Source organism: Acetobacterium bakii (genome assembly GCF_001263355.1).
GTDB lineage: Bacteria > Bacillota > Clostridia > Eubacteriales > Eubacteriaceae > Acetobacterium > Acetobacterium bakii.
The window spans coordinates 57,672-103,215 of the sequence record NZ_LGYO01000044.1 but is presented as its reverse complement, the minus strand read 5'-3'; the positions used below and the strand labels follow the sequence as shown (position 1 = coordinate 103,215).

The window sequence follows — 45,544 nt, the reverse complement described above, 5'->3', positions numbered from 1 at the left end:
TTGTGATTGGCGACTGCCTTCACGAAAACGATTTTGTAACGTGTAGGCGAACAGTCGACAGACTGTCCGCCGTGCAGTGAAAAATTGTTTCGTGTAAACTGGCAGCGAAGCTCACGGTAGTCTGTAATTAAATAAATATCAATTTAATCGTTAATAATAATTTTTTCGACATATTCCGAGGTGGCGGCGTAAAGAGCCCCCATATAGTCGCACCGCAGACTGACGATATCGCCTATTACATAGTCTATGGGGGCATCGGTTATGTCTAATATCAGATGATCTGAACTATAACTTTCAATTTTAATGCCAGGCAATAAGGGGAATAGATGTTCGGGTTCGGTATCCTGGCGGCCTAGCGCGCAGATGGCCCGACGGCGGATACCATGATCTGCAAAAACCGGAACATCACCAAAGGCATTGCGTCCGATTTCACCAATGGGATAACTGGGCTTGCTGCGAATCTCGATGATTTCAATATCCAGAATAAAGGCATCCTGATGGAGGTAATCGTAGCTGTGAAAATAAGCGGATTCCCGACCAAAGAGAATGACATCGCCCAGACGCAGATTATTGATGTCTACGGGAATGGAAGCATTTTCAATCAGATACCAGGCACTGGAGTTGCCGCCGGATATAATTTCACAGGGAAGCTGATATTTTTCTTCAATCAACTGTTTAACCTTAAAAAAAGCAGGGAAGCTGTCAGGAATGGGAATGGTTGCTCCGACGCAGGTTGCATTGGTGCCAATCCCCCGCAGTTTTATGTTTTTCATGGTTAAAATCTCCTGGATATCGCAATCCAAAACCCTTAAGCTTTCAGAAATCAGGGCATTGATTTCATCGCTGTTCTTCCGACCATCTCCAATAAAATACCCCTCCCGGAGATCGCCAAGGTCCAACATCAGAAGAATTCCATGGGTTTTCCCCTGGGCTTTCGCAGCTAAATTCAATGATCGGATAGTTTTCATTTCACTGTTGAGCGAGAGGTTTGCAAAAGCAACGGTTTCATTACTCTCACTGATCATCGGAATACGAATCAACCACTTTTCACAGGGAAGCATTGCAAGATTTTTCAGGTTTTGTATTCGTGAATCACCAATGGCGGCAGCACCGCCATCTAAAAAAGCCTGAGCAATTTCCACATTGCCACCGGTACATTTGGTAATGGCGGTAACATCAATGCCATAGGTTTTGGCACGGGAAATGATTGCCCGGGTATTTTCAGTAATTTTACGTTTGTTCATTTTTAATCTGGGATACATGGAATGCTCCTTTGCTGTTTTTTCTGGGATACAGTATACCATAAATACAGCCAATTGATCAAAAATTTCATCAAAAACATTGGATAATGGAATGATTCTCATAAAAAAGGTACAAATCATTGACAGTGTATACACCCTTCTTTATAATAATGAGTATGAACGTTACGAGACAAGTGGAAATTCGACCCTTATTGGGACGAGTTTTTTTGTTGTTATAATAGAGAAGAGAATAGATGGAGGAAATATGTCACTATATGAGCACAAGAAAATAGAAGAAAAATGGCAAAAGCATTGGGAAGATAATGAAACCTTTCGAATGGAAGAAAATTCAGATAAAGAAAAATTTTATGGATTGGTGGAATTTCCATATCCATCAGGGGTCGGACTTCATGTTGGCCATGTTCGGGCTTATACCTCACTTGAAGTGATAGCCCGAAAACGCCGGATGGAAGGCTTCAATGTCCTCTTTCCGATTGGCTGGGATGCCTTTGGATTACCAACCGAAAATTACGCTATCCAAACCGGACGTCATCCCCGGGAAGTCACCGACGAAAATATTAAAGTATTTACCCAGCAGTTAAAGCGGATCGGTTACGCCTTTGACTGGGACAAGGAAATAGATACCACGGATCCCAAATATTACAAATGGACCCAATGGATTTTTCTGCAATTGTTTAAACATGGACTGGCTTTCAGAGACCGGACCTATGTTAACTTTTGTAATGGCTGCAAGGTTGTATTGGCCAATGAGGATTTTCGGGATGGACGCTGTGATCGCTGTGGTAGCGAAGTCGTTCAAATGGAAAAAGACGTGTGGTTTTTAAAAATCAGAGAATATGCTGAACAGCTGCTTTCGGGACTGGATGATGTTGACTATCTACCCAGAATTCGTTTGGAACAGGAAAACTGGATTGGTAAATCAGTCGGGGCTGAAGTTGACTTCAGCATCGCCGGTTACGATAAAGCCCTGAGCGTTTTCACAACCCGGCCGGATACTCTTTTTGGGGCAACCTTTATGGTTATCGCACCGGAGCATCCCTTGATTCAAGATCTTAAAGAAGAGATTACCAACATGGAAGCGATTGTTGATTATCAGGATCAGGCTAAGCGAAAAACCGAGTTTGAACGGGTTCAACTGGCCAAGGATAAAACTGGGGTCCGTATTGAAGGCATTCAGGCCATAAATCCTGTGACCCACACCGAAATTCCAATTTTTATTGCGGACTATGTCATGATGGGCTACGGAACCGGAGCCATTATGGCGGTACCGGGGCACGATAACCGGGACTGGGATTTTGCTGTTAAATTTGGATTACCGATTATTGAGGTCATTGAAGGCGGCGACATTACGGTCAGTGCTTATACCGATACCAATACAGGGATATTGGTTAATTCTGGATTTTTGAATGGGCTGGAAGTCAAGGATGCCATCGCCACCACCATTACCTATCTGGAAAAAGAAAACCTCGGCAAAAGAACCATTAATTATAAAATGAAGGACTGGGCTTTTAACCGTCAACGTTACTGGGGGGAACCCATTCCAATTATTCACTGTGAAAAATGCGGAATGGTTCCGGTACCCGAAGAGGAGCTCCCCCTGGAACTGCCGCGGGTAGAAAGTTACGAACCCACCGACACCGGAAAATCGCCCTTATCAAACATTCCCGAGTGGTATCAAACTACCTGCCCGGTTTGTGGCGGATATGCGGAACGGGAAACCGATACCATGCCCCAATGGGCCGGTTCCAGTTGGTACTTTCTGCGCTACTTTGACAATAAGAACAATGAAGCCTTTGCTTCTGAAGAAAAACTCAAATATTGGATGCCGGTGGATTGGTACAACGGCGGCATGGAACATGTCACCCGACATCTGCTTTATTCACGATTCTGGCATCAATTCCTCTTTGATATTGGATGTGTGCCGGTAAGAGAACCTTACGCAAAAAGAACCGCCCAGGGCTTGATTCTCGGCAATGACGGGGAAAAGATGTCCAAGTCTAAGGGCAATGTTGTTAATCCCAATGTTATTATTGACGCCTTTGGTGCGGATACACTAAGAGCCTATATCATGTTTATCGGCGATTACGAAAAAGCCGCTCCGTGGTCTGATAATGGGGCCAAGGGCTGTCGCCGTTTCCTCGATCGTGTCTGGAAACTTCAGGATATGATTGCTGACGGCAAGGGCTATGGCAAGGCTTTAGAATCAGTAGTGCATAAAACCATTAAAAAAGTCGGTGATGATTTTGAGGAAATGAAATACAACACTGCCATTGCCGCCTTGATGACGCTGCTTAATGATATTTACAAAGAAGGCCGAATCACCAGTGACGTGTTAAAAACCTTTATCGAATTGCTTTATCCGGTATGTCCGCATATTACCTCGGAGATCTGGGAAAACCAGGGATTTGAAAAAACCCTGGATGATGCTGACTGGCCAAAATACGATGCTGCGAAAACCATTGATGATGTGGTGGAAATGGCCGTGCAGATCAATGGAAAAGTTCGGGGAACCATTACAATACCTAGGGATGCTGATAAGGAACAGGCAAAAACCATTGCCTTTGAGCAGGAAAATATCCTTGCCCACACCAAGGGAAAAACCATTGTAAAAGAAGTTTATATTCCCGGGAAGATTTTTAATATTGTTGTGAAGTAAATGGCTGAAATGAAAAAGATTCACCTTTATACCGATGGGGGTTGTCGCGGTAACGGCAAAGAAACCGAAAATCTCGGTGCCATTGGGGGCGTATTGATTTACCCTGAAAAAAACATTGAGAAGGAATACAAAAGAGCCTATGAAAACACCACCAATAACCAAATGGAGTTATTGGCGGTGATCGAAGGTCTTAAAATGCTCAAGGAGCCCTGTGAGGTTCATGTTTACAGTGATTCAGCCTATGTGGTCAATGCCTATCTACAGAACTGGATCGGCGGCTGGAAAGCCAAAAACTGGACTCGAGGGAAAGCCGGGGCGCTGAAAAACAAAGAACTGTGGATGGAACTGGATGGACTGGTCAACAGCCATACGGTGACATTTCATAAGGTCAAAGGCCATGCCGAGAATCCCTATAACAACAAAGCGGATTTGCTGGTGAACCAGGCCATGGATGCATACAAAATAAATTAAAAATAAAAAAAAGACTTAAATCCAGTATCTGGATTTAAGTCTTTTTAATTGCCATCGATAATTAAACTAAAAAGCCATCAGAAGACCTTTATCATTGGAGTAATAGCTCGTTAATCCATGCATCGGATAGATATAAATCTCTTCAAGCCCGAAACGTTTTTCCAATAAGTCTTTAACTATTTGCGCTTGACTGGGATTATTGCAATGGGTGATGACCACAGGAAACTGCTTTTGCATCAGGACTTTTTCTTCAACCATATTGGCAAAGTTCGATAAGACTTTTTTAATTCCCCGTACCTTTTCAACCACCTGAATCTGGCCCTTTTCATCTGACCGGCAAATCGGGAAAATTGACAGAGCGGAGGCAACAACTCCGGCAACTCGATTCATGCGGCCGGTTTTAACAAGATTTGAAAAATCCTGGAGGATAAAGCGAAGTTCCAGGGTTTTCTGGTAATCCGTTAATTTTTCGCAAATGGTTTCGAAGTCCATGGTTCCGGCTTTGATAAAGTCCCGGAGCTTCATAATCATTAAAATCATAAAAGGGGAGGTTGATAAAGAATCGAAGAGTCCGATTTTTAAGTCGCTGTTTTCTTCAAGAACCATTTCTCGGGCAACCCGGGCGCTGTTATAGGTGCCACTGAGGCCAGAAGTTATGGTAATAACATAGGTTTCCTGATTTTTGCGTAACTCCGCAGAAAAATCCTCGGGAGAGGGACAGGCTGTCTGCGATGCCGTTTTACATGCCTTCATGGCAGCAACAAATTCTTTGGTATCCAGGGTTTCATCATCTATAAATTCACGATCACCAACAATAATTGTCAAAGGAACAATTGAAAAATCAATGTCATCCTTCTCAAGAAAATTAATGGGTAAATCACAAGAACTATCACTTACTATACGAGATTTCAAATTCGACCTCTTTTCTATATTTATTTTGCAAAGCTTTTAAGTATATAAACAGTAACACGATTGACATTAAAAGTAAATAACAGTTTTAGGATAATTCTGGGGTAATTAATGAAATCAACATTAATTAGTTGCGTTAAGATAAGAAATATCTTTTATTGCAGCTAACCTTTTTAAAACATCTTGGACAATGAGTGTTGTTGAATGACCATAATGCATTTTTCTTAATGTGTTTTTCATGGAGAAACGCTTGATCTCATTGTCTTTTAAACCCTCAATAGCTAGGATGAGCTCGGATGTTGTATTTGTAACTACAGCAGCCCCTTGTTGTTTAAACCATTGGGCATTTTCACCCTCTTGTCCCGGGGTGGGATTGTATAAAATAACAGGTATTTTTTTTACGATCACTTCACTTAAGGTGATACCCCCGGGTTTAGTGACCATCAAATCGCCTATTGAATAAAACTCATGAATGTTCGAAACATACCCGAAGATTTTGGTGTTTAGAAAATTTTCGAGGTCCAGTTCTCTTTGGAGACTACGGTTTTTTCCGCAGATAACAACGGTTTGGAGATCCTTTAAAGCGTCGGTCCGGGTGCAGACTTCATTGATGTCTTTGAGAACACCATAAGTGCCGGCAAAAATGATCAATGTTTTTTTATTTGGATCGAGGCCATATTTTTTCATTAAGTGGAGGCGGTTTTCATGATGATAAAATGCTTCCCGAATCGGGATTCCGGTTTTCAAAATTTGAGAACTGCTGTAACCATTGTTTAAAAGCACTGTTTCCACATTATCACAAGCTACATAGTAGCACTCAGTGTTTTTATGCATCCATGCTTTGGGAATGCAAAAATCGGTAACAACGGAAAAAACCGGAATATCAGGGTAATAATCTTCCTTCATAATCGAAGAAATAGTGTATGGATAGGTATTAACGATGCAATCCGGCTGGAAGTTCTCAATCATGCCAAGCAATGTTTTGTCGGTGAAATGCCAAAGGTTATGAATGAATTTTTCGTGTACGCCTTCCTCCAGATCGTAATACATACGTTGATAAAAACTGCTCCCAATAGTATAGGAAAGAAGATATGATTTTTCAATAAACCGATTAAGTGTAGGGTTGGTTTCATTAAATAAATCCTGTACTGATACTGTATGGCCCATGGCTTCAAAGCCTTCCTTAAGGGATGCTGCTACCATTTTATGACCAGAACCATGGGAACAGGACAAGATGAGAATACGTTTTGGTTGTGACATGATAAACCATCCTTTCTGAAGATTGTAGAGAAGCGGGAACCCCCAATAAATCTACACTTAAATTTTACAGGGAAAATATTAGATTTACATTAGAAAAATTTTATTCCATTGAATCTGCATAAATGAGTGTAAATAAATGAAAGGCTCTTAAATGATTTATTGATTATTACATTATAGCATAATCTTTTTCAGTTGTTTTAAGGATTTAGTTAAAAAGGATTGAAATAATAGGGTTTTACATTTATAATGATCATATCAATACGGAAAGAGGTGTCTAAAATGATTGAATTTGTATATGGTTCAAAAGGAAGCGGCAAAACAAAGAAAATGATCGACTTGGCCAACGCAGATCTTGAAACCTGTAAAGGAGATATCATTTTTATTAATGACAAAGACAAATACGGAGTAACAGTTGATACAAAGATCAGATTTATGAATTTAACAGAGTTTGGAATAAAAGGTACGGCACAGTTATTTGGTTTTATCAGTGGCGTTATTTCAGAAAACTATGATGTAAAAATTGTTTACATCGACAACCTGTTACGTATTATTGATGTTAAAACACCTGAGGATGCCTGTGAGATTGTTGAGAAGATACAAGAAATTAACAAGAAACACGACATTAAATTTGTGTTAAGTATGAGCTGTGACGAATCTGAATTACCACAGTGTGTTAAAAATCTATTATAAATGATGAATCTGGACGATGCAAATGGGTTGAACCATTTGTTTTCGTCCATTTGATCTTTTTCAAGGAAGTCAATGAATAGTCAGCAAACAAAACCTTACCGGGTCTATTCTGTTTGGTTAAAAGAACATTATGGCGAAAAAGTATATAAAATACCGATTAACATACCAGTGACCTGTCCAAATCGCGATGGGACTCTGGGACATGACGGATGTATTTATTGCGGCGAAAAGGGCGGCGGTAATGAAACGCTTTCTGATATGTTATCGATTACAGAACAAATGGAAATTAATGCGAAATACATTGGGAAACGTTACAATGTAAAAAAGTTTATCCCTTATTTTCAAAGTTTTACCAATACCTATTGTGCATTTCCAGATTTCAAACGATGGATAAAAGAATGCATTCGACCTGATGTGGTTGAAATTGCCATTTCCACCCGACCGGACTGTGTGACAGATGAACAGTTATTTTTTTTGCAGGAAATAAAAAAAGAGAACAATATTGAGATAACCATTGAACTGGGGCTGCAGAGTACTAATTCAAATACACTCAAAATTATAAATCGCAGACACACACTGGAAGATTATCTGGATACAATGAAGCGAATTAAACAGGCTAAACTGATGGCATGTACCCATTTAATCCTGGACCTGCCCTGGGATCAGGAAGCAGATGTGGTTAATGGCGCAAAAATTATTTCCGAACAGGGAACCGATTTTGTGAAATGCCATAGTCTTTATATTGAGAAAAATACCGAATTAGCGCGGTGGTATAAAGAAGGAAAAGTGGAACTGCTTACAAAAGAAGCTTACATTCACAGAGCAATTCTGTTTTTGGAAAACCTTTCACCGGATGTGGTTGTCCAGCGACTGATTGGCCGGGCACCTAAAGAGGACAGCATCGTCACAAATTGGGATACCAGCTGGTGGAAAATAAGAGACGAACTTGAAGCTCAAATGACAAATGAAAATTACTGCCAGGGAAGACTGTTCTCTGGTAAAAGATAATAAGAGGTAACTGCCTTGGGAACAAAATATTGGCAAGAATTTCTCATCCCCTATGACCAGGCTGTTGATGAGATTGTACTTAAATTCAATAGTTTAAAAGATCAATATGAAAAATTAGGGGAATATTCTCCCATTGAATCTGTTTATGGACGTGTAAAGAGTGTTTCCAGCATTTTGGAAAAGATTCATAATTATGGTGTCGATATTGAAGCTCTGGAAGATACCATCCAGGATATTGCCGGCATTCGCATTATGTGTCAGTTTGAAGAGGATATTTATGAGGTCGTGGAACTCATAAAAGAACGCGCCCACCGGGATATGGAAATTGTTCGGGTAAAGGATTATCTGAGTGAAGCAAAAGCCAGTGGCTATAAAAGCTATCATCTCATTATTCGTTATCCGGTCTTTTGTGTATCCGGTTTTAAATCTATTCTGGTGGAAATACAAATCCGGACCCTGGCCATGAATTTTTGGTCGATCATTGAACATTCCTTAAACTATAAGTATAAGGAAAACATTCCGGAAGTTGTTAAAAAACGTTTGATCAATGCGGCTAATGCGGTTAATGAAGTGGATCGGGAAATGTCGTCTATCAGAGAAGAAATTCAAAATGCCCAGCGCGTTTTTGGTTTGAAATCAAGCTCAGTAACCAGTATTATTGATAATATCGGGAATTTATACAAACTCAACCAGGGCGAAAAGGCTTCGCGCTATGAGAAAATATTTGATGAGCTTTTTGCTCAGGAAGATATTATTCAGCTTATTCTGCTCAGAAAAGAACTGGAAACTGAAGTGAACAAGCTGGAAGCTGAGGCTTAAGATAAAAAAAGAGGATTGTAGTTATAATAACAATATGATACAATTATTTATTGTAAAAGCATAAAGTATATTAGGAGGTTGTCGATGTCAGGACATTCAAAATGGTCGACCATTAAACACAAAAAAGGAAAAGCTGATGCTAAAAGAGGTCAGATTTTCACAAAAATAGCAAAATATATTGCAGTTGCATCCCGTGAGGGCGGCAGCGATCCGGAAATGAACGCAAAGCTTAAAGAAGCAATTATTAAGGCAAAAGCAGCGAATATGCCAAATGATAATATTGATCGGGCCATTAAAAAAGGTGCGGGAGAATTACAGGGCAGTATTTATGAAGAAATTACCTATGAAGGCTACGGCCCGGGTGGCGTTGCCGTGATCGTTGAAACCCTTACCGATAATAAAAACAGAACTGCCGGGGACGTTCGTCACGCATTTGATAAAAATGGCGGAAACCTTGGAACCAGTGGTTGTGTTGGTTTTTTATTTACGAAAAAGGGACAGATCATGATTGAACAGTCAGCGGATATTGACGAAGAAGAACTCATGATGATCGCACTTGAAGCAGGCGCAGAGGATGTTGAAGTAGCCGATGAGGGCTTTGAAATCAGCACTGAACCTTTTGATTTTGGAGCGGTTTGCGAAGCACTCAGAGGTGCCGGGTATGAGCTTGCCTCAGCCGAGATTGCGATGATTCCAGCCACTGAAACTGAACTGGAACCAGGAGATATTAAAAAAATGCAGCGAATGATTGATATGTTTGATGACAATGAAGACATACAAGAAGTTTGGCATAATTGGATCGGAGCAGAAGATGACCAGTAAACTATTATGGAAAAAAACGAAGGACGTTGCTCTATACCTAGTTTCGGCGATTGTATTTGTGTCCCTCACATCATCTTTTGTTGTGGAAGATGTTTATGCCGCCGCGGACCAAATTTCGATGGAACCACAAGGTATTGCCGAAGTTTACGCAATTAATATCGGAGCAAAAACAAACAGCAACACTCAAGCTGAGGAAGAAAAAACCAGTGAAATTACAACTGAGGATGGTCAGACTATTGTGATTACAGAATATTCTGTTGGCGAAACCAGTGAAGAAATCCTGGAATATCAGCAAATACTCTATACCCTGGGTTTTATGATCAATCAGCCAAGCACCCAGTTCACTGAAGAAGTTCAAACCGCACTAAAAACCTATCAGGCAATGAAAGGTTTGGAAACAACCGGTAAATTTGACCGATCTACTATTATTTCATTGGTAGCCGAAAACATTAAGTTTGAAAAAGGCGATAGCAGTCAGCTGCTGCAAACCTACCAAACAATTTTAGTTAATCAAGGGTATTTAGCAGAATCAGAGGCTAACGGTAACTTTGGCGATACGACCGAAGCTGCGGTCATTGCGTTCCAAAAGGCCAGTGGCTTAACGGAAACCGGTAAGATTGATTCAAATACTTTGAAGGCCCTGGATGCTCTTAGAAAATAAAAAATAGCTTAATTTCGAAACCGTCATTAAGATGACGGTTTTTTTGTTTACAAAATAGTAATAATTGGTATAATCATAGTGTTGTCTAAAAATGAATGACACAGAAAACATACCTGTTAACACGAAAAGAGGAAAAAAGTGAAAGTTGTAACTCCAAAAGAAATGGCGGTTATGGATCGATATGCCATAGCAGCTGGAATAAATAGTATTGATCTAATGGAAAAAGCTGGGAATAAGTGCACTGAGATTATTGAAAAGGATTTGAAAAAGGATTCTCGGGTGGTTATAATCTGCGGGCCTGGAAATAATGGCGGAGACGGCCAGGTTATTAGTCGACTTCTTTTTGGTCAAGGGTATGGCGTAAATGTTTTTTTTACAGAACCCGAGGAAAAATTCTCCGAAGAAAGTCTTATTAACTTAAAACGATTAAGAGAATTAGACGTTCCAATTCGTTTCATTTCAGAAAAAACTGAGTTTGAAGATTTTGATTTAATCTTAAAACGTGCCACCCATCTTGTGGATGCGATTTTTGGAACTGGCTTAACGGAGCAGAAATTTTCAGAAAAATATCATCAGATTTTTGATATTGTTAATGCATTTACCGGGCAAAAGATTGCCATTGATATTCCCTCCGGGTTAAGAGGGGATACTGGGCTCAACCTTGGCAATGGTATATTTGCAGATAAAACCATTGTGATTCAAAATTATAAAACCGGTTGTCTGCTTAATGACGGACCGGATTATACCGGCGATACGGTTCTTATTGATATTGGTATAGATGAAAACAGTATTCCAAACGATAAATATTACACTCGGGAATCTGATCTTTCTTTTCCCACGAAGCGAAAAAAGAATACCCATAAATTTGATTATGGTTCCGTGGTTGTGATTGCCGGTTCAAAGGGAATGAGCGGTGCAGGAATTCTCGCGGTTGAAGGCGCATTGAAAAGCGGCGGTGGCCTGGTGACCTGTTATGTGCCTCAGGACATCTATCTTCCAGTGGTGGCGAGAGCCCCTGTGGAAGCATTGATTAAAACCTATGACTGTAATATTACCGCTGAGAACATCGAAAAAGACCGAAAAAAAGTAATTCTTATTGGACCTGGTCTCGGCCGGGCCAAAAACTACAGTTTTATTCTGGAACATATATTACAGGGATCCTTGCCGGTGGTGATTGATGCCGATGGAATTCATCATTTATCCCTTGTTATGGATACCCTGAAATCCTCCAAGACGCCGGTTGTCATTACTCCGCATTTTGGTGAATTTTCGCGGCTGATTGGCGTTCCCCGAGAGGAAATCCTTCAGGATCCCCTGGGCTACGGACAAAAGTTTGCCACCGAATACCAGGTGGTATTAGTTCTTAAAGGTTATCGTACCATGATTTTTGGAACCAACGGCGAAATCTGGTTTAATTCCACAGGAAACCCGGGAATGGCAACCGGCGGAAGCGGTGATGTCCTGGCAGGAATGATTGCCGGGATTGCCGGTCAGAATGTGGAAATATTCGAAGCCGCAAAAGCGGGAGTATACTACCATGGAAAAGCCGGAGATTACTATGCCGAGGCCTTTGGACAATCTACTCTGACGGCTCGAAGCATTACTGAATCGCTGAAGTATGTGCTTAAATAGACATAAAGCTTGGAGAAAAAATGGATAATTTTACACACAATATAGACATCATATTATCATATGAGCCACATAAATATATAATCAGCAATCCGATAAAAAAAGAAGAAAAATTCAGCAGAATGATCATTAATTTAAAAAATGAATTTTATCATGTTGAACAATTTTCGAAAGACAAAGTTTATCATGAAAATATCCCCAAAAAGGATATAAAAACCTTTATTACTGGCATTATGGAGAATAATTACAAGCAATTAAATGCCTGGAATGAAGACTATGAATTAATGATCCGAATATCTAAAAAGGGTAAATGTTTATTTTCAAAAGTCAGGAATAAAAATATCCAACCCCTAGCCATGGACCATAATCGCAGGAAAAATTATATTTTGCCGGAAGGAACCCTTATTCAACCACTGGTGGACATGGGGATATTTACCCAATCCGGGACGGTGGTTAAGGCAATGTATGATAAATACAAACAGATCAATCGCTTTATCGAAATCATTGATGATGCCATTAAAGATCTGGATATTGATGATTTTACAATCATCGATTTTGGCTGTGGTAAATCTTATTTTACCTTTGTATTGTACTATTATTTCCGGGTGATTCGAAAGATTAATGTAACCATAATCGGTTTGGATTTAAAAGTAGATGTGATTGCGAAATGCAATGAAACCGCAGAAAAATACGGATATGAACAGTTGCACTTTGAATTAGGTGATATCAATGGTTATCAGTGTAATTTTCCGGTTGATATGGTGATTACCCTCCACGCCTGTGATACCGCAACGGATTATGCTCTTTTTAATGCCATCGAGTGGGAAGCGAAAATGATTTTTTCTGTTCCCTGCTGTCAACATGAATTAAATGGGCAAATTGAAAGCGATAAGCTATCCTTATTGACCCACTATGGTATCATTAAAGAACGAACAGCTGCATTGATGACTGATGCCATAAGAGGGCATTTACTGGAGTATTGCGGGTATAAAACCCAGCTATTGGAATTTATTGATTTTGACCACACGCCTAAGAATATTTTAATCCGTGGAATCAAAAAGAACATTCCAGTAGCCGTGAAAAACAAACGCCTGGAAGAGGTCCGAAATATTATCAGGGAATTTGGTTTAAACCCAACATTATATCAGCTATTGCAGGAAAACAAATATTTTGACTGATCAGATGTAGGGCCATTCATTCGTCCTTAATTTTATAATGTTAAATAAAAGAGCATGTTCAAAATACTTGAAAAAAGTTTTTGAACATGCTCTTATAAATTTTTTGTATTGTTAAATCATTAAGACTCTTCGGTTAAAGTAACAGTCTTTTGCTTTTTATTGCTGATGACTTTAGCGGCAAAGACTAAAACAATGGCAGAAATATTAATGATCAGCGTAATCAAAAATGCCAAATTATAGGTGCCGCCACTGGACTCAACAGCGTATGATGCTATTTTAGGTCCGATAACCGCGCCGATGGACAAGCCCGTCATAACAACGCCGTAATTCATAGCCAGGAACTTCATTCCAAAATTATCAGCGGTCAGTGAAGGGAACAGACCAAATACGCCGCCATAACTTGCCGCGATCAGACAAATACCAGCCATAAACAGGGATAAACTGGATGTGCTGTATAAAATCAGCAAGCCAATACCACTGGTTGTGAACATAATCATCAAAGTATTATAGCGGCCAAATTTATCGGAAATCATACCCCAGGCTACTCTTCCTACAGCATTGGCCAGTCCCAGAAATCCGACAGCAAAGGCTGCCTGCTCAGGAGTCAGTCCAACCTGGACCTGTCCGATGGGGGAGGCCTGGCTGATAATCATCAGACCAGAGATGCAGCCTAGCACCATCAACAGCCAAATAATATAAAAATCCAGGCTTGTCAGCATATCTTTTGTTGGAATATCCCGGAATTTAGCCAAAGTGACTATTTTTTCATCAGATATTTTCAGAGCTTCAGGAGGCGATTTCAAAAATAAGCCTAGGATTATAATAATTCCTCCGAACAAAAGTCCTAAAATCTGAAAAGCATTTAAAACACCATACAGGGTAATGAACTTTACTGCTAAAGGAGCAAATATCAGGGATCCGGCGCCGAAACCGCCGGCCGATAAACCGCCTGCCAGACCTTTTTTATCGGGAAACCATTTGACGGTATTAGCTACGGTACAGGAATAAATTAAACCAATGCCGCTTCCGGCAATAATGCCATAGGTGATATATAAGGTGTATACATTGACGGTCAAACCGGTTAAATAAAGACCCAATGCGAAAACAACGCCGCCAAATAAAACGACTGGCTTAACCGAAAATTTCTTCACCAAAATTCCTGAAAAAATCATAGCAATGGGAAGCACAAAAAGATTGACGGTGAAAGCCATCGATGTTTGAGATGCTGTCCAACCGAATTCGGTCATCAGGGGTTTTTGAAAAACACTCCAGGCATACGCAAAACCAATACACAAATTAATTGCAACGCTGATGGCTAAGATCAGCCATCTTTTTTTATCATAGGTTGCTACATTATTATTTTTCATTATTTTTCCAATCATCAATATTTATGATATCCGCCTCAGTAAGGTCTATTATTTCAGTGACTGTAACACCGGGTGCCAGTTCATCAAGGATTATTCCTTCACCAGTAACCGAAAAAACGGCCTTGTCAGTGATAATCATGTCTACCACATGAGCTCCGGTAAGGGGAAGAGCACATTGCTTCTTAATTTTTGAGTGACCATATTTATCCGTATGTGTTAAAGCGGCAATGACTTTTTTACAGCCATACAAGAGATCCATTGCGCCACCCATACCGCTTAAACATTTCCCGGGGATTTTCCAACTGGCCAGATTACCGTGTTGATCGACTTCCAACGCTCCAAGAACGGTCATATCAATATGACCGCCTCTGATCATGGCAAATGAGGCATTGATATCAAAAAGAGATCCACCGGGAAGCATGGTGATCGGCTCAGTTCCGGCATTGGATAAATCTGGGTTGCTCATACCTCGCTGGGGTTTTGGACCAAAAAGCAAGGCTCCATTTTCGGATTGAAGAAATACTTCAACACCTTCTGGAATATAATCAGCTGAAAGGGTTGGAATGCCAATTCCAAGATTGGCATACATCCCGTTCTTAAATTCTTTTCCAATTCGTTGTGCGATATAATTTTTTGGCATTTAACACACCTCCTATAATTTGTTTGTGGCAATCCAAAGTGCTTCATAAATTTCCTGGCGTTTTTTGCTGGAATGTCCGGGAACAATGTAATCAACATAAATGCCTGGAGTCCCCACCTGCTCAGGTAGGATATCGCCAATCTCAACAAGTTCATCCACTTCTGCGATTACGAGATCTGCCGCAGTAGCCATTACAGGATTCGAACTGTAAATTCCACTGTATTGTAGGTTACCGAGACTGTCGGCACGATAAGCTTTAACAATCGCAATTTCGGCCCGGATTGGTTTGTGAAGAAGAAAGTCATTGCCATCGATTGTGATTTTCTCGGCCATTTTTTCAACTTCAGTACCCAGGCCAACAGGGGTTACAACAGCCCCCAGACCGGCGCCTCCAGCTCGGACCCGTTCAACAAAGGTTCCCATAGGGGATAAATCCATTTCGATTTCATTATTCACAATTTGGCTAATAAGATTTGGATCAGTTCCCACGTGAGAACAAATGATTTTTTTTATTTGTCTATTTAGAATTAATTTTCCAATATCCACACCACCGCCACGGTAACCGGCACCGATGGTAATTAGCGTAATTTCTTTAATGTCGCTTTCAGCAAGCTGATCAATCATAAGTAATGGGACAGCAGCTCCTAAAAATCCACCAATCATAACAGTCGACCCGTTTTTTATCATCTTTACAGCTTCTTCAGGTCTAATTTGTTTTGTCATGACTTCTCCTTGTTTTAATTTATTCAATAGCTGTTTTGTAAAAAGAAGCACCTTATTTATGGGATAGCACATATCATCATCCCTTACGATATGCGTTTTTTTAATAAGAAGTTTTACAAACCAGGTAAAGTCAAGTAGAATCATATACAAGATATGATTTTAATATACAACAATTCCCCCATCTGAAAAAATAAATGGGGGAAAATGTGTATATGCCTCGAAATTATACCACACATCCAAAATTGTGTCAAATGGTTTGAATGATAAAAATTCACTATTGATTAAAGATGGTGAGTCAGCCAGAGTGAAGGCTTTGAAGCATTAAGGTCTTAGTAATTAACATATATTTACTATAAAAGCACAAGATTGTACAGTTATATTATTACAAAATTGCGTTTTATTAGACAAATATATATTAATTGTTGTGCGGATATGATATTATAATCACAAAGAAAATACGATAAAGAAGGTCTGAAATGTATTGTTCGATCATAGGTTTGCTATTAAAATCAAAAGAGTTAACTCCGGTAGAATATAAACGTGTCCATGAAAAGTTGAAAAATATCCTTAAGCGAATTAATATTGATTATAAAGAAAATATAGTTGCCAAATTCACAATTACCGTTGATGGTGAATTTCTGGGGATGTTCAGTGCATCATGGATTTCCGTTGAAATTATTGAATTGATTAAAAAAGAGATATTCCCGCATCCTGTTAATTTTGGTGTGGGATTAAGCTCTATTGATGCAAAAAAAAATACTGAAAAAGAGGTAGAAGCAAGCAGTCCTGCATATTCCTATGCTCGAGAAGCCCTATTAAAAGAAACGCCAAATATGGACCAAACCTATTTTTCGGTTTTCTATAAAACCGGTAAAAATGACGAAGAACTTATTAATGCATTGTTTCGTTCCATTAATTTATTGAACAAAGGATGGACTGTGAAACAACGGGAAATTGTTTGGAAAATGGTTGAAATGAAGGAACAGCAAAATTTGATTGCAGTCGAGTTTGGATTAAATCCTTCTACGGTTACACGTCATCTTAAGGCAGCTCATTATTCTGATTATCAAGAACTTTTAAAAGCGTTGAAGTCCTATTTTCAGAAAGAATATGATTTTATTGTTGGGAAAAATAGCATTGAACAGGCCACAAGCTACTACAACACCGGAATTTATCTGATGAGTCAGTTTGACTTTAAGCAGGCACTTGAAAATTTGTATCAAGCATTGGAGATCAGAGAGAATGAATTGGGGTCCTATCATCTTGATACAGCCAGTGTTTATCATAATATCGGGGTGTGTTATATGTCAGGTGGTTTCATTGATCAAGCTCAAAAATCATTTCTGAAGACATTGGAAATTGAAGAAAAGGTTTTAGGCACAAATCATCCCGAAACCGGGGCTGGCTATGACAATATGGGGAAGGTGTTTTTAGTAAAAGGTGAAAGTGACCAGGCCCTTTCTTATTTTCAAAAGGCCTTGGAAATAAAAGAAAACGAGTTGGGTGTAGAGCATCTTGAAACTGCCACAAGCTATGAAAACATGGGGAATGCCTATTTGTTAAAGGCTAATAGTGACCAGACCCTTTTTTATTATGAAAAAGCGTTGGGAATATATCTGAAAATTTTAGGTTCAAAACATACTCGAATTGCTACTATTTATAATAACATGGGGAATGCCTATTTGAAACAAGGCGATAGTGAAGCAGCATTTGAATATTTGCAGAAGGCATTGGGACTAAGGGAAAAGACATTGGGAACCAAACACCCGGACACCGCGACATCCTATAATAATATGGGAGAGGTGTATCAGGTTAAAGGTGATAGCGATAAAGCTCTAAAGTTTTACCATAAGGCATTAGAAATTAAAGAGAAATTTTTGGGATCTAAACACCTGGAAACGGGTGCCATCTATCACAATATCGGAGTTGTAAGCCAAACCAGAGGGGATCATGACCAGGCCCTTTCATACTATCAAAAGGCACTTGATATAAGAATGAAAGTATTGGGGATGAATAATCCGGATACCGCTAACACCTATCAAAATATGGGTAATACATACTCTGCTAAAGGCGAGGTGGAGCAAGCCCTTGCGTGCTTGGAAAAATCATTGGAAATCAGAGAAATGGTCCAGGGCAGAGATCACCCCCATACCGCCACTATTTATCATAATATGGGGTATGCTTATTTGATTAAAGGTGAGCATGATCAGGCCCTCACATATTATCAAAAATCCTTAATCATTCGAGAAAAAGTATTGGGTCCGGATCATCCTCATACTGCAAATACCTTTAATAACATCGGCATTGTATATTCATTAAAAGGTCAGGATAAGGAAGCCATCGAATATTATCAGAAGGCTTTAGCGATTCGGGAAAAAGTTTTGGAATCTCAAAATATCGATATTGCCTCTTCCTATGATAGCATTGGCGGTGCATACGTGCTTAAAGGCGACCATGACACCGCATTGAATTATTATAATAAGGCTTTAGCCATCTATAAATTCAATCGGTCACCGCGCACCAGAAATATCTATGAGAAAATTGCGAAAATATTTCAGCAAAAGAGAAACTTCGAAGAAGCCTCAGAATATTTACAGCTGGCAATAAATTCCGATTTTTAAAGAATAACAATATAATCCAAATATAAAGATATTTAACGAAGGAAAGGAAAAGGGGAAATGATAAGAAAGCGGTCCTGGAAGAAATTACTGGCAGGTGTTTTAGTAATGTGTTTAGTAGCTATAACTATGTCGCCGATCACTGATGCGAAGGCAGAAGAAGAGGTTGCTAAAGAGGCTGCGGAGGTGGCAGGCATCGATGTCACGGCAGAGGAATCCAGCGAGAGCGAAGCAAAGACAGAATTAAATGCCGCCGAAACAGTAGCTTCAACAGCTGTGGGTTGCTCCTATCGTACTCATGTACAGGATATCGGCTGGCAAAATTTTGTAAAAGATGGTGCTATAAGCGGAACCGAAGGCCAATCCCTTCGATTGGAAGGGATTGAAATCAAATTAGACAATGCCGAAAGCGACCTTGGCATCGAATATCAAACCCAGGTTCAAAATATCGGCTGGCAAGGATTTAAAAGCGGTGGTTCAATGAGTGGGACTTCCGGGGAATCATTGCGTTTGGAAGCCATTCAAATAAGATTAACCGGAGCAAGTGCCGGCAAGTATGACATCTACTATCAAGTTCATTCCCAGAACTTCGGCTGGCTGGATTGGGCTTCAAATGGCAAAAGTGCCGGCACCGAAGGCTTATCATTAAAGCTGGAGGCCATTAAAATTATGATTCTTCCCAAAGGAACACCTGCACCTGGATCCACAGATCAGTCCTTTTTAACGGGGAATATTCATTGTACCTATCGCACCCATGTTCAAAATATCGGCTGGCAGGACTGGCAGGGAGATGGTCAGCTCAGCGGTACCACGGGAAAAGGTCTTAATTTGGAAGGCATTGAAATTAAGCTGAATGATTCAGGTTATGCCGTGGGCATCGAATACCAGACGCACATTCAAAATATTGGCTGGCAGGACTGGAAAAACAACGGTGTGCTGAGCGGCACCACCGGCGAAGCCCTGCGACTGGAAGCCATTAAAATCAGGTTAACCGGTGCCGATGCAAAAATGTGTGATCTGTATTATCAAGTCCATGCCCAAAATTTTGGTTGGCTGGATTGGGCACAAGCCGATGAAAGTGCCGGAACAGAAGGCTTATCATATCGGCTGGAGGGGATTAAAATTATGATCCTGCCAAAGGGCTCGCCAGCCCCGGGAGCTACCAACCTTCCTTTTTTAACTGGCAATATTCGATCAACCTACCGAACGCATATACAGAATATCGGCTGGCAGGGCTGGCAGGAAAATGGCCAGCTCAGCGGCACCGTCGGAAACAACCTGCGTTTGGAAGGCATTGAAATTAAGCTGAATGATTCCGACTATGATGTTGGTATTGAATACCAGACACACATTCAAAATATTGGCTGGCAGGACTGGAAAAGTGAAGGTGAAACCAGTGGTACAGAAGAGCGGGGCTTGCAGTTGGAAGCCATTCGAATGCAGCTAACTGGATCGGATGCTAAAATGTGCGATCTCTATTATTTGGTATCCGTAGGAAACTTAGGCTGGCTAAACTGGTCTAAAAATGGCGAGCTTGCCGGAACCGAAGGGATGTCGTTAAAATTAGAAGCTATTAGAATTTTAATTCTCCCAAAGGGCTCCCCGGCACCTGGGCCAACGGAGCAGCCTTTGGGTTCAATCACCCGGTTAGTCAATAAAAATCACAGCATTCCATCGAATTATGTGCCGAGCGACTTGGTCTGGGTGAATCTGCCATCCACCCGAAGCACCCAATTGAGATCAGTTGCCGCCCAGGGACTGGCCCAGCTTTTCCAGGCGGCCAGTGCGAATGGGCTAAACCTCTATTGCTGTTCAGGGTATCGCTCCTATGAAACCCAGGCCGGGCTTTATCAATGGAACGTTGATACCTATGGGGTTCAGGGCGCTGAGCTTGTGAGTGCCCGGCCGGGCATGAGTGAGCATCAGCTGGGCCTGGCCATGGACGTCACCAGTGCATCCGTGGGGTATGATCTTTTAGAAAGCTTCGGATCAACCGCGGAAGGTCGTTTCATAAAAGAAAACGCCCATAAATATGGTTTCATTGTCCGTTATGCCGAGGGAAAAACCAATATTACCGGTTATGCCTATGAACCATGGCATCTCCGCTACCTGGGTGTGGATGCGGCAACAGCTATTTATAACAGCGGCAAAACCATGGAAGAATTTTACGGAATTTATTAAACCAACCGGAAGAAATGTCGATTTCCGCTGGTTCACGCAATATCAAAAACGAGCCGGCAAAAGGATCTTTTTGTTATTAATTTAGCGCAACACCAATTTAAATATTAACAGTCTTTTTTAATCTATTTAGTATATAATAAGATGTATCAATTTATAAGTTAAGTTATTTAGGAGAAAAAAATATATATGAGTCATAAAAAGAATGCAAAAAGAGTATTTGAACATGATAAAAAGTTAACATACTGTATCCGAACCTTTGGATGCCAGATGAATGAAAATGATTCCGAAAAACTTTCGGGTCTGCTCAAGGCTATGGGTTACACTTATGAGGAAGATGTTTATAAGGCCGGTCTGGTGATCCTCAATACTTGTAGCATCCGCGAAAATGCCGACGTTCGGGTTTTTGGAAATATCGGTGAATTTAAAACCATCAAAAAAACAAATCCCGATTTAATCCTGGCGGTGTGTGGATGCATGATGCAACAGCGCGAAATAGTCGAAAAAATTGTTAAAACATACAAACAGGTCGATCTTGTTTTTGGAACCCATAATCTCCATCTTTTCCCGGAAATGCTCAATAATTATCTGGTAAACGGGAAACGCATGGTTGAAGTTTTGACTGATTCGAACACGATTATTGAAGATCTGCCAGTGGATCATCGCTATCCTTTTAAAGCTTTTATAACGATTATGAATGGCTGCAATAATTTCTGTACCTATTGTATTGTTCCCTATACCAGGGGTCGGGAAGTTAGTCGACAGCCCGAAAAAATCATTGCCGAGGCAAAAGCTCTGGCCGCAGACGGCTGTGTGGAAATAACCCTTTTAGGACAAAATGTCAATTCCTACGGCAATGATCTGGGGGATAACATCAACTTTGCGATACTGTTAAGGGAATTGAATACCATTGAAAAATTGGGTCGAATTCGCTTTATGACGTCCCATCCCAAGGATCTGACCGATGACGTCATTGATGCCATTGCGGATTGTGACAAGGTATGCAAATATATCCATTTGCCAATTCAGTCTGGGAGCACCCGGATTCTAAAGGCCATGAATCGGAAATACACCCAGGCCGATGTCATTGATCGGGTGGCGAAAATCAGAGAAAAAATCCCGGGGATCGCCATAACCACCGATATTATCGTTGGCTTTCCAGGGGAAACCGAAGAAGATTTTGAGGAAACCCTTAAGGTAATCAAGATCTGTGAGTTTGATTCGGCCTTTACCTTTCTTTATTCCATCCGCACCGGAACACCGGCGGCTACCATGAAAGATCAGATCCCTGAGGAAATCAAGCATGAGCGCTTGAATCGAAGCCTTGAAATTCTTCACGAACAAAGCCTTGGTATCAATCAAACCTATCAGGATCAGTTGGTCACCGTGTTGGCGGAAGAACCCAGTCGAAACAAAGCTAATCGTTTAACCGGTCGAACGGAAACCGGAAAACTGGTTAATTTTGCAGGCGACCCGGAAGACATCGGAAAAATTGTATTGGTTAAAATAACCGATACCAAAACCTTCAGCCTTGATGGCATAAAAGTATCACAGGAGTAGACCCATGGCGCAATTATCACCCATGATGACCCAATACCTGCAAATTCATGAAGAGGTTCCAGATGCCCTGCTTTTCTTTCGATTAGGCGATTTCTATGAAATGTTCTTTGACGATGCTCTTAAAGCCTCCCGAGAACTGGAAATTGCGCTTACCGGAAGGGATTGCGGCCTGGAAGAACGAGCCCCGATGTGTGGGGTGCCTTATCATGCTGCCCAGAATTACATTACCCGGCTGGTCGAAAAAGGATATAAGGTTGCTATCTGCGAACAAATGGAAGACCCCAAAGATGCCAAAGGCATTGTCAAGCGGGGAATTGTCCGGGTGATTTCCCCGGGAACCATTTCCGAAGGAACGCTCTTGGAATCAAAAAAAAATAATTACCTGATGTCCCTGTATCTTGAAAATAACCGTTTGGGTATTGCCAGCATTGACGTTTCAACCGGAGACTTTTACGTTACTGAAATTGAGGGAAAAACCCCGGAGCTTTGGTTGTCCCAACTGGCAGATGAAATCGGGAAAATGCTGCCCGCGGAAGTGATTCTAAATCCCGCTTTGTTTAAACAACCCCAGGCCCTGGAGCTGATCGAGAAGAAATTCGGGATCCTGGCCAGTCTGTACCCTGAAAAATATTTTAATATTAAGAGTTGCAGTGAGCGCATTACCACTCAATTTGAAGTATTTTCACTGGGCGCCCTGGATCTGGAAAAAAGAGACCATGCCATTGCCGCCGCCGGAGGGCTGCTGGGTTACATCGACGAAACCCAGAGACGGGCATTGAATCATATCAAAACCATCCGTTATTATAAAAGCCGGGATTTCATGGTTCTGGACCTGTCCACCCGGCGGAATTTAGAACTCACCGAAACCATTCGGACCCTGGAAAAAAAGGGCAGTCTGCTGTGGGTGTTGGATAAAACTGTTACCGCCATGGGTGGCCGAACGTTAAGACGCTGGCTGGAAGCGCCGCTGATAAAAACTGCAAATATTTTAGAGAGACAGGGAAGTGTCCAGGAATTTTATGATCACGCCAGCCGTCTGCCGGAGTTTAAAACCATTCTCACCAAGGTTTACGATCTTGAACGGCTTTGCGCCAAGATCTCATTTGGGACGGCTAACCCCAGAGACCTGTTGGCCCTTAAACAATCTCTGGGGGCCTTGCCATTAATTAATGCTTTTCTGGCATCGCTGAAAGCTGAAAAGCTGGCAAGTCTTTACGATCAGGATGAACTGCTTGAGGATGTTTGGACGCTGATTGAAAAAGCCATTGATGACAATGCACCATTGGTTATTAAAGAAGGAAATGTGGTTAAAACCGGGTATAACGATGAGGTCGATACCTATCGGGAAGCTTCGGAAAAAGGCCAGGACTGGATCCGCGATCTGGAATGTCGGGAACGTGAAAAATCCGGGATTAAATCTCTTAAAATCAAATATAACCGAGTGTTTGGATACTTTCTGGAGGTCACCAAAAGCTATTTGGATCAGGTACCCGAGGATTACATCAGGAAGCAAACCCTGGCCAACGCCGAGCGGTACTTTACCCCGGAGCTTAAGGCAATGGAAAACAAGATCCTGGGTGCCCAGGAAGGTTTGCTGCGATGTGAAACCCAGGTGTTTCAGGAAATCAGGGAAACCCTTTTAGCGGAAATCCAGCGCATCCAGAAGAAAGCAACCGAAGTGGCTGAATTGGATGCCATTTACTCGCTCGCCACAGTGGCCCTCCAAAACCATTACGTGCGACCTGAAATTTCCAGTGAAAAAAGCATCGATATTAAAAATGGCCGCCACCCGGTGGTCGAAGCCTTTATCGGAGAAAGTCATTTCATTGGCAACGATTGTCTGCTCAATGACGACGATCAGCAGATGATGATCATTACCGGCCCAAATATGGCCGGGAAGTCCACCTTCATCAGACAGGTGGCAGTCATTGTGCTGATGGCTCAGATAGGCTCCTTTATTCCTGCCGACGCCGGCACCATCAGTGTCGTGGATCGAATCTTTACCCGAGTGGGTGCCAGCGATGACCTGGCCAGCGGACAGAGTACCTTCATGGTGGAAATGACCGAGGTTGCCAACATTCTAAAAAATGCCACAGACCAAAGCCTGGTGATCCTCGATGAAATTGGCCGGGGAACCTCAACCTTTGACGGCATTAGCATCGCTTGGGCGGTAGTTGAACATCTCTGGGATAAAGCGGCGATTGGGGCCAAAACCCTTTTTGCCACCCATTACCATGAACTCACCGAGCTTGAAACCCTGAAACCGGGGATTAAAAATTATAGCATCAGTTTAAAAGAAACCCCGGACGGGGTCATCTTCTTGAGAAAAATAAAGCCTGGCAGCGTGGATCAGAGTTATGGCATTGAAGTGGCTAAACTCGCCGGATTTCCATCACCGGTAACCAAACGTGCTCAGGAAATTCTCAAACACCTGGAAGCCGGCGAAAACACCTACCGCGAAAATCTCATCGTTGCTGATCCGCCCATCCTCACCGAAAGAAAAGCTAGTCAGCTTAATTTCTTTGAAATGGCAAAGGGCATCAGCCCCGAAGAGGAAGCAGCTTTAGGAACCATCAGGGATTTGAATATTGATGAAATGAGTCCCATTGAAGTGATGAATGTGATTTATCATTTAAGAGAAAAAATATAAAATATAAATAGAAGGTTAAGAGGATATTATGAGAACCAAAGAATTAAAACGAATCGTTCAGCGATTAATGAATGATCCCAAATACCGAAAAATGCCATTTGATCAATTATCGGATGTCATTGGACTGAAAAAGAAAAAAGACCGGCAAATGCTCACCCATGTTTTAAGGGAGTTGGAGCAGAAGAAAAAAATTGATGTCAGTTCCGAAGGCGATACCGGAAAAACCAAAGACCTAAGAAGCACCAAAAACACAAGAGAAACCGAAGAAAGCAAAGATGCGCCAAAAACCAGCGTTACTGAAGAGACCAAAGACTCCCGTAAAATTATTGGTGTCCTGCAGGGAAACCAACGCGGTTTTGGCTTCGTCATTCCCGATAACACCATTTTCACCGAGGATATTTTTATCCCGGAAAAATACCTTCACGGGGCCTTGGATCAGGATCATGTTTGGGTAAATCTGACCTCAAAGCCAGGCGAAAAGAGACCTGAAGGTGAGATTGCTGAAATCATCGAACGCGGTCACAAGAAAATCATTGGCCGTTATGAAAAAGGGAAAAGTTTCGGTTTTGTCATTCCCGATAATGACCGGCTGTGCAAGGATATTTTCATCCCCGATCGGCGGGGGAAAAAGGCGGTTACCGGAGACAAGGTAGTCGTCAATATTCTCACCTGGTCTGATCAAGGGAAAAATCCGGAAGGGGAGATTGCCGAAATTCTGGGAAATAAAGACGAACCCGGCATTGATATTCTTTCAGTATTAAAAGAATACGATATCCCCATGGATTTTCCAAGGGATGTTGAAAAGGAAGCCGATCATATTTCTGAAAAAATAACAGCGGATGAATTGGCAAAACGAAAAGATCTAAGAGCTGAAATAATTTTCACCATTGATGGGGACGATGCCAAAGATTATGATGATGCGGTTTCCATTGAGAAAAAAGAGAATGGTCACTATATCCTGGGTGTTCACATTGCCGATGTCAGTCATTACGTCAAACAGGGAGAGCCGCTGGATGAATCTGCCCTGGATCGCGGCACCAGTGTCTACGTCGTGGATCGGGTGGTACCGATGCTGCCGTTTAAATTATCTAACACCGTCTGCAGCCTGGTACCAAATGAAGATCGTCTGACCTTTAGCTGTGAAATGGAAATTGATAAAAAAGGAATGGTTTTGGATTATACCATTTTCAAATCCGTCATCAACTCCAAATCAAGAATGACCTATCAGGGCGTGTCCGATGTTTTAGCCGGAAAAGATAATCCCACAGCCAAGGCACTGTTGCCTTTCATCGATGATCTTCGGGTTTTAGAAGAGCTGTTTGAAATTCTTCATACCGAACGGCGGGGCAAACGCGGCGCCATTAATTTTGATTTTCCGGAAGCAAAAATACTTTTGGATGAAAAAGGGTTCCCCACTGATATTGTGATCGAAGAACGTCTGGTATCACATCGCATGATCGAAGAATGCATGCTGGTCTGCAATGAAACAGTGGCAAAACACGTTTCCGGAACCAATGCTCCATTTTTATTCAGAAACCATCCAGAGCCCGATGCTGAGAAATTAGCGGCGTTTAGAAAATTTATCAATCGCTATGGTTTTAAACTCGGCTCCAAGGAAGATGTCACCCCAACCGGCGAAGACTTCCAGGCCCTGATGGATGACATTGAAGGAAAAGGCGAAGAACGGGTTATCACGCTGTTAATGCTCAGAACCATGCAGCAGGCGGTTTACCAGGGACATAATCTGGGACATTACGCCCTGGGCGCAAAATATTACACCCATTTTACCTCCCCGATTCGCCGTTATCCGGATCTCTTTGTTCACCGTTACCTGGCAAAATCCCTGAAGGGCAAGCTTAACCAGAAGACCATCGATTATCTCGAAAAACACATTGATGCCGTGGGTGTGCACTCATCAGAAACCGAACGTCAGGCCGAAAAAATTGAACGGGAAGTCACCAAGCTTAAAATGACTGAATACATGACCGCCCATATTGGGGAAACCTTTGAAGGTCGGATCAACGGGGTCACTTCCTTTGGTTTCTTCGTGGAACTGCCAAATACCGTTGAAGGATTGGTTCGACTCCAGAATATGAAGGATGATTATTATATCTATGATCCTGATCTTCACCAGCACATCGGCGAACGAACCGGGAAATTCTATCGACTCGGACAGGCTGTTAAGATCAGAGTGGCCAAGGCTGATGTGGATTTAAAACAAATTGATTTTGACCTTATTGAAAAATAAAGGAAACCGTGTTATAATAAAATACTAGCTAAAGAACAGAGGTGATATGCATGGCAGAAAACATAAAGATTGTGTCAAAAAATAGAAAAGCACGTCACGATTTTCAAATTGAAGATACCTACGAGGTTGGGTTGGTGTTAACCGGCACCGAAGTTAAATCCATCCGCCAGGGGAAGGTCAGTCTGAAGGAAAGCTATGCCGACATTTATGAAGGTGAAGTTTATGTTTACCAAATGCACATTGATCCTTACGAGCAAGGGAATATTTATAATAAAGATCCCCTGCGCATCCGTAAACTCCTGATGCACAAACCGCAGATTCGCAAATTAATCGGGTTAAAGCAGCGGGAAGGATATACTCTGGTACCACTCACGCTCTATTTTAAAGATAATCATGTCAAGATGGAACTGGCTCTGGCCAAAGGTAAGAAGCTTTATGATAAGCGTCATGCCATTGCCGAGCGAGATGCCGATCGACGGATTCAGAAAAGTATGAGGCATGAGGGTTAGCTAATAATTTTGGGGGCGCAATGGTTTCGACGGGGATTTTGAAGCTTGAGTAGCGAGTCGATGTCGCCGATCATCGTAAAAAGTGGCACATAAATATAAACGCAAAAACAAACAGAAGTTACGGTATGGCTTTAGCAGCGTAATTACGCTCTAAAGTACAGTATTAAGACTTTCGCGGCAAAATAATTGCCGCACGCCTCCCGATTCAACCTGTGGTTTAGGGTTTCGGCGTTCATTGAAGCAGGGAACCGTTCTGGGTAGTGCCTCGCACCCTTAACGATCAAGAGGCTGGTTTCGCTACTTCTTTGTCATTGGAGAAGAAGAGAAATGAGAAAATAATTAATGACTGCACTCGGAGAAGCTTCTGTGAATGGATTTTCGGACGTGGGTTCGACTCCCACCGCCTCCACCAAATAAAAACTCAAAATTCGATACAATAAAGACCGCCTTGTGATGAGGCGGTTTTTTTCTGTTTAGGGAGAAATGGCTTTATTAATGCATTTTTGAGCTGTATATATACCTTCTGATTTTTATAAAATGTTACTTTGGGGTATTAAAAAAAGCTTGTTTATTAAGTTTATAAATTGGTATCAGGCGCGGATCTTTTTATTGAGGGCATTGTTCGTTTTGGATATGTTTGGGCAATTCCAAAAGATTCAAAAAAGCTTGTTGATGATAGACGAAAAGAAAATAAATAATTTTGAAACGCTTTTGTAACAACCGAGTCTTATAAGCAGGAGGTGATAAAGTGAAAGTGCCAGACTTCGGAGAAATATATACAGAATACTTTACAGACGTATATAAATATATGCTGTCCCTTTGCCGGGATGAGAGTATTGCAGAAGAAATTGCGCAAGAAACCTTTTTCAAAGCTATGCGACATATGGATCAGTTTAACGGTACTTGCAAACTATATGTATGGCTCTGTCAAATTGCAAAAAACACTTATTTTTCGCTTTACCAAAAGCAAAAGCGAAATGTTCCGGTAATTGATACAGAATTTCAAGAAACCACGTTCGATGTAGAGAAAGATTTTCTTAATAAAGAAGCAGCGGAACGAATACATGTTTTATTGCACAGTATGAATGAGCCTTACAAGGAAGTCTTTACATTGCGAGTTTTTGGAGAACTGCCATTTTCACAAATCGGTGCGTTATTCGCGAAAACAGATAGCTGGGCAAGATTGATATTTTACAGAGCAAAAAAACAATTACAGGAGGATATGAAATGAAAACATCTTGTGAGATTATAAGAGATTTGTTGCCGCTTTATCACGATGGTGTTTGCAGCAATGATAGCAAAGCAATGATTGAAGAACATCTTGCTCTTTGCGATGACTGCAAAGCGGAATTGCAAGCAATGGATACTGAGCTGCCTATTAACAATATGGCATTGAATTTAAAAGAAACTGAGGCAGTTGAAAAGCTGTCTAAGAAATGGAGAAAAGGAATGCTTAAATCGTTACTGGAAGGTATTTTAATCACTGTTCTGGCTGTTGCCGCAATCGCCCTTATACTCTATTGTTTCATGGACATTAGAGTTGTTCCAGTATAGTATTGATGGAGGTGGAAAATTGAAAGAATACATTTTAACAGCAGAATATATTCAACAGACCTCATAGTACCTATCTTGGTAAACTCAATTGTAATTATGTTTTTATCTATCATGATTGGATTGTGTGTTTTTAGAAAGTGTGAATTATTGCATTTGAGCAGGAGAGCGATAGTATGACGGAAATTGGCTGGATATTATGCCCTGTTTGCAATAGTAAAACACGACTTAAAATTCGTGATGACACTATGCTTGAGAATTTCCCGCTATTTTGTTCAAAATGCAAACAGGAAACACTAATCAACATACAAAAATTAAATATGTCAGTTATCAAAAAGCCAGACGCTAAGATGCAGAGCCGATAATTTGTGAGAAATGAACTCACAGTTATCGGTTTGAACGCCGATGATGATTTTGGAAAATAAAACGGTTGGCGTTCGAAATTTAGAATGATCGGCCAAGCGTAGAAAAAGTTGTATAATGAACAACAAATTTGAATTTGTAAGGGTGACATTATGGAATACTCTAGTTTCTCGATATTCGCAAATATTGCGGTTGATGTGCCGCGCTGAGCATCCGATTCTTAATGCAGCAGCCTTTTATTGTCTGATATTTCAATGCTGCATTCATTTTTAAAATAATCTTTCTAGATTGTACTACCTCTTTCTAAATAAATTCGATCCATATTTCCTGAGGTTACATCATACATACACTGAATTTCAAATTTGGGACATAATCAAAAGTGGTACACTAGGACATTATCATAAGTGGTTCATATTCAGTAATTGCCTGGTAAACTTTATATTGACAAAAATTATTGTCTTAGTTATAATGAACGAAAGCAAACGAAAGATAACAAAAACAAATAAATAAATACAAAACGATACAAAAAGTGATACAAGGAGGTATACGCAGATAATATGGGTATACCTTCATTTTTTTTGTAAATAAAGGAGTTTTATGGACATAGGCAAGATAGAAAACGGTCAGAAGAGTGAAAAAAAACGAGGATGGAGAAATCAGATAATAATATCAGGCATGTTTATTCTATTGATCGTTCTTTTATTAGCCTCCTTTACTTTGGGAAGATATAATGTTGACATAAAAGACTTGTTCTTTTATATGGGAAAAAAACTCGGGATGAATCTGGAGATTGTTCAGATTAATGAACATATTATTTCCAGTGTAAGATTTCCCAGAATAATTGCAGCCATTTTGACTGGCTTGGCACTTTCAGTTTCAGGGGCATCTTATCAGGGTATATTTAAAAACCCTATGGTCTCACCGGACATTTTAGGGGCTTCAGCAGGAGCTGGCTTTGGGGCATCGCTGGGAATTATAATGTCTTTACCAACAATACTTATTCAATTAATGGCATTTGGCTTTGGGATTACATCTGTGGCGTTAAGCTGTTTAATTGCCGGAATTGTCGGACGGCGTGAAAATGTAACACTTGTTCTGGTGCTGGCTGGCATGGTGGTATCGTCATTATTTAGTGCTTTTATCTCCATTATTAAATACATGGCAGACCCATATGGTAAATTGCCAGAGATCACATTTTGGCTGATGGGAAGTATTTCAGACATTAAAAATAGTGATTTGATTTTTATGATTGTGCCTGTTGTAATTTGCCTGACTATTATATTTTTGGTCAGATGGAAAATCAATGTTCTAAGTTTTGGTGATGAAGAGGCCAGTGCTTTAGGGATTAATGCTGGGCATTTAAGACTGGTTATTATTATTTGCGCAACAATGCTGACGGCAACTGTGGTAAGTGTTGCTGGTCAAATCGGTTGGATTGGACTCGTTATACCACATCTGGCAAGGATGATAGTAGGACCCGATTACCGCTACTTAGTTCCTACAACAGCAATTCTTGGAGGTGTATTTCTTTTATTGGTGGACAATATCGCCAGAACGGTTATGCAGGTTGAAATTCCTCTCGGGATACTAACCTCTATAATTGGTGCACCGTTTTTTGTGTATCTGATTTTAAGAGGAAAGAAAGGATGGATTTAATGCTGGAACTTAATAACATCTCCTGTGGATATAACAAAATGCCGATCTATGAAGGGATTAATTTCAAGGTTCATCCCGGGAGTATCGTATGTATCATGGGAAGAAATGGTATCGGGAAAACAACTTTGCTAAAAACAATTTTAGGAAGTCTTAATATACTAAATGGTTCAATTATTCTTAATGGCAAAGATATTTTCAGCTACAGCAATAAAGAAAGAGCACAGCAGATCGGCTATGTCCCACAGTCTCATATCCCGCCCTTTCCATATTCAGTCAGAGATGTTGTAGTTATGGGGAGAACGCCACATTTATCCATATTTTCGGTACCGGGAGATTCTGATTATTCGCGGGTAGATGAAATACTAGAAAAAATTGGAATTGGATACTTAAAGGAAAAAATATACACAGAAATCAGTGGAGGTGAAAGGCAGCTTGTAATTATTGCAAGAGCATTGATTCAAAATCCTAAAATTTTAATTATGGATGAGCCAACTGCAAGTTTGGATTATGGGAATCAGATTAAAATTATTAATACCATTAAAGCGTTATCAAAAGAAAAAATATCAGTAATAATGACAACGCATCATCCTGAACAGGCATTTGAGTGTGCCGACCTAGTTGTCGCAATGACAGAAAATAAAGTAATTTCAACAGGATTACCAGTAGAAATATTAACAGAGGAATTGATTGAAGAAATCTATGGCGTAAAAGTTACTGTTCAAAAGATAAATATGGAGGGAAAGGAAAAAATAATATGTTTATCAAAATAAAGAGACCGGTAATTGTAATAATAATGATATTTTTTGTAATTATATTAGGCGGTTGTTCGGATTCTTCTGATTCAAAAAATGATGAATACAAAACAATTATCGATATGGCGGGCAGAACGGTGGAAGCGCCATTAGCAATTGATAGTGTTTATTCAGTCGGGCAACCAGGTGTTGTCGCTCTCTATACACTATGTCCGGATAAGCTTTTAGGATGGTGTATTGAACCTTCTGATGCTGAAGCAGAATTTATTAATGCAAAATATCTGAACCTACCAGTACTGGGACTTAGTCAAGGAACAAATTCCAATGCAAATACCGAAGAGATTATTGCCAGAAATCCGGACATTATTATTTTAATGACTGATATTAATACAGAAGATACGAAAGCTTCGGCAGACGAAATGCAGGAAACTTTTCAAATTCCGGTTGTAGTAGTTGATGATGAATTGACTACCATGGATGAGAGTTACAGATTCCTTGGCAAATTATTAGGAGTAGAAGAACGGGCCGAAGAGTTGGCATCGTATTGTGCAAATGTCATTAATAATGTTAAGGAAGTTTCCAAAACAATTCAAGACAAAGATAAATTGAAGGTCTATTATGCTCAGGGCTCAACAGGGCTTCAGACAGCGCCAATGGGGTCAGCTCACTCGCAGGTGATTGAACTGGTTGGCGGAATTAATGTATGTAGTCTGAATGCGATTGATAGTGGTCGTCTGACAATTGATATGGAACAATTATTTGAATGGAACCCTGATATGATAATCGCCTCGTATAGTGATGGCCATGGCGGAACCAATATGGGGAATACCGATGTTTTTGATATCATTACCAATGCAAATCCGGAATGGACACTTTTAGAAGCCGTAAAAAAAGGTGGAATATTTGAAACTCCCTGCCTGCCATATAATTGGCTGGATATGCCGCCGTCGGCTAATAGAATTGTTGGGGTAACCTGGCTGGCAGAACTTTTATATCCTGACTACTATAATTTTGATATTGTCCAGACAACAAAAGATTTCTACAAGTTGTTTTACAGGATAGAATTATCCGATGAACAGATAAACAAATTATTTAATGATGCAGTAAAAAAATAATCAGGGGGGCAGCAATGAAAATATTTTTGAAGCAGACAGAATGGTTCTGACATCTGGTCCATAAAAAACGATTGGATTTCAGTCAACGATTCAAAACAGGAAAAAACGATTGATTAAATTGGGTTTAAGAAAGAGGAGGAGACGATTTTGAAAAGAGAAAAGAAAAAGGCAGTATTTGGTTTAATAATAATGGTGTTAATGACGATATCAATAAGCATACCGGTTTTTGCTACTGACAAAGTGGACACAACAGTGTATGATTCAGCTTCAACAACAGAAACCTTATCATGGAAAGCATTTAATATTTTATTGGGTTACAATGATATGGGAACCGAAATAACAGGATCACCGGCAACGGGTATCTATGAATTTAGCGCCGGAGGAACAGCTGATGGAGAATTGAAATATGCCTGGACATTTGACGGAAGTACTTTCACCGAACCATATACCAAAGAAACAAAAGGACCAATAAATCTTACGGTCCAAACTGCGAGTGAAACTGAAAATGCGCTTGGAATTACTTTTGATCTCTATAATTCACATACCGATGGCAAGGATAACAGTCTGAGCGGATATGCAAATTTAAAGCTAAAGGTGTCTGAATTTTTTTCTGATGGAACAAAACTTGTTGTCACCGGTTCAGATGATTATAGTAAGGAAGTAAGTGTAGTCGATGGTTATATTAGTTTTGATGTCAACAAAGGCGGCACTTATGTAGCAAAAGGCAATCCCGATGCAGTCTCAGAAAATACAACAGATAATGAGATCGCCGCAGCCGAATCACCCAATCCGGTGAATATTGGATTAGTGATTCTGATAATCGTCTTGGTGCTGGTCGTTTCTGGAGGAATCATTGTTTTCCTGAAAAGAAAAGGCAAGCACGATAACTAATTAATTAGTGAAAGGAAAAATAATTATGGTATGCAGTGAAAAAATAACAAAAACAGTTTCATGCCTTTTTAGAGTATTGTTTACGATAATTATTATACAGATTGTTAGTTTTACAACTACATACCAGGTTTTTGCTGAAACAATTGGGGATGACACCATTCATGATTCAGGAACGGGAATAGTGGAAGATCCTTATATATATAACGTTGATGCTCTTTCGAAAGTATCATGGAAACACCTGAAAACAATTGGGGATGAGCAGATTCATGAAATATATCAAATTATTGAATATGGGGTGGTGCAGTATAGTTGGTATTTTTCACCTGAAATCTGTAAAAATCCTTCAATTAGTGGACCATATTTCTTGGGGATTAACAAATATTCAATAAGTAAATCTGACAATTTGCCCGGGGGAAGCAGTAACGACTCGCTCTATTTTTCTTTTGCCTTAAAACGGGATTTCCCCGGACAAGTCAAAATTAAACTTAATGTTTCAGACAATTTTGCGGATGGAACCGTTTTGGCTTTGAATTACTATGGCGGCTATGATTCAACGAGTGATCATGGCGACAGTCCACTGATATTGCCGGGAGAAATCTATACATGTTCGGGAGCCGAAGCAGTTGCTTCAGGGCTGACAGTAACTGATGGATATGTGGAATTTTATGTCCGGCATGGTGGCAATTATTATTTAAAATCAGAAAGTACAGACGATGCAACTATTAATTCGGATGACGTAGTACTCGGTAAAATTGGAGAGCTTTTTAGTGGCAAAATCGCGGCAACGATTGCTGATTGTTTTGGCAAAACTATTGAAGATACGGTTACTGGGGGGAGATTTAAACAGCATTAAAAAACTGTATTTGGCGGATATGCAATTAGACAGCTTGGATGAACTGAGTAAATATAATTTAAGCGGGTTGGAGCAATTAACAGCTTCGGGAAATAACCTAAAAAGGGTTCCGCTTTTGAAAGCACCACAAATAACTTACCTGGATTTGTCCAGCAATAAAATTGATGATATTACCGGATTAAACCAGATACCCACCTTGAAAAACATAATCTTATCTGATAATCTCATTATTAATGTAGGGGATTTAAATCGTTTTACAGAATTAACGTCATTAGATTTAAGCAATAACAAAATTACTTCATGGGGTGCGGAAATAAAAAATGATACACTCCGATACCTAAAGCTTAGTGGAAATCAAATCGAAAAGGAAATTGACACATCAGGGCTTACAACATTAGAAGAACTGGAATATGATCCAGACACTTCGTTAGGTGCGGCGTCTGGATCAGTATCTGAAAAGAAGAAAGAGGATGGAAAATTTATAAAAAACGGATTCGTAATTATTATTTTGATGATTATTATAGCAATAGTGACGAGTAAAGTTTATTCTAAAAGGAGTAGTCTATGAATTATTTTGAAAACAATGTGTTGGCTCTTATGCCTTGTGCGGTTAAAGTGCCAATGGAAGCAAAGATTGCAAGTTACATTAAAAATAAGAATCTTTCCCTAAAATATGAGATATTATCCAACGCTGTCGTCCAGGCTGGTTTTTTTGAAGATCTTAAAACAATTGAGGATATTGATAAACTTCCGGATATCATGGTTGCTTCGGGATTTAGCCGCTTTTTCTTTCCCGCATTTGTTGAACGATTTATAAAAAAAGGAGCCTTCCAATCATCACTTGACTTTGAGGTGTCAGAGGCCTATCAGGAATCAGGTGTTATTGACCCCAATGCTTACTATGATATCGTCGCTGTCAACCCACTTATTTTTTTAGTTGATCAAACGAATTATCCCGACCTTGAGCCGCCAAAAAAATGGGCCGATCTTCTGTCTTCGCAATATGAGCAGAAAATTGCCTTTAGAGGCCATACCGACGAGGATTTATGTGAGGGTATATTATTTGAAATCTATCATACCCATGGCATCGAAGGAATAAAAAAGTTGGCTCGAAATATAAAATCAAGACTGCATCCATCGCAGATGGTAGCTCTTGCCGGAAGCAAAAAAGGGGAAGCGCCCTTTATCAGTGTGATTCCTTTATCCTTTGCGAATCTTGTTAAGGAAAGCGACAAGGTCCGGGTGATCTGGCCGGAAGACGGTGCTGTCATGAATCCGGTTGTCATGTTGACGAAAAAGAATTGTAGCGAAGACGCAAAGGCCGCTTCAAAATACTTTATCAGTGAAGCGGTTGGTGATTTATTTAGCCAGGTCGGTTTTTGCTCGCTCCGTCCGGAGCTTGAGGCAAGAATGCCCCGCTCGGGAAAATACAAGTGGATCGGCTGGGATTTTCTGCTGCAAATTGATGTGGAAAAACTTCATGATGAGCTCAATCAGGTGGTTAACTCACACTCGCTGGAAAGGAAGGAATAGAATGCGTCTCATTACCTTTTCAGGGCCGCCTTCATCGGGAAAAACCTCTGTCATTATCAGCACAATCAGGGCTCTTAAAAATAATGGAGCGGATGTTGCGGTTGTGAAAATGGATTGCCTTACTTCTGATGATAAGGAGCTCTATCAGAAAGAAAACGTACCGGTTGGGGTCGGACTTTCCGGTAATCTTTGTCCAGACCACTTCTTTATCACCAATATTGAAGAATGTTTTGAGTGGGGCATTAAAAAAAGGGTCGACTATCTGATTACCGAAAGCGCCGGTCTTTGCAATCGCTGTTCGCCACATATTTCCGGGGTTATGGCTGTTTGTGTGATTGATAATCTGATGGGTATCAATACGCCTAAAAAAATTGGCCCGATGCTTAAAATGGCGGATATCGTGATTATAACAAAAGGGGATATCGTCTCTCAGGCTGAAAGAGAAGTCTTTGCGTTTAAGGTAAGACAGGCCAATTCGAAATGTCTGATTCTCAATGTGAACGGGATAACCGGTCAGGGATGCACCGAATTTGCAACAATTTTGGCACAGGCCCAGGAACATGATGCGGTAACCGGTGAAAAGCTGCGGTTTTCCATGCCTGCTGCCGTCTGCTCCTATTGCCTGGGAGAGAAAAAAATCGGTAAGGAGTATCAATTAGGCAATACGCGAAAGGTCGAATTTCATGATTAATTCAATACCAGGCGAAAAGATTGCTATAATTCTCAAAACCTATGCTTATTGTCACGATTTTTTCGATGCAATGGTTGTCGATTATCCTCCAAAAGATAAATATCATCTGACTGTCAAAGAATATTTTGAGAGCCTTGATAGCTATGAACTCCAAACAAAAGGGGTTGAACAGGAAGATCTCGTCGGCCAGTTTGTTTCATTTTTGGAGAATATGGAAGAACGTCAAAAAAGCGTTCAGTGGAATATTGAGTCACTTACGATTATCGGGGGACAGAACAAGCATGGCGAACAGGAAAATGTCAGCATCTGTCTCAAACCGGGTGATGTTGTGTCAATTGTTGGCCCAACTGGTTCCGGGAAAAGTCGATTGCTGGGGGATATTGAGTGGCTTGCCCAGGGTGATACACCAACTAAACGACGAATATTGATAAATGAAACAATTCCGCCTCAATCTTGGCGTTTTTCCATTGAGCACAAACTTGTAGCCCAGCTTTCGCAGAACATGAATTTCGTCATGGATCTGACGGTGGAAGAATTCATAAAAATGCATGGCGAAAGTAGAATGATCTGTGATATCGAAGAAAAGATTCGGTTGATTCTGGAAAAGGCCAATGAACTTGCCGGTGAAGAAATATCCCTTGATACCCCGGTAACCGCACTTTCCGGAGGGCAGTCCCGAGCGCTGATGATTGCCGATACCGCCTTTTTAAGCTCATCTCCTATTGTCCTGATTGATGAAATCGAAAATGCGGGCATTGATCGGAAAATAGCGATATCCCTACTGGTTACGAATGAAAAAATTGTTTTGATCGCAACCCATGATCCTGTTCTTGCCCTCAGCGCCGAAAGGCGAATTGTCATCAAGAATGGTGGTATTGAAAAGATAATTGAAACCTCCAGGAATGAAAAAGAACACCTGCATGAACTTGAAGCGTTAAATCAGAAGCTGATGAACTATCGGGAACTCCTAAGAACGGGAGGAAGTTTCTGATGAGAAGTTGTTGCAATTATCGGTGAAATGGAAAAAAATATAAATTCTAAAACAAACAGAAACTGCGAGATGGCTTTAGCAGCGTAAATACGCTTTAAAGTACAATATTAAGACTTTCACGGTAAAATAATTGCCGCACGCCTCCCGATTCAACCTGTGGTTTAGGGTTTCGGCGTTCATTGAAGCAGGGAACCGTTCTGGGTAGGGTCTCGCACCCTTAACGATCAAGAGGCTGGTTTCACTTTTTCTTTGTCATTGGAGAAGAAGAGGAATGAGAAAATAATTAATGACTGCACTCGGAGAAGCTTCTGTGAATGGATTTTCGGACGTGGGTTCGACTCCCACCGCCTCCACCAGATAAAAACTCAAAATTTGATACAATAAAGACCGCCTTGTGATGAGGCGGTTTTTTTTCTATTTGGAGAGAGATGGCTTTATTAAAGCATTTTATTGATAAGTGAAATTGTATAAAATGGATAGGCTGTCCGCCGGAATTGGGAATAGTTGGCCAAGTGTAGAAAAGTTTTGAATCGGAGCGGGGGTGTGTAAAAGGAGTGTGCGATTTTTAATTCTTCGAATTCAGTGGATTGGTTTCCTTAAACAGAACACGTTGAGAATGTGAAATAGGCCATCAGTTAAGGTAAACGTCTCGACTGGTAGCCTTTCAGATTGTGAACACTAACACATACGATTATAATATGAGTAAGAAAAGAAAAACCTACAGCCTATCAAAAAAAGCGAAGATTGTTTTAGAGGTTATCAGAGAGGAATGTCCTCTCAACGAGATTGCCACCAACTATGGAGTCAGTCCACAGCTTAATAGCCAATGGAAAGTGGAGTTTATTGAGAATATGCCAGCCTTGTTTGATAAAAAGAAAACAGAAGTCGAACAGATGAAGAAAGAGCATTCTGCTGAGAAAGATGATCTTATCAATCAGATCGGTCAGTTAACCGTTGACTTAACCTGGCTCAAAAAAAAAAACAGGATCAAGTCTCAGAAATACAGAAAAGAAGGAACTTATAGAGTTCGCAAACCCGAAGATTACGGTCAAGCAACAGTGCTAACTTTTAGGATCACCTTGTTCATCAGCCTATTACAAAAATCATGGAGAAGCCGAACCAAGTCAGGAAGAAGTAGATATTAAGAATGCCATCGACAAGATCCACTATGATGAGTGTTCTTATGGTTGCCGAAGGATGCAGAAAGAACTACGAAAGAGGGGGTTCCATGGTATTGGCAAACGAAGAGTACGTCGATATATGGATGAAATGGGGATCGTCGCTTTTTATCCAGGCTCTAACTTAAGTAAACGTGACTTGAAAGATCGAACCTACCCCTATTTACTGCGGAATGTCCCCATCACTTATGTTAACAGGTTTGGGGCATTGACATTACGTACTGTGGCACGCCCACGGGATTCATCTATCTTGTTGCCATCGTTGACTGGCACTCTCGGCTAATCGTTGGTTGGGCCATGAGTAACAGTTGTAATCTTTTAAATTGACATTCAAAATATATTATGTTATAATTTTAATAGTTAGCCGGCTAACTATTATAAAGGAGATTATTTATGGATAACTTTACTTTTGTTGATCGTCCTGATAATCAGCGTTTACAGTTGATGAAAGATGTTTATTCGGAATTAAATTCAGATGTTGTCAAATTATTTATTGATTTTCAATGGACATATCGTAATATGCAGAAACAATATGATTATGCCCTTGATAAGAACGGTTTAAGTGAATCAAGATTTATTATTTTGATGTTTTTATATCATGCTCCAAACCAAACATTGTTGCCTTCAGTTATTTCTGAGAAATTGGGAGCTACTCGTGCAACAGTTAGTAAATTAATAAAAGCAATGGAGATGAAGGGTTGGATTTTAAAAAGTACTTCCACTACAGATAAACGTTCGTTATCTGTCCAACTTACTGAAACAGGAAATCATGTTTTAGAAAATTTTTTACCTGAAAACTTTAGCATCGTTAATAATTTGCTGGATAGCCTGTCTAGTGAAGAAATTCAACAACTCTCAAATTTATTAAAAAAAATTAATGAGAGCACTCAAAAATATACCCAAGAAATGGAGAAATAAAAGATGCAAACAAAAAAAATCGAATTATTAGAAACATACCTTAGCTTATATATAAATCATTTTACTGTGTTAGAAAACATTGAAAAAGAAGATTCACTATATGTCATATTAGACGTTCGCAACGCTCCGGCACAGGTAAAAAAAGACCAAATAAAAGGTGCTATTGCAATGCCTGCAAAAGAATTAGGAAACCATTTAGATGAATTAGATAAAAGCAAAACGTATGTTGTATATGACTGGACTGGTGGTACCACGCTTGGAAAAACAGCATTACTTATTTTATTATCAGAAGGTTTTGAAGCTTATGAGCTTGCAGGAGCACTTGAGGGTTGGAAAGGAATGAACCTTCCTATTGAAACATTAGAATAAGAATGAAGAATATTAATTTATTTAAAAAGAGCGATTAACAAAAGTTAGTTGCTCTTTTTTTATATGTTTCTAGAACTTAGAAATTCAACTATGCCGGTTCTATGAATTATATGGATTATTTTAATAACACATTTAAATACGGTATACCTACAAATTCATCTAATCAATAAATTAAAGGGGAATAGGCGGAATGGCCATGGACTTACCTATATGAGAAGGTCTTCAAAGTGCATTTCAGCTAGGATTGCTTCGCACTGATTAGCGTCGGGGTCGGAATGAAAGCGATATATAGCAGATACTTACCAAGGAGAAGTGCATTTATGAATAGTTTGCACATCCAAGGGTAATATAGTACCTAGGAACCGAGGAGGTGGTCTCTTCTCCCAGCTTAGTATTTATATAGCCTCGGGGAAATGTTGCTTCAGGAACTTTTGGAGGGTCAGGCTAGGGTAGGGTTCTTCAATAGGAAACAGTGTGTTCAAATCATTATGTTATATTCTTATACAGAGGGTGATTCTGTAGGGAAGTAAGGTAAGTTAGACTAGGAGGATAAAAAATGAGAATAACGATAGGCGATTATCTGATCGCGCGTCTGAAAGAACTGAAAATCAAGCATATCATAGGTGTACCAGGAGATTTCAACCTGCAGTTTCTTGAACAGATCAAAGCTACAGAGGGTATCGAATTTGTCGGGACAACTAATGAGCTCAATGGTGCCTATGCAGCAGATGGCTATGCAAGAAGTCATGGGATATCCGCTCTCTGTATCACCTACGGAGTAGGTGATCTTGGTGCTATAGGCGGCGTTGCAGGGTCCAGTGCAGAACACATACCGGTCATAGTGATTTCAGGTGCCCCACCACTCTATGCCATGAAAGAGAACTATAAAGTCCATCATAGCCTGGCAGATGGAGATTTCAGTAATATTAATGATGTTTATAGGGAGTTTACTGCCTGCCAAGTGAACATAACACCAGAGAATGCATCTTTCGAAATTGATCGTGCTATTGTCACCGCATTGCGGACCCGAAAACCGGTTAATATTCAGATGCCATCAAATATCACCTACCTGACTATTGAAACAGACATGGAATATCTGGCCCCAGTAAGGCCTTCCAGTGACCCTGAACGTCTTAAATCAGCACTAGAAAAGACTGTGAAAATGTATAAGGCCGCAAAGCGGCCGGTAGTGCTCGTGGACATGGATGTCGACAGACTGAAAATGACGGATCTTCTTGGCGAATGGATTGAAAAAACAAGGGTACCTTTTGCTGCCATGAGTACAGGAAAAGCGATACTTTCGGAGCAGCATTCTCTGTATCTCGGTGCTTATAAGGGTGATGATTCTGATTCGGGCGTGCAGGACCGCGTTGAAAATGCTGATTTTCTCCTTTGTGTATCTCCACGCTTTATTGAATGGAACTCCGGCCAATACAGCGTTAATCTTCCTGAAGATAAGATGGTAAGGCTGGTAAGAGATTATGTGATCATTGGTGAGGAAGATTTTGAAGGAATCTATGGAAATGATCTGATGGAAGAAATTCTAAATAATCTTACCGATAGACAGGAAGAAGAAACGATTGAAAAGCCGGAGGTTGAAAAATTCCAGCTGGAAAAGAATAAAAAGCTAAGTCATAAGGATTTCTGGAAACAGATTGGCGGTTTCCTTAAAGAGGGAGATATGATTTTCGGAGAGACAGGCACCAGCAATCACGCTCTGATGAGCATGCGTCTGCCAAGTAAGAGCACTTATGTGGGCTCACAGATCTGGGGTGCCATAGGTTTTACACTGCCAGCATACTTCGGAAGCATGCTGGCTGACCCTGATCGCCGCCAGCTTCTCTTTATTGGAGATGGGTCTTTCCAGGTCACCGCTCAGGAGTTTTCGACCATTTTGCGTCATAAACAGAACCCCATCATCTTCCTGATCAACAATGATGGATATACCATTGAACGTTATATTATGGGCATGGACGCTGAGTATAATGATATTGCTCCATGGAAGTATACCAAACTTCATGAAGTGATGGCAAAGAGCAGCCAGATGAACACCTTTGAGGTAAGCTCACAGGGAGAGCTGGAAGAAGCAATGAAGAAAGCAGAGAAAGCTACAGAGGGAATCCTCATTGAAGTTCATATGGATCCTGAAGACGCTCCAGAAGCGCTGAAAAAGTTTGGTCCCACAGTTGCGAAATTCAACTTTGGGGAGAGAGGTCCAGAACAGGAAGTTCCAGAATCAGGGAATTCTATAAACGAATAGATCAGCTGGGAAATCTTGAACCGTTTATATCCGGAGAAAATAAGCTGATTCTTTGCAAGTTAATTGTAGTGGAGATGCTGATGATAAATTTAATACAATAAAGATCGCCTTGTAATGAGGCGGTTTTTTTATTTTTGGAGGGAAATGGCGTATTAAGGAATTTGTGAGATGTATTTTTACTGTTAATTTTTAAAATATTGTTTTGGGGTATTGAAAATATAAGTTTATTGGTGTCAGGCTCGGAGCTCACGAAAAGGATAATTGTGTTTAAGGATGAGTTATAATTTGCCTGAAGCTTGGTACCGAACTGAATATTTAAGAGAAATAGAAATACATTATTGCAACAGTATAATTAAAAGAGTATAATTTGAGATAAACTGTATTAATGTTTGATCAACATGAACATAATAATTGGAAATGAAATAAGACAAGTAATGAAAAAACCGGTGGAGGAAATAAAAAAGTCTGAGATGAAACTTAAATAAAATGTTGAAATAGATGAGGAATCAAATCGAGAGACAAATCAGGAGGAAGCGGAACAGGAACAACCGGATTCAAAGATTCAAAAACAGCCAATCTTAAAAACTAGATTCAGGATTGTTCCAGATCAAGACCATCGTTGATTATGCATATGCTGGTTGAAACAGAGAAATCAACCATGTAGATGAAAACTGATGCATTCATTTGCCTAAATTGTGATATAGTTAATCATGTCAATTTTCATATTTACTTTTGCGAAATTTATTATATATTATCAACACTTAGGAAAGGAAAGTGCATCGATGAAAAAATTAAATGATTATTTATACTCAGGCGATACCGTGCTTAAAATTTTACAGAGATATTCTGAGGATTTGAAACAGTCGGCGAAAGAAACGCATAATCAGATTGATCTTTTGCATTGTAATTTTCTGCTTCAAATTGCGGAACTCTGGCAGCACAACGATTTCCTGACTTCGCAATCCCAGCGGATCCGGGAATTCTATAAACTTATGGCAAGTGAATATCCTTTTCTGGCATTTACTTTTAAGGGACGAATTAAATCGCTGATCCGCGCGGAAGCAAAATTTAACGGATACATTGTAGAATATATTTACGATTATTATATTGAACACGGCAATTACCCTTCGCTACCTGAACTGAAAAACGCTTTAAATTGTTTTCGGGACCTGATTGCCTATAGAATCGTGATTTCCCTTCCAAAATGTCATCTGCAAGAAGGGGAGACTTGCGCGGATGAAGAAATAAAATATTTATATGATGTTGCCAACCAGTTGCTTGGTTTTCTGGAGGAACGCGGATTTACCGCAGAACTGTCTTCGTTAAGGGGTCAGAAAAAATCGCCCTTGTTAAAAGACAGCGTAAGCCCGTATTATCGGGATTTTATTGTAAATTCAGAGTCTACTGGCTATCGTTCGCTGCATATTACATTTTATGATAACATTGCCCGTTGTTATGTGGAAGTACAACTTCGCACCAAAGAAATGGACGATTTTGCTGAGATTGGTCCTGCTAATCATTTCGGTTACGAAAAACGGCAGGAAAGTGAAAGAGCCAGACGCGATGCAATTCCCAAAGGAGAAAATATTTATTTTGATGATGCCTATGAAAGAGGGATCTTGTTGCAGCAGCTTGAATTATCAAAATTGGATGTAAATATGTTTTCAGCTATGAATAATTCCCTGATCAATGATGGCTGTGGTCTTTACCGCGGAAGACTTATTCTTCCGTATGAGCATCTTTCAAGATTTCAGAATGACCTTATTGATTAAATTTTTGTGAAGTCATTACGTGGTATGTATCTTTGCGGATTGATTGGGATGATTGCAATTATTCTGTTTTATATATAGCATGTGGACAATCAGGAATTTGAAAGGAGCAAGTTATGTTTGAAGCGGGTTGGTTAAATTTAGGAAGTTTTGTACTTGGGCTGATTGCATGGATACTTCCTGTTATTAATCTCGAGCGGCGAAATAAGGTTGGCAACCGGAACTGGGTTGGCGTTTCCTTAGCAAGCGTCAGCGCCTGTGCCATCTCACTGTGCATGCAAATGTTTTATACTAATTATCTGGTAAAGATAGAGGATTGGTCAGCACTTATGGATACGTCCGCTGCGGTAGCATGGGTCGCTACGATGCTTCTTGCCGTTACAATTATACTTAATGCAATTACATTGATTGTATATTATAAGGAAAATTCAAAAGACCGATAAATCCCAAATATTGGTGTGGTGAGATTACAGCCGTAAGGTGAGAGAATTAATAGGTATCACTATTCACCTAATTTCGCAAATAAAAACCCGAATATTGATACAATGAAGACCGTCTGAATTAGACGGTTTTTTTATTGTACGTCCGGCGTGAGCGTAATCCAACGGATTAGAGTCCCGAGTATGACAAGTGCATAGCTCGAGGCAAGGGGGTCTCCGGCGACAGGAAATCTAAAGAAAGCTGACGATATACTTCTGGTCTGACAAACAGAAGTCACATCTACCATCGCCGACTGAGTAGGGTTGCCCAGCAAACATAAGCTCAAAATAACTCAGAATTTTATATTGTAAGTATG

At 40.3% G+C, this 45,544-nt stretch carries 40 protein-coding genes and 2 other RNA genes; 36 read left to right on the top strand and 6 right to left on the bottom strand.

The window, feature by feature from the left end:
- Positions 1-143: 143 nt before the first annotated feature.
- Positions 144-1,364 carry an alanine/ornithine racemase family PLP-dependent enzyme gene (locus AKG39_RS15975; protein ID WP_242852639.1) on the bottom strand — a complete coding sequence of 407 codons (1,221 nt, stop codon included), beginning with the start codon at positions 1,362-1,364 and terminating at the stop codon, positions 144-146.
- Between the two features lie 142 nt (positions 1,365-1,506).
- Here AKG39_RS15975 and leuS point away from each other — a divergent pair, with 142 nt between their 5' ends.
- Positions 1,507-3,918 (top strand): leucine--tRNA ligase, encoded by a 2,412-nt coding sequence (gene leuS / locus AKG39_RS15970; protein ID WP_050741404.1) that lies wholly within the window; start codon positions 1,507-1,509, stop codon positions 3,916-3,918.
- Positions 3,919-3,927: 9 nt separating this feature from the next.
- Positions 3,928-4,389, top strand: coding sequence for a ribonuclease H family protein (locus AKG39_RS15965; protein WP_050741411.1), 462 nt, complete (start codon positions 3,928-3,930; stop codon positions 4,387-4,389).
- 66 nt (positions 4,390-4,455) lie between these two features.
- Here the strand turns inward: AKG39_RS15965 and AKG39_RS15960 are convergent, their stop codons facing one another.
- Together AKG39_RS15960 and AKG39_RS15955 are read right to left on the bottom strand one after the other, a co-directional pair.
- Positions 4,456-5,301, bottom strand: a complete 846-nt coding sequence (locus AKG39_RS15960; protein WP_050741403.1) for a DegV family protein — start codon at positions 5,299-5,301, stop codon at positions 4,456-4,458.
- 120 nt (positions 5,302-5,421) lie between these two features.
- Positions 5,422-6,558 carry an MGDG synthase family glycosyltransferase gene (locus AKG39_RS15955; RefSeq protein ID WP_050741402.1) on the bottom strand — a complete coding sequence of 379 codons (1,137 nt, stop codon included), beginning with the start codon at positions 6,556-6,558 and terminating at the stop codon, positions 5,422-5,424.
- A 279-nt stretch (positions 6,559-6,837) separates the two neighbouring features.
- Here AKG39_RS15955 and AKG39_RS15950 point away from each other — a divergent pair, with 279 nt between their 5' ends.
- The 7 genes from AKG39_RS15950 to AKG39_RS15920 all read left to right on the top strand — a co-directional run bounded on the left by AKG39_RS15950 (position 6,838) and on the right by AKG39_RS15920 (position 13,365).
- A complete protein-coding gene (locus AKG39_RS15950; protein WP_050741401.1) occupies positions 6,838-7,248 on the top strand; it encodes a hypothetical protein in 411 nt (136 codons plus the stop codon).
- Between the two features lie 72 nt (positions 7,249-7,320).
- Positions 7,321-8,256 (top strand): tRNA modification radical SAM protein MnmL/YtqA, encoded by a 936-nt coding sequence (gene mnmL / locus AKG39_RS15945; RefSeq protein WP_050741400.1) that lies wholly within the window; start codon positions 7,321-7,323, stop codon positions 8,254-8,256.
- Positions 8,257-8,271: 15 nt separating this feature from the next.
- Complete coding sequence (locus AKG39_RS15940) at positions 8,272-9,075, top strand: GTP pyrophosphokinase (RefSeq protein ID WP_050741399.1); 804 nt, start codon at positions 8,272-8,274, stop codon at positions 9,073-9,075.
- Between the two features lie 84 nt (positions 9,076-9,159).
- The gene (locus AKG39_RS15935) at positions 9,160-9,897 is read left to right on the top strand and encodes a YebC/PmpR family DNA-binding transcriptional regulator (protein ID WP_050741398.1); all 738 of its coding nucleotides are present in this window, start codon (positions 9,160-9,162) and stop codon (positions 9,895-9,897) included.
- Positions 9,887-10,558: a peptidoglycan-binding domain-containing protein gene (locus AKG39_RS15930; protein WP_050741397.1), complete on the top strand. Its 672-nt coding sequence runs from the start codon at positions 9,887-9,889 to the stop codon at positions 10,556-10,558. Before AKG39_RS15935 ends, AKG39_RS15930 begins: the two co-directional genes overlap by 11 nt.
- A gap of 138 nt (positions 10,559-10,696) precedes the next feature.
- The gene (locus AKG39_RS15925; RefSeq protein ID WP_050741396.1) at positions 10,697-12,190 is read left to right on the top strand and encodes a bifunctional ADP-dependent NAD(P)H-hydrate dehydratase/NAD(P)H-hydrate epimerase; all 1,494 of its coding nucleotides are present in this window, start codon (positions 10,697-10,699) and stop codon (positions 12,188-12,190) included.
- A 20-nt stretch (positions 12,191-12,210) separates the two neighbouring features.
- Complete coding sequence (locus AKG39_RS15920; RefSeq protein ID WP_050741395.1) at positions 12,211-13,365, top strand: class I SAM-dependent methyltransferase; 1,155 nt, start codon at positions 12,211-12,213, stop codon at positions 13,363-13,365.
- Positions 13,366-13,484: 119 nt separating this feature from the next.
- Here AKG39_RS15920 and AKG39_RS15915 read toward each other — a convergent pair whose 3' ends face one another.
- From AKG39_RS15915 to AKG39_RS15905, 3 genes are read right to left on the bottom strand one after another with little or no spacing between them, the layout of a single operon-like run.
- Positions 13,485-14,732: an L-lactate MFS transporter gene (locus AKG39_RS15915; RefSeq protein ID WP_160316207.1), complete on the bottom strand. Its 1,248-nt coding sequence runs from the start codon at positions 14,730-14,732 to the stop codon at positions 13,485-13,487.
- Positions 14,722-15,372 (bottom strand): 3-oxoacid CoA-transferase subunit B, encoded by a 651-nt coding sequence (locus AKG39_RS15910; protein ID WP_050741393.1) that lies wholly within the window; start codon positions 15,370-15,372, stop codon positions 14,722-14,724. Before AKG39_RS15910 ends, AKG39_RS15915 begins: the two co-directional genes overlap by 11 nt.
- Before the next feature lie 12 nt (positions 15,373-15,384).
- Entirely contained in the window at positions 15,385-16,095 is a 711-nt protein-coding gene (locus AKG39_RS15905) for a CoA transferase subunit A (protein WP_050741410.1), read from the bottom strand.
- 476 nt (positions 16,096-16,571) lie between these two features.
- Here AKG39_RS15905 and AKG39_RS15900 point away from each other — a divergent pair, with 476 nt between their 5' ends.
- The 27 genes from AKG39_RS15900 (at position 16,572) to AKG39_RS15785 (ending at position 45,191) form a co-directional block, all read left to right on the top strand.
- Positions 16,572-18,716, top strand: a complete 2,145-nt coding sequence (locus AKG39_RS15900; RefSeq protein ID WP_050741392.1) for a SatD family protein — start codon at positions 16,572-16,574, stop codon at positions 18,714-18,716.
- Positions 18,717-18,773: 57 nt separating this feature from the next.
- Complete coding sequence (locus AKG39_RS15895; RefSeq protein ID WP_050741391.1) at positions 18,774-20,894, top strand: D-alanyl-D-alanine carboxypeptidase family protein; 2,121 nt, start codon at positions 18,774-18,776, stop codon at positions 20,892-20,894.
- Positions 20,895-21,080: 186 nt separating this feature from the next.
- Positions 21,081-22,451 carry a tRNA (N6-isopentenyl adenosine(37)-C2)-methylthiotransferase MiaB gene (gene miaB, locus AKG39_RS15890; protein WP_050741390.1) on the top strand — a complete coding sequence of 457 codons (1,371 nt, stop codon included), beginning with the start codon at positions 21,081-21,083 and terminating at the stop codon, positions 22,449-22,451.
- 4 nt (positions 22,452-22,455) lie between these two features.
- Positions 22,456-25,101: a DNA mismatch repair protein MutS gene (gene mutS, locus AKG39_RS15885; protein ID WP_050741389.1), complete on the top strand. Its 2,646-nt coding sequence runs from the start codon at positions 22,456-22,458 to the stop codon at positions 25,099-25,101.
- Between the two features lie 28 nt (positions 25,102-25,129).
- Complete coding sequence (gene rnr, locus AKG39_RS15880; protein ID WP_050741388.1) at positions 25,130-27,349, top strand: ribonuclease R; 2,220 nt, start codon at positions 25,130-25,132, stop codon at positions 27,347-27,349.
- Positions 27,350-27,393: 44 nt separating this feature from the next.
- Entirely contained in the window at positions 27,394-27,858 is a 465-nt protein-coding gene (gene smpB / locus AKG39_RS15875) for an SsrA-binding protein SmpB (RefSeq protein ID WP_479714968.1), read from the top strand.
- Positions 27,859-27,869: 11 nt separating this feature from the next.
- Positions 27,870-28,270, top strand: a transfer-messenger RNA (tmRNA) gene (gene ssrA / locus AKG39_RS19430).
- 342 nt (positions 28,271-28,612) lie between these two features.
- Positions 28,613-29,089 (top strand): RNA polymerase sigma factor, encoded by a 477-nt coding sequence (locus AKG39_RS15870; RefSeq protein ID WP_050741409.1) that lies wholly within the window; start codon positions 28,613-28,615, stop codon positions 29,087-29,089.
- Positions 29,086-29,412 carry a zf-HC2 domain-containing protein gene (locus AKG39_RS15865; RefSeq protein WP_050741386.1) on the top strand — a complete coding sequence of 109 codons (327 nt, stop codon included), beginning with the start codon at positions 29,086-29,088 and terminating at the stop codon, positions 29,410-29,412. The genes AKG39_RS15870 and AKG39_RS15865 overlap by 4 nt, the downstream gene beginning before the upstream one ends.
- A 173-nt stretch (positions 29,413-29,585) precedes the next feature.
- A complete protein-coding gene (locus tag AKG39_RS15860) occupies positions 29,586-29,774 on the top strand; it encodes a cysteine-rich KTR domain-containing protein (RefSeq protein WP_050741385.1) in 189 nt (62 codons plus the stop codon).
- 595 nt (positions 29,775-30,369) lie between these two features.
- Positions 30,370-31,428: a FecCD family ABC transporter permease gene (locus AKG39_RS15855; protein ID WP_050741384.1), complete on the top strand. Its 1,059-nt coding sequence runs from the start codon at positions 30,370-30,372 to the stop codon at positions 31,426-31,428.
- On the top strand, positions 31,419-32,198 hold the full coding sequence (locus AKG39_RS15850) for an ABC transporter ATP-binding protein (RefSeq protein ID WP_242852638.1): 780 nt from the start codon (positions 31,419-31,421) through the stop codon (positions 32,196-32,198). The genes AKG39_RS15855 and AKG39_RS15850 overlap by 10 nt, the downstream gene beginning before the upstream one ends.
- A complete protein-coding gene (locus AKG39_RS15845; protein WP_050741383.1) occupies positions 32,183-33,295 on the top strand; it encodes an ABC transporter substrate-binding protein in 1,113 nt (370 codons plus the stop codon). The genes AKG39_RS15850 and AKG39_RS15845 overlap by 16 nt, the downstream gene beginning before the upstream one ends.
- Before the next feature lie 147 nt (positions 33,296-33,442).
- Positions 33,443-34,186: a hypothetical protein gene (locus AKG39_RS15840; RefSeq protein ID WP_050741382.1), complete on the top strand. Its 744-nt coding sequence runs from the start codon at positions 33,443-33,445 to the stop codon at positions 34,184-34,186.
- A 25-nt stretch (positions 34,187-34,211) separates the two neighbouring features.
- Positions 34,212-35,039: a hypothetical protein gene (locus AKG39_RS15835; protein ID WP_050741381.1), complete on the top strand. Its 828-nt coding sequence runs from the start codon at positions 34,212-34,214 to the stop codon at positions 35,037-35,039.
- Complete coding sequence (locus AKG39_RS15830) at positions 34,987-35,607, top strand: leucine-rich repeat domain-containing protein (protein WP_160316206.1); 621 nt, start codon at positions 34,987-34,989, stop codon at positions 35,605-35,607. The genes AKG39_RS15835 and AKG39_RS15830 overlap by 53 nt, the downstream gene beginning before the upstream one ends.
- Complete coding sequence (locus AKG39_RS15825; RefSeq protein ID WP_050741379.1) at positions 35,604-36,572, top strand: ABC transporter substrate-binding protein; 969 nt, start codon at positions 35,604-35,606, stop codon at positions 36,570-36,572. Before AKG39_RS15830 ends, AKG39_RS15825 begins: the two co-directional genes overlap by 4 nt.
- Position 36,573: 1 nt before the next feature.
- Entirely contained in the window at positions 36,574-37,263 is a 690-nt protein-coding gene (locus AKG39_RS15820; RefSeq protein ID WP_050741378.1) for a GTP-binding protein, read from the top strand.
- A complete protein-coding gene (locus tag AKG39_RS15815; RefSeq protein WP_050741377.1) occupies positions 37,256-38,254 on the top strand; it encodes an ATP-binding cassette domain-containing protein in 999 nt (332 codons plus the stop codon). The genes AKG39_RS15820 and AKG39_RS15815 overlap by 8 nt, the downstream gene beginning before the upstream one ends.
- Positions 38,239-38,610, top strand: a transfer-messenger RNA (tmRNA) gene (gene ssrA / locus AKG39_RS19425). The genes AKG39_RS15815 and ssrA (AKG39_RS19425) overlap by 16 nt, the downstream gene beginning before the upstream one ends.
- Positions 38,611-38,952: 342 nt before the next feature.
- Positions 38,953-39,399: a transposase gene (locus AKG39_RS15810; protein WP_083439612.1), complete on the top strand. Its 447-nt coding sequence runs from the start codon at positions 38,953-38,955 to the stop codon at positions 39,397-39,399.
- A 240-nt stretch (positions 39,400-39,639) separates the two neighbouring features.
- Positions 39,640-39,759 carry a hypothetical protein gene (locus AKG39_RS20925; RefSeq protein WP_423230044.1) on the top strand — a complete coding sequence of 40 codons (120 nt, stop codon included), beginning with the start codon at positions 39,640-39,642 and terminating at the stop codon, positions 39,757-39,759.
- Between the two features lie 66 nt (positions 39,760-39,825).
- Positions 39,826-40,350 (top strand): MarR family winged helix-turn-helix transcriptional regulator, encoded by a 525-nt coding sequence (locus AKG39_RS15805; protein WP_050741376.1) that lies wholly within the window; start codon positions 39,826-39,828, stop codon positions 40,348-40,350.
- Between the two features lie 3 nt (positions 40,351-40,353).
- Positions 40,354-40,719 carry a rhodanese-like domain-containing protein gene (locus AKG39_RS15800; protein WP_050741375.1) on the top strand — a complete coding sequence of 122 codons (366 nt, stop codon included), beginning with the start codon at positions 40,354-40,356 and terminating at the stop codon, positions 40,717-40,719.
- A gap of 556 nt (positions 40,720-41,275) precedes the next feature.
- Positions 41,276-42,979: an alpha-keto acid decarboxylase family protein gene (locus AKG39_RS15795; RefSeq protein WP_050741374.1), complete on the top strand. Its 1,704-nt coding sequence runs from the start codon at positions 41,276-41,278 to the stop codon at positions 42,977-42,979.
- A gap of 782 nt (positions 42,980-43,761) precedes the next feature.
- Entirely contained in the window at positions 43,762-44,751 is a 990-nt protein-coding gene (locus AKG39_RS15790) for a nucleotidyltransferase family protein (protein ID WP_050741373.1), read from the top strand.
- A 113-nt stretch (positions 44,752-44,864) separates the two neighbouring features.
- A complete protein-coding gene (locus tag AKG39_RS15785) occupies positions 44,865-45,191 on the top strand; it encodes a hypothetical protein (RefSeq protein ID WP_050741372.1) in 327 nt (108 codons plus the stop codon).
- Positions 45,192-45,544 lie beyond the last annotated feature (353 nt).

Bases quoted from the DNA above. Each gene is read 5' to 3' on its own strand.
- AKG39_RS15835 (WP_050741381.1), top strand. From the start codon at position 34,212: ATGGTATGCAGTGAAAAAATAACAAAAACAGTTTCATGCCTTTTTAGA.
- AKG39_RS15810 (WP_083439612.1), top strand. From the start codon at position 38,953: ATGAGTAAGAAAAGAAAAACCTACAGCCTATCAAAAAAAGCGAAGATT.
- AKG39_RS15975 (WP_242852639.1), bottom strand. From the start codon at position 1,364: ATGAGAATCATTCCATTATCCAATGTTTTTGATGAAATTTTTGATCAA.
- mutS (WP_050741389.1), top strand. From the start codon at position 22,456: ATGGCGCAATTATCACCCATGATGACCCAATACCTGCAAATTCATGAA.
- AKG39_RS15915 (WP_160316207.1), bottom strand. From the start codon at position 14,732: ATGAAAAATAATAATGTAGCAACCTATGATAAAAAAAGATGGCTGATC.
- mnmL (WP_050741400.1), top strand. From the start codon at position 7,321: ATGAATAGTCAGCAAACAAAACCTTACCGGGTCTATTCTGTTTGGTTA.
- miaB (WP_050741390.1), top strand. From the start codon at position 21,081: ATGAGTCATAAAAAGAATGCAAAAAGAGTATTTGAACATGATAAAAAG.
- AKG39_RS15935 (WP_050741398.1), top strand. From the start codon at position 9,160: ATGTCAGGACATTCAAAATGGTCGACCATTAAACACAAAAAAGGAAAA.
- AKG39_RS15800 (WP_050741375.1), top strand. From the start codon at position 40,354: ATGCAAACAAAAAAAATCGAATTATTAGAAACATACCTTAGCTTATAT.
- AKG39_RS15950 (WP_050741401.1), top strand. From the start codon at position 6,838: ATGATTGAATTTGTATATGGTTCAAAAGGAAGCGGCAAAACAAAGAAA.
- rnr (WP_050741388.1), top strand. From the start codon at position 25,130: ATGAGAACCAAAGAATTAAAACGAATCGTTCAGCGATTAATGAATGAT.
- AKG39_RS15905 (WP_050741410.1), bottom strand. From the start codon at position 16,095: ATGACAAAACAAATTAGACCTGAAGAAGCTGTAAAGATGATAAAAAAC.
- AKG39_RS15795 (WP_050741374.1), top strand. From the start codon at position 41,276: ATGAGAATAACGATAGGCGATTATCTGATCGCGCGTCTGAAAGAACTG.
- AKG39_RS15845 (WP_050741383.1), top strand. From the start codon at position 32,183: ATGTTTATCAAAATAAAGAGACCGGTAATTGTAATAATAATGATATTT.
- AKG39_RS15855 (WP_050741384.1), top strand. From the start codon at position 30,370: ATGGACATAGGCAAGATAGAAAACGGTCAGAAGAGTGAAAAAAAACGA.
- AKG39_RS15820 (WP_050741378.1), top strand. From the start codon at position 36,574: ATGCGTCTCATTACCTTTTCAGGGCCGCCTTCATCGGGAAAAACCTCT.
- AKG39_RS15965 (WP_050741411.1), top strand. From the start codon at position 3,928: ATGAAAAAGATTCACCTTTATACCGATGGGGGTTGTCGCGGTAACGGC.
- AKG39_RS15785 (WP_050741372.1), top strand. From the start codon at position 44,865: ATGTTTGAAGCGGGTTGGTTAAATTTAGGAAGTTTTGTACTTGGGCTG.
- AKG39_RS15850 (WP_242852638.1), top strand. From the start codon at position 31,419: ATGGATTTAATGCTGGAACTTAATAACATCTCCTGTGGATATAACAAA.
- AKG39_RS15900 (WP_050741392.1), top strand. From the start codon at position 16,572: ATGTATTGTTCGATCATAGGTTTGCTATTAAAATCAAAAGAGTTAACT.
- AKG39_RS15790 (WP_050741373.1), top strand. From the start codon at position 43,762: ATGAAAAAATTAAATGATTATTTATACTCAGGCGATACCGTGCTTAAA.
- AKG39_RS15825 (WP_050741379.1), top strand. From the start codon at position 35,604: ATGAATTATTTTGAAAACAATGTGTTGGCTCTTATGCCTTGTGCGGTT.
- AKG39_RS15805 (WP_050741376.1), top strand. From the start codon at position 39,826: ATGGATAACTTTACTTTTGTTGATCGTCCTGATAATCAGCGTTTACAG.
- leuS (WP_050741404.1), top strand. From the start codon at position 1,507: ATGTCACTATATGAGCACAAGAAAATAGAAGAAAAATGGCAAAAGCAT.
- AKG39_RS15895 (WP_050741391.1), top strand. From the start codon at position 18,774: ATGATAAGAAAGCGGTCCTGGAAGAAATTACTGGCAGGTGTTTTAGTA.
- AKG39_RS15920 (WP_050741395.1), top strand. From the start codon at position 12,211: ATGGATAATTTTACACACAATATAGACATCATATTATCATATGAGCCA.
- AKG39_RS15930 (WP_050741397.1), top strand. From the start codon at position 9,887: ATGACCAGTAAACTATTATGGAAAAAAACGAAGGACGTTGCTCTATAC.
- AKG39_RS15910 (WP_050741393.1), bottom strand. From the start codon at position 15,372: ATGCCAAAAAATTATATCGCACAACGAATTGGAAAAGAATTTAAGAAC.
- AKG39_RS15860 (WP_050741385.1), top strand. From the start codon at position 29,586: ATGACGGAAATTGGCTGGATATTATGCCCTGTTTGCAATAGTAAAACA.
- AKG39_RS15815 (WP_050741377.1), top strand. From the start codon at position 37,256: ATGATTAATTCAATACCAGGCGAAAAGATTGCTATAATTCTCAAAACC.
- AKG39_RS15955 (WP_050741402.1), bottom strand. From the start codon at position 6,558: ATGTCACAACCAAAACGTATTCTCATCTTGTCCTGTTCCCATGGTTCT.
- AKG39_RS15865 (WP_050741386.1), top strand. From the start codon at position 29,086: ATGAAAACATCTTGTGAGATTATAAGAGATTTGTTGCCGCTTTATCAC.